Annotated in this window: 57 protein-coding genes, 1 tRNA gene and 3 pseudogenes (1 of these 61 only partly in view); 37 read left to right on the top strand and 24 right to left on the bottom strand. The window is 66.4% G+C overall.

Annotation, left to right across the window (positions count from 1 at the left end):
• Positions 1-497 carry the 5' portion of a LysR substrate-binding domain-containing protein gene (locus tag O0K41_RS05680; RefSeq protein WP_088430203.1) on the bottom strand. Its footprint begins 406 nt before the window's first position, so the window shows 497 of its 903 coding nt (coding positions 1-497); its start codon is at positions 495-497; the stop codon falls past the left edge of the window.
• Between the two features lie 120 nt (positions 498-617).
• Between O0K41_RS05680 and O0K41_RS05675 the strand changes: the two genes are divergently transcribed.
• Positions 618-2129: an MFS transporter gene (locus O0K41_RS05675; RefSeq protein WP_164222154.1), complete on the top strand. Its 1512-nt coding sequence runs from the start codon at positions 618-620 to the stop codon at positions 2127-2129.
• Here the strand turns inward: O0K41_RS05675 and O0K41_RS05670 are convergent.
• From O0K41_RS05670 to O0K41_RS05660, 3 genes are read right to left on the bottom strand one after another with little or no spacing between them, the layout of a single operon-like run.
• The gene (locus O0K41_RS05670) at positions 2123-2839 is read right to left on the bottom strand and encodes an SDR family oxidoreductase (protein ID WP_005413133.1); all 717 of its coding nucleotides are present in this window, start codon (positions 2837-2839) and stop codon (positions 2123-2125) included. The genes O0K41_RS05675 and O0K41_RS05670 overlap by 7 nt on opposite strands.
• A gap of 28 nt (positions 2840-2867) precedes the next feature.
• Entirely contained in the window at positions 2868-3596 is a 729-nt protein-coding gene (locus O0K41_RS05665) for a GNAT family N-acetyltransferase (RefSeq protein ID WP_164222152.1), read from the bottom strand.
• Positions 3597-3610: 14 nt separating this feature from the next.
• Positions 3611-4276 carry a metalloregulator ArsR/SmtB family transcription factor gene (locus tag O0K41_RS05660; protein ID WP_005409356.1) on the bottom strand — a complete coding sequence of 222 codons (666 nt, stop codon included), beginning with the start codon at positions 4274-4276 and terminating at the stop codon, positions 3611-3613.
• A gap of 55 nt (positions 4277-4331) precedes the next feature.
• Between O0K41_RS05660 and O0K41_RS05655 the strand changes: the two genes are divergently transcribed.
• Positions 4332-4835 carry a DUF2938 domain-containing protein gene (locus tag O0K41_RS05655; protein ID WP_164222150.1) on the top strand — a complete coding sequence of 168 codons (504 nt, stop codon included), beginning with the start codon at positions 4332-4334 and terminating at the stop codon, positions 4833-4835.
• Between the two features lie 40 nt (positions 4836-4875).
• Positions 4876-5679: an APH(3')-II family aminoglycoside O-phosphotransferase gene (locus O0K41_RS05650; RefSeq protein WP_164222148.1), complete on the top strand. Its 804-nt coding sequence runs from the start codon at positions 4876-4878 to the stop codon at positions 5677-5679.
• Here the strand turns inward: O0K41_RS05650 and O0K41_RS05645 are convergent.
• Positions 5652-6077: a DoxX family protein gene (locus O0K41_RS05645; protein ID WP_164222146.1), complete on the bottom strand. Its 426-nt coding sequence runs from the start codon at positions 6075-6077 to the stop codon at positions 5652-5654. The two genes, O0K41_RS05650 and O0K41_RS05645, sit on opposite strands and share 28 nt — an antisense overlap.
• Positions 6078-6220: 143 nt before the next feature.
• Here O0K41_RS05645 and O0K41_RS05640 point away from each other — a divergent pair, with 143 nt between their 5' ends.
• From O0K41_RS05640 to O0K41_RS05630, 3 genes are all read left to right on the top strand, one after another.
• The gene (locus O0K41_RS05640) at positions 6221-6811 is read left to right on the top strand and encodes a TetR/AcrR family transcriptional regulator (protein WP_060380029.1); all 591 of its coding nucleotides are present in this window, start codon (positions 6221-6223) and stop codon (positions 6809-6811) included.
• Complete coding sequence (locus tag O0K41_RS05635) at positions 6808-7842, top strand: heparan-alpha-glucosaminide N-acetyltransferase domain-containing protein (protein WP_164222144.1); 1035 nt, start codon at positions 6808-6810, stop codon at positions 7840-7842. The genes O0K41_RS05640 and O0K41_RS05635 overlap by 4 nt, the downstream gene beginning before the upstream one ends.
• 99 nt (positions 7843-7941) lie before the next feature.
• Positions 7942-8982 carry an aminoglycoside phosphotransferase family protein gene (locus O0K41_RS05630; protein WP_164222142.1) on the top strand — a complete coding sequence of 347 codons (1041 nt, stop codon included), beginning with the start codon at positions 7942-7944 and terminating at the stop codon, positions 8980-8982.
• A 153-nt stretch (positions 8983-9135) separates the two neighbouring features.
• Here O0K41_RS05630 and O0K41_RS05625 read toward each other — a convergent pair whose 3' ends face one another.
• The 7 genes from O0K41_RS05625 to O0K41_RS05595 form a co-directional block, all read right to left on the bottom strand.
• Complete coding sequence (locus O0K41_RS05625; protein ID WP_164222172.1) at positions 9136-10023, bottom strand: DMT family transporter; 888 nt, start codon at positions 10021-10023, stop codon at positions 9136-9138.
• A gap of 32 nt (positions 10024-10055) precedes the next feature.
• Positions 10056-11117: a UDP-N-acetylmuramate dehydrogenase gene (murB, locus tag O0K41_RS05620; RefSeq protein WP_164222140.1), complete on the bottom strand. Its 1062-nt coding sequence runs from the start codon at positions 11115-11117 to the stop codon at positions 10056-10058.
• An 8-nt stretch (positions 11118-11125) separates the two neighbouring features.
• Positions 11126-12181 carry a quinone-dependent dihydroorotate dehydrogenase gene (locus O0K41_RS05615; protein ID WP_164222138.1) on the bottom strand — a complete coding sequence of 352 codons (1056 nt, stop codon included), beginning with the start codon at positions 12179-12181 and terminating at the stop codon, positions 11126-11128.
• A gap of 8 nt (positions 12182-12189) precedes the next feature.
• Positions 12190-12960 (bottom strand): class I SAM-dependent methyltransferase, encoded by a 771-nt coding sequence (locus tag O0K41_RS05610; protein WP_164255506.1) that lies wholly within the window; start codon positions 12958-12960, stop codon positions 12190-12192.
• Positions 12961-12964: 4 nt separating this feature from the next.
• A complete protein-coding gene (locus tag O0K41_RS05605; protein ID WP_005413144.1) occupies positions 12965-13249 on the bottom strand; it encodes a DUF4190 domain-containing protein in 285 nt (94 codons plus the stop codon).
• Between the two features lie 219 nt (positions 13250-13468).
• The gene (locus O0K41_RS05600) at positions 13469-14308 is read right to left on the bottom strand and encodes an SDR family oxidoreductase (RefSeq protein ID WP_164222134.1); all 840 of its coding nucleotides are present in this window, start codon (positions 14306-14308) and stop codon (positions 13469-13471) included.
• A complete protein-coding gene (locus O0K41_RS05595) occupies positions 14308-15840 on the bottom strand; it encodes an aldehyde dehydrogenase family protein (protein ID WP_005413146.1) in 1533 nt (510 codons plus the stop codon). Before O0K41_RS05595 ends, O0K41_RS05600 begins: the two co-directional genes overlap by 1 nt.
• 183 nt (positions 15841-16023) lie before the next feature.
• Here O0K41_RS05595 and O0K41_RS05590 point away from each other — a divergent pair.
• Positions 16024-16100 (top strand) — tRNA-Arg (locus O0K41_RS05590).
• A 93-nt stretch (positions 16101-16193) separates the two neighbouring features.
• Here the strand turns inward: O0K41_RS05590 and O0K41_RS05585 are convergent.
• Positions 16194-16507 (bottom strand): annotated as a pseudogene (locus O0K41_RS05585) (hypothetical protein).
• A 53-nt stretch (positions 16508-16560) separates the two neighbouring features.
• Between O0K41_RS05585 and O0K41_RS05580 the strand changes: the two are divergent.
• Positions 16561-17136, top strand: a complete 576-nt coding sequence (locus O0K41_RS05580; protein WP_237827220.1) for a hypothetical protein — start codon at positions 16561-16563, stop codon at positions 17134-17136.
• A gap of 142 nt (positions 17137-17278) precedes the next feature.
• Here the strand turns inward: O0K41_RS05580 and O0K41_RS05575 are convergent, their stop codons facing one another.
• From O0K41_RS05575 to O0K41_RS05565, 3 genes are all read right to left on the bottom strand, one after another.
• Positions 17279-18499, bottom strand: a complete 1221-nt coding sequence (locus tag O0K41_RS05575) for an amidase family protein (RefSeq protein WP_197592046.1) — start codon at positions 18497-18499, stop codon at positions 17279-17281.
• A 66-nt stretch (positions 18500-18565) separates the two neighbouring features.
• Complete coding sequence (locus O0K41_RS05570) at positions 18566-19180, bottom strand: DJ-1/PfpI family protein (protein WP_088436191.1); 615 nt, start codon at positions 19178-19180, stop codon at positions 18566-18568.
• 54 nt (positions 19181-19234) lie between these two features.
• Positions 19235-19696: a GNAT family N-acetyltransferase gene (locus O0K41_RS05565; protein WP_049449698.1), complete on the bottom strand. Its 462-nt coding sequence runs from the start codon at positions 19694-19696 to the stop codon at positions 19235-19237.
• Between the two features lie 388 nt (positions 19697-20084).
• Here O0K41_RS05565 and O0K41_RS05560 point away from each other — a divergent pair, with 388 nt between their 5' ends.
• From O0K41_RS05560 to O0K41_RS05545, 4 genes are all read left to right on the top strand, one after another.
• Positions 20085-20462: a hypothetical protein gene (locus O0K41_RS05560; RefSeq protein WP_308304453.1), complete on the top strand. Its 378-nt coding sequence runs from the start codon at positions 20085-20087 to the stop codon at positions 20460-20462.
• A gap of 70 nt (positions 20463-20532) precedes the next feature.
• Positions 20533-20829, top strand: a complete 297-nt coding sequence (locus O0K41_RS05555; RefSeq protein WP_239503561.1) for a Rid family hydrolase — start codon at positions 20533-20535, stop codon at positions 20827-20829.
• A 1142-nt stretch (positions 20830-21971) separates the two neighbouring features.
• Positions 21972-22454, top strand: coding sequence for a hypothetical protein (locus O0K41_RS05550; RefSeq protein ID WP_005409399.1), 483 nt, complete (start codon positions 21972-21974; stop codon positions 22452-22454).
• A gap of 173 nt (positions 22455-22627) precedes the next feature.
• Positions 22628-23092, top strand: coding sequence for a GNAT family N-acetyltransferase (locus O0K41_RS05545; RefSeq protein ID WP_088436192.1), 465 nt, complete (start codon positions 22628-22630; stop codon positions 23090-23092).
• 7 nt (positions 23093-23099) lie between these two features.
• On the opposite strand, the gene O0K41_RS05540 is transcribed toward O0K41_RS05545, so the two are convergent.
• Complete coding sequence (locus O0K41_RS05540; RefSeq protein WP_164222132.1) at positions 23100-23660, bottom strand: GNAT family N-acetyltransferase; 561 nt, start codon at positions 23658-23660, stop codon at positions 23100-23102.
• A 157-nt stretch (positions 23661-23817) separates the two neighbouring features.
• Between O0K41_RS05540 and O0K41_RS05535 the strand changes: the two genes are divergently transcribed.
• The gene (locus tag O0K41_RS05535; protein WP_005409402.1) at positions 23818-24711 is read left to right on the top strand and encodes a helix-turn-helix domain-containing protein; all 894 of its coding nucleotides are present in this window, start codon (positions 23818-23820) and stop codon (positions 24709-24711) included.
• On the opposite strand, the gene O0K41_RS05530 is transcribed toward O0K41_RS05535, so the two are convergent.
• Positions 24659-25489, bottom strand: a complete 831-nt coding sequence (locus O0K41_RS05530; RefSeq protein ID WP_049396314.1) for a universal stress protein — start codon at positions 25487-25489, stop codon at positions 24659-24661. The two genes, O0K41_RS05535 and O0K41_RS05530, sit on opposite strands and share 53 nt — an antisense overlap.
• A gap of 172 nt (positions 25490-25661) precedes the next feature.
• Here O0K41_RS05530 and O0K41_RS05525 point away from each other — a divergent pair, with 172 nt between their 5' ends.
• On the top strand, positions 25662-26228 hold the full coding sequence (locus O0K41_RS05525) for a transcriptional regulator (RefSeq protein ID WP_049449691.1): 567 nt from the start codon (positions 25662-25664) through the stop codon (positions 26226-26228).
• Positions 26229-26259: 31 nt separating this feature from the next.
• On the opposite strand, the gene O0K41_RS05520 is transcribed toward O0K41_RS05525, so the two are convergent.
• On the bottom strand, positions 26260-26619 hold the full coding sequence (locus tag O0K41_RS05520; RefSeq protein WP_012480014.1) for a response regulator: 360 nt from the start codon (positions 26617-26619) through the stop codon (positions 26260-26262).
• Positions 26609-27745: a PAS domain S-box protein gene (locus O0K41_RS05515; RefSeq protein WP_308304452.1), complete on the bottom strand. Its 1137-nt coding sequence runs from the start codon at positions 27743-27745 to the stop codon at positions 26609-26611. The genes O0K41_RS05520 and O0K41_RS05515 overlap by 11 nt, the downstream gene beginning before the upstream one ends.
• Positions 27746-27923: 178 nt before the next feature.
• On the opposite strand from O0K41_RS05515, the gene O0K41_RS05510 reads away from it, so the two are divergent.
• From O0K41_RS05510 to O0K41_RS05490, 5 genes and pseudogenes are all read left to right on the top strand, one after another.
• Entirely contained in the window at positions 27924-31025 is a 3102-nt protein-coding gene (locus O0K41_RS05510) for a response regulator (protein ID WP_049396316.1), read from the top strand.
• Positions 31022-31846: a CheR family methyltransferase gene (locus O0K41_RS05505; RefSeq protein ID WP_005409408.1), complete on the top strand. Its 825-nt coding sequence runs from the start codon at positions 31022-31024 to the stop codon at positions 31844-31846. The genes O0K41_RS05510 and O0K41_RS05505 overlap by 4 nt, the downstream gene beginning before the upstream one ends.
• Positions 31846-32421, top strand: a complete 576-nt coding sequence (locus O0K41_RS05500; RefSeq protein ID WP_005409409.1) for a chemotaxis protein CheB — start codon at positions 31846-31848, stop codon at positions 32419-32421. The genes O0K41_RS05505 and O0K41_RS05500 overlap by 1 nt, the downstream gene beginning before the upstream one ends.
• On the top strand, positions 32418-33551 hold the full coding sequence (locus O0K41_RS05495) for a hybrid sensor histidine kinase/response regulator (protein ID WP_005409410.1): 1134 nt from the start codon (positions 32418-32420) through the stop codon (positions 33549-33551). Before O0K41_RS05500 ends, O0K41_RS05495 begins: the two co-directional genes overlap by 4 nt.
• Before the next feature lie 83 nt (positions 33552-33634).
• Positions 33635-34061 (top strand): annotated as a pseudogene (locus tag O0K41_RS05490) (BLUF domain-containing protein).
• Between the two features lie 15 nt (positions 34062-34076).
• On the opposite strand, the gene O0K41_RS05485 reads toward O0K41_RS05490, so the two are convergent.
• Positions 34077-34397 carry a metalloregulator ArsR/SmtB family transcription factor gene (locus O0K41_RS05485; RefSeq protein ID WP_012480019.1) on the bottom strand — a complete coding sequence of 107 codons (321 nt, stop codon included), beginning with the start codon at positions 34395-34397 and terminating at the stop codon, positions 34077-34079.
• An 86-nt stretch (positions 34398-34483) separates the two neighbouring features.
• Here O0K41_RS05485 and O0K41_RS05480 point away from each other — a divergent pair, with 86 nt between their 5' ends.
• The 3 genes from O0K41_RS05480 (at position 34484) to O0K41_RS05470 (ending at position 36453) form a co-directional block, all read left to right on the top strand.
• On the top strand, positions 34484-34921 hold the full coding sequence (locus tag O0K41_RS05480) for a YeeE/YedE family protein (RefSeq protein ID WP_049449595.1): 438 nt from the start codon (positions 34484-34486) through the stop codon (positions 34919-34921).
• Positions 34918-35331, top strand: a complete 414-nt coding sequence (locus O0K41_RS05475) for a DUF6691 family protein (RefSeq protein WP_164222130.1) — start codon at positions 34918-34920, stop codon at positions 35329-35331. Before O0K41_RS05480 ends, O0K41_RS05475 begins: the two co-directional genes overlap by 4 nt.
• A 69-nt stretch (positions 35332-35400) precedes the next feature.
• Positions 35401-36453: a linear amide C-N hydrolase gene (locus O0K41_RS05470; protein WP_012480021.1), complete on the top strand. Its 1053-nt coding sequence runs from the start codon at positions 35401-35403 to the stop codon at positions 36451-36453.
• Here the strand turns inward: O0K41_RS05470 and O0K41_RS05465 are convergent.
• Positions 36450-37229, bottom strand: coding sequence for a DUF6491 family protein (locus O0K41_RS05465; RefSeq protein WP_164222128.1), 780 nt, complete (start codon positions 37227-37229; stop codon positions 36450-36452). The two genes, O0K41_RS05470 and O0K41_RS05465, sit on opposite strands and share 4 nt — an antisense overlap.
• Before the next feature lie 81 nt (positions 37230-37310).
• Here O0K41_RS05465 and O0K41_RS05460 point away from each other — a divergent pair, with 81 nt between their 5' ends.
• Complete coding sequence (locus O0K41_RS05460; protein WP_005409417.1) at positions 37311-38009, top strand: AraC family transcriptional regulator; 699 nt, start codon at positions 37311-37313, stop codon at positions 38007-38009.
• 118 nt (positions 38010-38127) lie between these two features.
• Positions 38128-39078, top strand: coding sequence for a DMT family transporter (locus O0K41_RS05455; RefSeq protein WP_049396331.1), 951 nt, complete (start codon positions 38128-38130; stop codon positions 39076-39078).
• A gap of 9 nt (positions 39079-39087) precedes the next feature.
• Here O0K41_RS05455 and O0K41_RS05450 read toward each other — a convergent pair whose 3' ends face one another.
• The gene (locus tag O0K41_RS05450; protein WP_164222114.1) at positions 39088-39405 is read right to left on the bottom strand and encodes a hypothetical protein; all 318 of its coding nucleotides are present in this window, start codon (positions 39403-39405) and stop codon (positions 39088-39090) included.
• 27 nt (positions 39406-39432) lie between these two features.
• Here O0K41_RS05450 and thrA point away from each other — a divergent pair, with 27 nt between their 5' ends.
• The 3 genes from thrA to thrC are packed head-to-tail and all read left to right on the top strand — an operon-like array spanning position 39433 to position 44164.
• The gene (gene thrA / locus O0K41_RS05445) at positions 39433-41937 is read left to right on the top strand and encodes a bifunctional aspartate kinase/homoserine dehydrogenase I (protein WP_164222125.1); all 2505 of its coding nucleotides are present in this window, start codon (positions 39433-39435) and stop codon (positions 41935-41937) included.
• Positions 41934-42848 carry a homoserine kinase gene (locus O0K41_RS05440; protein WP_049449584.1) on the top strand — a complete coding sequence of 305 codons (915 nt, stop codon included), beginning with the start codon at positions 41934-41936 and terminating at the stop codon, positions 42846-42848. The genes thrA and O0K41_RS05440 overlap by 4 nt, the downstream gene beginning before the upstream one ends.
• A gap of 29 nt (positions 42849-42877) precedes the next feature.
• Positions 42878-44164, top strand: a complete 1287-nt coding sequence (gene thrC, locus O0K41_RS05435) for a threonine synthase (RefSeq protein ID WP_049449581.1) — start codon at positions 42878-42880, stop codon at positions 44162-44164.
• Between the two features lie 18 nt (positions 44165-44182).
• On the opposite strand, the pseudogene O0K41_RS05430 reads toward thrC, so the two are convergent.
• A pseudogene (locus O0K41_RS05430) lies at positions 44183-44920 on the bottom strand (helix-turn-helix domain-containing protein); the annotation flags it as partial.
• Between the two features lie 126 nt (positions 44921-45046).
• Here O0K41_RS05430 and hisS point away from each other — a divergent pair.
• From hisS to hisIE, 10 genes are all read left to right on the top strand, one after another.
• The gene (hisS, locus tag O0K41_RS05425) at positions 45047-46441 is read left to right on the top strand and encodes a histidine--tRNA ligase (RefSeq protein WP_005413164.1); all 1395 of its coding nucleotides are present in this window, start codon (positions 45047-45049) and stop codon (positions 46439-46441) included.
• 312 nt (positions 46442-46753) lie between these two features.
• Positions 46754-47062, top strand: a complete 309-nt coding sequence (locus tag O0K41_RS05420) for a YerC/YecD family TrpR-related protein (protein WP_005416326.1) — start codon at positions 46754-46756, stop codon at positions 47060-47062.
• Between the two features lie 34 nt (positions 47063-47096).
• Positions 47097-48008, top strand: coding sequence for an ATP phosphoribosyltransferase (gene hisG / locus O0K41_RS05415; RefSeq protein ID WP_088436200.1), 912 nt, complete (start codon positions 47097-47099; stop codon positions 48006-48008).
• Positions 48005-49300 (top strand): histidinol dehydrogenase, encoded by a 1296-nt coding sequence (gene hisD, locus O0K41_RS05410; RefSeq protein WP_164222123.1) that lies wholly within the window; start codon positions 48005-48007, stop codon positions 49298-49300. The genes hisG and hisD overlap by 4 nt, the downstream gene beginning before the upstream one ends.
• Positions 49297-50391, top strand: coding sequence for a histidinol-phosphate transaminase (gene hisC, locus O0K41_RS05405; protein ID WP_049449718.1), 1095 nt, complete (start codon positions 49297-49299; stop codon positions 50389-50391). Before hisD ends, hisC begins: the two co-directional genes overlap by 4 nt.
• Positions 50388-51461 carry a bifunctional histidinol-phosphatase/imidazoleglycerol-phosphate dehydratase HisB gene (gene hisB / locus O0K41_RS05400; RefSeq protein WP_149500987.1) on the top strand — a complete coding sequence of 358 codons (1074 nt, stop codon included), beginning with the start codon at positions 50388-50390 and terminating at the stop codon, positions 51459-51461. The genes hisC and hisB overlap by 4 nt, the downstream gene beginning before the upstream one ends.
• Positions 51458-52060: an imidazole glycerol phosphate synthase subunit HisH gene (gene hisH, locus O0K41_RS05395; RefSeq protein WP_058982384.1), complete on the top strand. Its 603-nt coding sequence runs from the start codon at positions 51458-51460 to the stop codon at positions 52058-52060. The genes hisB and hisH overlap by 4 nt, the downstream gene beginning before the upstream one ends.
• Positions 52057-52791, top strand: a complete 735-nt coding sequence (gene hisA, locus O0K41_RS05390; protein ID WP_049395190.1) for a 1-(5-phosphoribosyl)-5-[(5-phosphoribosylamino)methylideneamino]imidazole-4-carboxamide isomerase — start codon at positions 52057-52059, stop codon at positions 52789-52791. Before hisH ends, hisA begins: the two co-directional genes overlap by 4 nt.
• Positions 52785-53561 carry an imidazole glycerol phosphate synthase subunit HisF gene (gene hisF / locus O0K41_RS05385; RefSeq protein ID WP_088436202.1) on the top strand — a complete coding sequence of 259 codons (777 nt, stop codon included), beginning with the start codon at positions 52785-52787 and terminating at the stop codon, positions 53559-53561. Before hisA ends, hisF begins: the two co-directional genes overlap by 7 nt.
• Positions 53551-54171, top strand: a complete 621-nt coding sequence (gene hisIE, locus O0K41_RS05380) for a bifunctional phosphoribosyl-AMP cyclohydrolase/phosphoribosyl-ATP diphosphatase HisIE (RefSeq protein ID WP_088436203.1) — start codon at positions 53551-53553, stop codon at positions 54169-54171. The genes hisF and hisIE overlap by 11 nt, the downstream gene beginning before the upstream one ends.
• Positions 54172-54201 lie beyond the last annotated feature (30 nt).

Here is a 54201-nt window from a genome sequence, read left to right as displayed (position 1 = left end):
GCGCCCACGCACAGCAGGCGGGTACTGCCGAGGTTGCGGCCGTGCAGCCGGGAGTCGGCGGGGCTGCCTGTGCGGACGACGGCATCGAAGCCTTCCTCGATGACATCGACCAGGCGGTCGCTGAAGTGCAGGTCGAGTTCGATGGCGGGGAAGCGCTGCGCAAACGCCGAAAGCACCGGCAGCATCAGACCGCTGGCGAGTGGAAGACTGACCTTCAGGCGACCGCTGGGCGCGGCCTGGGCATCGGTCAGTTCGCGTTCTGCCGCAGCGACCTCGATCATGATGCGGCGGCAGCGTTCAAGGAACTGCTCGCCTTCGGCAGTCAGGCTGACGCTGCGGGTATTGCGATTCAGCAGGCGGGCGCCCAGGCGCTCTTCCAGCCGGGCGATGGTCTTGCTTGCGGCCGAAGGGGTGATGCCACGCTGTCGTGCTGCGGCCGCGAAGCTGCGTGCCTCGGCGACCAGAACGAAGAGGCTGAGACCGGCAAAGCTGTCCATGACGTGACCATTGATGACGTTGTTGTCATTAAAGCATGGAGCGAATGACGGATTCTTACGCAATAGCGTCGTCGATAGCATCAATGCGGTGGCGCTTGGCCACGCTCGAGTTTCATCGACATGTCTGTTGCCTCTGCTGAGACGGCCGGATCATCACGCTTTGGCGTGGTGCTGGCAGGCTGTCTGACGGCGCTCACCATTCCCTTGAGCATTGCCAGCCCTGCCGTGGGCATTCCTGCCATCCGGGACGCGCTGGGCGGTTCCCCTGCGGCGTTGTCCTGGATCATCAACGCCTATCTGTTGACCTACGGCTGCACCACGCTGGTGGCCGGTGGACTGGCCGATCTGCATGGCAGGCGCCGGATCTGGATTCTGGGCGGCGCGTTGTTTGCACTCGTCACCGGCCTGATTCCCTTGATGCCCGATGTGGCGTGGATCAATGTCCTGAGACTGCTTCAGGGGATGGCGGCGTCGGCAGCGTTTGCCGGCGCGATGGCGTCGCTGGCGCAAGTGTTCGACGGCCAGGCGCGGGCAAGGGTGTTCAGCCTGATCGGCACCACTTTTGGTGCAGGGGCCGCAGGCGGTCCGCTGCTGGCGGGCGGGTTGATCGATGCGCTGGGCTGGGAATGGGTGTTCTTCCTGCCTGCGTTGCTGGCGGCCCTGACCGTACCGCTGGTCGCCCTGTCATCCGCCGAATCGAGAAACCCCGGTTCGCCACGCCTGGATTGGCTGGGGGCCATCACCTTCATGCTGGCGCTGGGCTCACTCACCTACGCCATGATCGTGCTGCCGGAACGTGGCCTGGTGCATCCGCAGACGCTGGTACTGCTGGCGCTCTCGGTGGTGCTGCTGGGCGTGTTCATTGCCGTTGAGCGCTCCCATCGAACACCGCTGCTGGATCTCCGGCTGTTCCGCAACCGGCGTTTTGTTGGCGTGCAGATTCTGGCCGCTGCCCCTGCGTTCTCCTACGTCGTCCTTCTGGTCGTGCTGCCGGCTGGCTTCATCGGTGTTGAAGGACTGCGACCCACCGAGGCTGGACTGGCGATGGCAGCACTGTCTGCACCCTTGCTGGTGGTTCCCCTGGTTGCCGGCTACCTGCTGCGCTGGATTCCGGCGCGGACGCTGTGCTGTGCGGGCCTGCTGATCGGTGCTCTTGGGCTGGCATGGCTGGCGCAGGTGTTCCAGTTCCCGTCGGTGCGCTGGATGCCGATGCTGGTCATCGGAATCGGCATCGGCCTTCCCTGGGGGATCATGGATGGCCTGGCGGTCAGCGTGGTCGGCAAGGAGCAGGCCGGCATGGCCGCTGGCATCTTCAATGCGATGCGACTGGCAGGCGATTCCATTGCCCTCGCGCTTGTCGGCATCATGCTCTCGGCCCGGGTTGGCGGGGACATGATGCTGGAGGCCGGCGTCGTGGCCCGTGCCGCCGTGCACAGGCTGTCCATGGGCGACCTTGGCGGAGCGGTGGAGGCATTGCCCGGCGTTTCGAGAACGGCGCTTGCCCAGGCATACGTGGAGGCCGTCCGTGGCCAGCTGTTTGCCCTGGCGATGGCGACCGTGCTGGCCGCCATCGTGCTTGGGTACCTGTTGCGCGAAGAGGTCGAGCCTGGCCTGAGCAGGGGTAGTCAGTAGCGCGGGTCGGCAATGGCCGGCAGCACCAGTTCGCGCACGAAGCCGGACGGTGACAACTGCAGCAGCGCACGCACCATCGCAACGACGTCGTGCACCGGCACCAGCTCGCCGTCGCCGCGCGCTGCGGCCTCTGCCACCGGCACCGACAGTGCATCGTCGGTGTTGAGGTAGCCCAGCTGCAGGCTGGTCACCGCCAGGCGCCGATCGCGGAAGCCCTCGCGCAGTGCATCGGCGATGCCGTTGAGTGCGAACTTGGATGCACCGAACGCCACTTCCGGGCGGCCGCTGCGCGGCAGTGCCGAGGTCGAGCCGGTCAGCACCAGCTGCGGGCGTGGCGCGCCCAGCACCCGCGGCAGCAGGCGCTGCAGCAGCACCAGGGTCGCGGTGATGTTGACGTCGACCAGCTGGGTGAGCGCGGCATCGCTCTCGTCGAGGAAGGCGTACTCGTCGCTGAAGGCGGTCTCTTCCCAGATGCCCAGGTTGTGGATCAGCACATCCAGATCGGCCGGTGCCTGCGCTGCGATGTGATTGGCAGCCAGGGTGGGTTGGGACAGATCGGCCTCGATCCACTGCAGGGTGACACCCTCGGGGCATTCAAGGTCGCGCGGACGGCTGCGCGAAACGCCGATGACGGTGTCGCCCGCACTGCACAGGCCTTCCACGAACGCCCGACCCAGGCCCCTGCTGGCGCCGATGACCATCAATTTCATGTTGCTTCCTTGTTGTACTGCGGCGGCCTCAGTCGGCAGCCAGAATGGTGTCCCAGTCGGCGAACGCGCGCAGGCCGCTGCGCTCGGCGGTAATGATCGAGGCAGTGTTGTCGAGCTGGCAACGGTACTGAGGCTGCAGCCCGGCCGCCTGCGCGGACACGGCCATGGCGTGTACCAGCTGGCGTGTGTGCCCGCGACCGCGGGTCTCGGGCAGGGTCAGCACGCCCATGTCGGCCAGGGCTGGATCCACGCTCCACGGGTACATGCTTCCCGCGGCAACCAGCCGCTCGCCATCGAAGGCGCCGAACACCTGCCAGTGGTCCAGCTCGACCCAGGCGGCATCGAGATCCTCTTCGCTGGCGTTGGCCTGGAACACCTCGAACGCGGCTGCGTCGGCCGGGTCGAGACGGCGGATATGTGGTGGTGCAGGGCGCGCGGCCAGGGCCGCAAGTTCTGCGGCAGGGAAGTAGAAGACACGATCCGCACCATGCGTGCGCTGGCCGAGCTGCTGCAGGCGCTGTTGCAGCTGTGCCAGCGTCCAGTGCGGTTGCGCATGCAGGTGCAGGCGAGCCGCCAGGGCAGGGCGCAACAGTGCGCGAGCGGGGCCCACGACCGGCTGCAGCAGCATGCCGTCCTCGCCCTCATCGAAATCATCGCTGCACGCCAACTGCAGCTGTGGATCGTCCCGCAGCGTGCGCTGCCCGGAGAACACGCCGCGCCAGGTCGCATCGATCAACGGGGCAAACACATCATCCATGACCGGTGTCTCGCTCAGTGCCGGGGCAGGTCCACCTGCAGGCCGGCGGCCTTCCATTCGGGGTAACCGGCGGCGAGCCGCTGCGCGGTCAGTCCGGCCTCGCGCAGCATCGCCACCGCATCGTTGGACAGCACGCAGTAGGGACCGCGGCAGTACGCGACAATGTGGACGGCACGCGGCAGTTCGTCCATCCGTGCGCGCAGTTCTGTAACGGGAATGTTCAGCGCTCCGGGCAGGTGGCCCAGATCGAATTCCTCGCGCGGCCGCACATCCAGCAGCACCACGCTGCTGCGTTGTTCCAGCAGCTGCTCCACGGTCAGTCCTTCCAGCGCATCGCGGCGCTGCAGGCTGTCGTGGATCACGCCGTGCATTTCGCTGCGCTGGTGGTCGGCATAGTCGCGCAGTGCGGCCAGCAGGTTGCCCAGCGGGCCATCACCGCTGCGGTAGAGGATGCGCTTGCCGTCACGGCGGGTCTGTACCAGGCCGGCACGGCGCAGCTGCTGCAGGTGCTGGGAGGTATTGGCCACCGACAGGCCGGTCAGTTCAGCCAGGCGTTCCACGGCGCGCTCGCCCTGGGCGATGTGCTCCAGCAGGGCCAGGCGATGGGCATGGCCGAGCGTGCGGGCGATCTCGGCCAAGGCCTCAAGCGGTGAGGGTGGTGGCTCTGTTGCAGCGTTCATGCGGGGCACGCTAGCATCGCTCTATCATTCAAGCAAATAATTGAAGGTGTGCGATATGTGTGGCCAGGCGACATTCGTGATGGATGCGGTGGTAGTCGGCGTGGGAGCGACCGCAGTAATGGACCTGTGGGCGGTGGTGCAGCGGCGGCTGTTCGGCATTCCCTCGTTGGATTTTGCGATGGTCGGGCGTTGGCTGGGGCACCTGCCACGCGGGCGCTTCCGCCACGATGGCATCGGCCGCGCGGCAGCGGTCGGTGGCGAGCGCGCGCTGGGGTGGACCGCGCATTACGTGATCGGTGTGGTGTTCGCCACGTTGTTGCTGGTCGTGGTCGGGAGCGATTGGGGGCAGGCACCCACCCTGTGGCCGGCGCTGGCCTTCGGCATTCTCAGTGTTGCCGCGCCGTTCTTCATCCTGCAGCCGGGCATGGGTGCCGGCATTGCCGCCTCGAAGACCCCGGCGCCGGGCAAGGCACGCCTGCGCAGCCTGGTGGCGCACAGCGTGTTCGGCGTGGGCATGTACCTTTCCGCGCTGCTGTTGGCTGCGGTTCGTGCAGCATGAGCGAGAATCGGCGGGGTCACCGGCAACAGGAACCCCCGGCATGGAAGCACCCAATCCCTTCACTGATGGCATGCCGCTACCGTGGGCATGGCAGGAAGCGTTGGCCGATGCGCGCGTCGAGCGGCAGTCGATCGGCGTGTCGCGCGCGGATGTAGCCCGTGTGCAGCGACCAGGCCAGCCCGATGCCTTCGTGAAGTCGGAAGTGATCGACGCCTTCAGTGAGCTCGGTGATGAGATCGCGCGCCTGCGCTGGCTGCAGGAACAGGGACAACCGGCACCAACGGTAATTGCCACCGCCGAAGAAGCCGGCCGGCGCTGGTTGCTGATGAGCGCGCTGCCCGGCCGCGACCTGGCTTCGTCGCCGGAACTCGCGCCGCAGCAGCTGGTGGAACTGCTGGCCGACGCGCTGCGCGGGCTGCATGCGTTGCCGCTGGCAGCCTGCCCGTTTGACCAGCGACTGCACTTGCGACTGCAAGCCGCGCAGGCACGGGTCGAGGCGGGGTTGGTGGATGCCGATGACTTCGATGACGAACGCCTGGGCCAGAGTCCGCAGCAGGTCTTCGCTGAACTGTGCAGCACCCGGCCCGATCATGAAGACCTGGTGGTCAGCCATGGCGATGCCTGCCTGCCGAACCTGATGGTGGTCGAGGGGCGTTTCAGCGGTTTCATCGACTGTGGGCGACTGGGTGTTGCCGACCGCTACCAGGACCTGGCGCTGGCCGCGCGCAGCCTGGTCCACAACTTCGGCGACACGCGTTGGGTGGCGCCGTTGTTCCAGTGCTACGGCGCGGTGGCCGACGAGCGCCGGCTTGCGTTCTACCGGCTGCTCGACGAGTTCTTCTGAGCCCGCGCGTGGCTGGCGATGGCCGCGCAGATCAGGCCGCCCACCACGCTCAGGTGCTCCAGCGCGAAGAACAGGGCCAGCTGCTGTTCCGCGCCGTGCTTGGTCCAGAAGGTATGCACGACGACGATGGTCAGCAGCATGAACACTGCCAGCACGCCGCTGCCCAGCCAGAGCAGGCGATCAAGCAGCAGGCACAGTGCGCCGCCCAGCAGCACCACGGCGCTGGCGAGGTTGAACAGCACAGGCGGTTGCAGCCCGGCGGCCTGCGTTTCGGCCACGCTGTTGTCCCACGCCAGCAGCTTGGCCAGGCCCGAGGACAGGAACACCACGGCCAGCAGCAGCCGGGCGAGGAACCACAGCACGCGGCTGTCGAGCAGGGTGGCGATCATCCGTGGCATGCAGGAACTCCGGGTTGAGCGTTGGGCGGGCCGGGCAGCATCGGGCCTCAACAGCGGTTGAGGTCAAGGCTGGCTGAACGAAGCCCGATGGTGGTCGGGTTGTCGCCTTTTAATTGGACGAACGTTCGTTCACTATTCGCGCCATGAGCCGAGCCGACCGCAACGAGCAACGCATCGCGCAGATCCTGCAGGCCGCCCTGCAGTGCTTCCTCGCGAAGGGATTCCACCAGACCAGCATGCGTGACATCGCGCAGGCGGCCGGTGTCAGCCTGGGCAATCTCTACAACCACTTCCCGGGCAAGGAAGCGATCATCCTTGCCGTGGCGGTGGCTGAGAGCGAAGAGCTGGCACCGTTGCTGCAGCGACTGGCCGCGTCCGAAGGCGAGCGCGCACAGGTGCTGGCTTTCCTTCGGGACTTCCACGCACTGTGCCGGCAGCCGGAATGGGCGACGCTCGCCGTCGAAGTGCTGGCCGAGAGCGCACGCAATCCGGCCGTAGCCGAGGCATTTGCGGCCAATCGCAGGCAGTTGCAGGCGGCCCTGGCCGAAGCGCTGCAGCAGGTGGCACAGCGCGAACGCCGGCGTCCCGTGTTGGCCCCCGCATTGCAGGCGCAGGTGCTGCTGGATGCCATTGAAAGCGATGCACTGCGTCGGGGGCTGGGCGAAGCCGGTGAAGGCGATGAGGCATCGCTGGATCTTGGCCTGCTCGCGCTGCTGCTCGGGGCGCGCGCATGAGTGCCGTTGACCGGCGATTGCACGGCCTTGATCTGGCGCGCTACCTGGCCTTGGCCGGCATGGTGCTGGTCAACTTCCGCCTGGCGATGGCCGTGCCGGCAGAGGGCGCCGGATGGTTGGCAGGCTTCTTCCACTTTCTGGAAGGCAAGGCTTCGGCGACGTTCGTTACGCTGGCTGGCTTGGGCCTGGTGTTGGCCACGCAGCGGCAAGGGGGGTGGCCCGCCAGCGTGCAGACCATGAGGCGCGCGCTGTTCCTGCTGGCGCTGGGCCTGCTCAACCTGACCCTGTTCCCGGCCGACATCCTGCACTACTACGCGGTGTATTTCGCGCTGGCCGTGGTGTGGCTGCGTGCCTCGCCGCGCGTGCTGCTGACCAGCATCGTGGCCATTGCCGCCTGTTCGTTCTGGGCGCTGCTGCACTTGAACTATAGCGAAGGCTGGAACTGGCAGACGCTGGAATATGCCGGCCTGTGGCAATGGCCGGGCGCGGCCCGCAACCTGCTGTTCAATGGCTTCCACCCGTTGATGCCCTGGCTGTGCTTCTTCCTGCTGGGGATGCTTCTGGCACGGCTTCAGTTGTCGCAGCCGCGGGTGCAGCATGCATTGCTGGTGCTGGGGCTGCTGTTGATCGGGGCTGGACATGGCGTGCAGCAGCTTGCGCAGGGAACGCCTTGGCAGGTGTGGCTGGGAACACAGCCGATGCCGCCGGGACCGGCTTATGTGCTTACGGGTGCGGGTGCGGCCTGCAGTGTCATCGCCGCCTGCCTGTGGCTGGCGCGTGTGCGACCGGGTGACTGGTTGGAGCCGTTCACCGCGGCCGGACGCATGACCCTGACCCTGTATGTGGGCCACATCCTGCTGGGCATGGGCACGCTGGAAAGCCTGGGCCTGCTCGATGGCAGCGCGTCGCTCGCATCGGTGCTGCTGTGGGCGCTGCTGTTCCTGATGCTGGCGACGGGCGCGGCCTGGCTATGGTCGTGGCAGTTCGCACGCGGCCCGCTGGAGACGGTGATGCGGCGCATCGCAGGCTAGTTCCCTGGTCGTACTGAAGCGATGTTGTGACGGACATGTCTGTGCCGCGGCGAACGCATCTGCGATAGTGGTGGCAGGTAACACTTTCTGCTTGCATCCATGTCATTCGCTTCGGCGCAGCATCTCGGCGAAGTCCTGCAACAATCCTATGGCATCACCCCCACCGCCGTGGTGCCACGCCCGGTGGGCGCCGACGCCAATGCCAGCGTGTATCGCGTCGATGCGCGGCACGGGCAGTGGTGGTTGAAATGCCGTACCTACCAGGTCGCCCCAGCGGTGTGGGACAGCCTGCATTGGATGCGCGGCACGCTGGGTATCGATGAGATCGTCGCGCCGTGGCCGGCGTTGACCGGTGGTGCGTCTGTGCAGCGCTGGGGATTGCAGTTCACCCTGTTCCCGTATGTGGAAGGTCAGTCCGGGTTCGAGGCGGCGTTGAGCCGCACGCAGTGGAAACGGCTGGGGGAGGTGCTGCGGCGCCTGCATGGCGCGCAGTTGCCAGCGGAACTGCAGCAGGCACTGCCGATCGTACGGCTGGAAACCGCGGCGCTGGAGACCGTCGGGCAATGGTTGGCCGGCGAGGGCCTGGCGGCCGCGAAGGACGGGCTGGGTCGCGCATTCGTTTCGGTATGGGACCAGCAGCATGCGCGCATCGCGGCGCTGCATGCGCAGGCACGGGAGCTGCTCGCGGCGTTGCAGGACGCGCCGGTAGACCTGCATCTGTGCCACACCGATCTGCATGCTGGCAACCTGCTGATGGGCAATGACGGGGGCCTGCACCTGATCGATTGGGATGGTCTGTCGCTGGCCCCGCGCGAGCGTGACCTGATGTTCATCGGTGCCGCTGTTGGCGGGCGCTGGGGTCGCGAGAATCCACTGGGGTTCGAGGAGGGCTACGGCAGCGACCGCGGTGATCCGCGCTGGATCGCCTGGTACCGGCACTGGCGCATTCTGCAGGACCTGATCGAGTTCCAGCAGGTGCTGCTGGGCAGTGACGGAGAGGACCGATCGCCGCAGCTGCGCCGGCAGTCACTGCACTACCTGGGGGAGCAGTTCGCACCGGGCAATGTGTTCGATGCGGCGGAGCGGGTATATCGCGCGCTGGATCAGCTTCCAGGCCGTTGCCAGGATCTCCCCGGGTAGAGTCGACTGTTAGTCGACTATCGCGCGCAGCGCGGTTTCTGCCCGCTCCGAACGAAAAGCAGTCGACTAACAGTCGACTCTACCCATGGCCTGTCCATGCACGACCCGTGGCTTGCCTGTGCAGGCCCCATGGCTTGTCCATGCAGATGGCTTTCATTCGGCGGGCTTGGCCGCTGCCGAGGCCGCCGCGCTTGCGGCGCGGCGCGACAACACGGCTTCGCGGTGGGCGATGTAGGCGTTGGCGGCGAGGATGATGCCGGCACCGATGAGCGTCCAGCGATCCACGCTTTCGTTGAACAGCAGCCAGCCGCATAGCGTTACCAGCGGCAGCTGCAGGAAGCTGATCGGGGTCAGCGCCGAGACTTCACCGAGCCGCAACGCCCGCGTCCACAGCAGCTGACCGACGGTGCCCAGCACGCCGGTGGCCAGCAGCCACAGCCACGCCATGCCGGAGGGCCAGACCCAGACGAATAGTGCCGGGACCAGCGACAGCGGCACCCAGAACACGTAGGTGTAGAGCACCACGGTGTCAGCGCTGTCGACACGGGTCAGCTGCTTGATCTGGATCGCCACCAATGAGCTGAGCACGGCGGCTGCCACCGCTACCAGGCTGCCGGCGGTGAAGCCGGCGGTACCGGGGCGCACGATCACCAGCACACCGATGAATCCAACCACCACCGCGGCCCAGCGGCGTACACGCACGGTCTCGCCCAGCCACAGCACGGCGGCGATGGTGACGAACAACGGCGTGGAGTACGAGAGGGAAACCGCCTGCGCCAGTGGCAGATGGCCCAGTGCCCAGAATGCGCACAGCATCGAACCCAGGCCAATCGCACTGCGCACGAAATAACGCGGCAGCTGCTGCGTCTTCAGTGGTGCATGGCCGGGGCGCAGCAGCATCGGCAGCAACGCGAGCAGGCCAAAGGCATTGCGAAAGAACGCCACTTCCTGGGTTGGTACGTACCGGGTGGCGTAGCGGATGGCGACGGCCATCAGGCCGAATGCCATCGTGCTGCCGAGCATCAGCAGCGCCGCCCGCATCGGGGTGGCGCTGGGGGAGAGGGCGGGGGTGTTCACCACTGTGCGCCGAGCAGGCGGGGCTCCGGTTCGATCGGCACGCCGAACTTTTCCAGCACCGAGGCCGAGATGCGTCGCGCCAGCGCCAGCAGCTCAGCACCGGTGGCGTTGCCGTGGTTGACCAGCACCAGCGCGTGGCTCGGCGCAACGCCGGCATCGCCTTCGCGGAAGCCCTTCCAGCCGCAGGACTCGATCATCCATGCCGCCGAGACCTTGCGCTTGTCGTCCTGTTCGGCCGGGAACACCGGCAGCTCGGGGAAGTGCTGCAGCAGCACGTCTACCTGTTCCAGTGGCAGCACCGGGTTCTTGAAGAAGCTGCCGGCGTTGCCCAGCACATCCGGATCGGGCAGCTTGCGGCGGCGGATCGCGATCACCGCATTGGCCACGTCCACGGCACTGGGCAGCTCCACGCCCTGTGCCTGCAGTTCCTCGCGGATGCCGGCATAGTCCATGCGCAGGTCGTGCAGCAGCGGCAACTTCAGCTCGATGGCGGTGATCAGGTAGCGATCGGGCTGCTGCTTGAACACGCTGTCGCGGTAGGCGAAGCCACACTGTTCGTTGTCCAGCCGCACCCAGGCCTGCTCCTGGCAGTCCCAGGCTTCAACGGCCTGGATGAACTCGCCGACCTGCGCGCCATAGGCACCGATGTTCTGGATCGGCGCGGCACCGGCCGTTCCGGGAATCAACGCCAGGTTCTCCAGGCCGGACAGGCCTTCCTGCAGCGACCACATCACCAGGCCATGCCAGGGCACGCCGGCCCCGGCGCGGATCACTGCGTGGTCAGCGCGGTGTTCCAGGAAACTGATGTCACGGTTGCCGAACACCAGCACGGTGCCCGGCAGGTCTTCGGCGATCAGTACGTTGCTGCCGGCACCCAGTACCAACAGGGGACCGCTGGCCACTTCGGGCAATGCCAGCACTTCCGGCAGCAGTGCGGCATCGTGCAGTTCCAGCAGCTGCGCGGCGCTGGCCTGCACGTGGAAGGTGTTCAGCGCCTGCAGCGGCGCATTGCGGGTGAGCGTCCAGCGCAGCGGGGCGTTGCCGTCGACGGTATCCATGGGCGCGCTCACAGTGGGGCCACCGCGCCGCGGCTCGGCGCTTCGCGGCGGCGACGGATCGCCTCCACGCATTCGGAGACCAACGCCGGGCCACGGAAGATCAAGCCGCTGTAGCACTGCACCAGCGCCGCGCCTGCGGCCATCTTGGCCACCGCATCGGCACCGGACAGGATGCCTCCGACACCCACCAGCGGTACCGATTCGGGCAGGCGCGAGCGCAGGCGGCGCAGCACCAGGGTGGACTGCTCCAGCACCGGCGCACCGGACAGGCCGCCGGCCTCGTTGGCCAGCGGATCGCCGGCCACCTTGCTGTGGTCGATGGTGGTGTTGGTGGCGATCACGCCGTCCACCTGCAGTTCGCCCAGCACGCGCGCGGCGGCATCGATGTCGCGGTCACTCAGGTCCGGTGCCACCTTCACCAGCATCGGGACCCGGCGGCCATGCTGCGCGGCCAGTGCTTCCTGGCGGTCGCGCAACTGGCTGACCAGCTGGCGCAGCGCGGTTTCCTCCTGCAGTTCACGCAGGCCGGCAGTGTTGGGCGAGGAGATGTTGACGGTGATGTAGTCGGCCAGCGGATACACCTTGTCCAGGCAGGCAATGTAATCGTCCACCGCCTGTTCGTTGGGGGTGTCCTTGTTTTTGCCGATGTTGATGCCGAGCAGGCCGCGACGGTTGCGCGCGCGTTCGACGTTGCGCACCAGCGCGTCCACGCCCGCATTGTTGAAGCCCATGCGGTTGATGATCGCATTGTGCGCCGGCAGCCGGAACAGGCGCGGCTGCGGGTTGCCGGCCTGCGGACGCGGGGTGATGGTGCCGATTTCGACGAAGCCGAAACCCAGCGCGAACAATGCATCGATGTGCTCGCCATTCTTGTCCAGGCCGGCGGCCAGGCCGACCGGATTGGGGAAGGTCAGCCCGAACACGGTGCTCGGCATCGGCGCGATGCGTGCGGCCAGCAGCGGCGTGGTGCCGGTGCGATAGGCCAGGTCCAGTGCGGACAGGCCGAGGCCGTGGGCGCGCTCGGCGTCGAGCGAGAACAGGAAGGGGCGGGCAAGCGAATACATGCGTCGGTTCAGTCCAGCGTGCCGAGGAAGGCTCGGGTTCGATATTCAAAAGCGACCTGGCCGTCGACCGCGTGGGCGGCGAACAGGTCCTGCAAGGCGTCGATCATCGGCGCGTGGCGAGGATGACCGGATTGGGGTGCGTAGGAGGAGGACAGCAGGCGCCCGCGCAGGGCATCGAAGTCCAGATGCTGTACGTTCGGCAGCTCTACCATGCCGCGCAGGCCGGGGCCGAACCAGGCCTGCATGGTGGCATCGTCCTGGTAGCGCTCGGCCACGGCGGTGTAGTCGGTGCCGTAGTCCAGCAGCAGCTGTTCGTAGCCGATCAGGAACGGGCTGGCATCGAGCAGACGCGAATTCCAGTAGATCAGTGCCAGGCCACCTGGACGCAGGATGCGCTGCCACTCGGCGCGCACCGCCACGGTGTCGAACCAGTGGAAGGCCTGCGCCACGCTGACCAGATCGACGCTGGCATCGTCCAGGCCGGTGGCCTCGGCGCGACCATCGACGGCGGAGAAACGCGGGTACTGGGGTGCCAGCCAGTGTTCGGCGGCGGCACGCATGGCGGCATTCGGCTCGACCGCCACCAGTGGATGATCGCTGGCCAGAAACTGACGGCTGGAGATGCCGGTTCCCGCGCCGATGTCGGCCACCAGCGCCTGGTGGCTGACGCCCATCGGGCCGTGCAGCCAGTCCAGCAGCGCGGGCGGGTAATCGGGCCGGTAGCGGACGTAGGCGGCGACGCGGCTGCTGAAGCGTTCAGTGCTGTCGGAGGTGGTCATGGCGTCAGTTCGACACCGCGGCCAGCCACGCCAGGCCACCGAAGAACAGGATGAAGACCAGGATGGCGGCAAGCACGGCGCCGACCATCACCCAGCCCAGCACAAGGCCGGTGACGGCCAGGCCATCGCCTTCCAGTTCATGCGGGCGGCGGCGGATCTCGGCGCGGGCCATGTGGCCGGTGATGATGGCCACGATGCTGGCCACGAAGGGCAGGACGGTCCAGCTGGCGATGCCCATGACCAGGCTGACCACGGCCAGGGCGCTTGTCTGTCGGGGTGCCACGCTCATCGGGGTCCTCCTTGGCAGTGTGCACATGATAGTGCCTCTGCCCAAGCAATCCCATGCCCGGCGGATGCGATGGCAGGCGTGGACCCTGGTGGGCGAACGAGGTGCTAGCCCTGGTAGGCGCCGACCTTGGTCGACAAAGGGTATTTCAGCAGGGCAGGCGTCGACCTTGGTCGACGAAAGGCATGCCAACCAAGGTTGGCAGCTACCGGAGTGCCGGTATCAGCCCATCAACACCTGGCCGCCATCCACGTTGAGCACGCTGCCGGTGACCCAGCGCGCCAGCGGCGAGCACAGGAACAGGGCGGCGTCGGCAATTTCGCGCGGATGGCCGAAGCGGCCGAACGGGATCTTCGCCAGGGTGCCGTGGTACAGCGCCGGATCTTCGGTGCGACGGCGATCCCACAGGCCGTCATCGAATTCAATCGAACCGGGGGCGATGGCGTTGACCCGGATCCGGTCCTTGGCCAGCGCCAATGCCTGCGACGTGGTGTAGTGCGACAGCGCGGCCTTTGCGGCGGCGTAGGGCGCGCCACCGGGGCGTGGCTGCTGTGCGGCAATCGAGGACAGGTTGAGGATGCAGGCATCGCTGGATGCGCGCAGCCACGGCAGTGCCAGGCGCGAGGCCCGTACCGCCGCCATCAGGTCGATCTGCAGGCTGGCGGCCCAGCCATCCTCGTCGTCGGCCATGCCGTAGCCGGTAGCGTTGTTGATCAGCACATCGATGCCGCCGAGTGCACCGGTTGCGGCCTGCAGCCAGACCTGGATCTGGCCGGCATCGGCCAGATCGGCGGAGACGGTATGCAGCGGGGTGCCCTGTGCCTGCGCATCGGCGCGCAGGGCATCCAGTCCGGCCTGGCCGCGGGCGCAGACCGAGACCTGCGCACCGGCGCCGGCGAATGCCAGCGCCATTTCACGACCGATGCCCTTGCTGCCGCCAGCGATCAGCACGCGGCGACCGGTGAAATCGAGGGTCGGAGCCCCATTGGGGATCCGGCCCTGGGCAGGGGGCAGATCCCCGGAGGGGCTCTGACCCGCAGCCATGGCAGAAACGTCTGCCATCACAGATCGAACTTGATGCCCTGGGCCAGCGGCAGCGAGTCCGAATAGTTGATGGTGTTGGTCTGGCGGCGCATGTAGACCTTCCACGCATCCGAACCGGACTCGCGGCCACCGCCGGTGTCCTTTTCGCCACCGAAGGCGCCACCGATCTCCGCACCGGACGTGCCGATGTTGATGTTGGCGATGCCGCAGTCGCTGCCAGCGGCCGACAGGAACTTCTCGGCAGTCTTCAGGTTCTGGGTGAAGATCGAGGACGACAGGCCCTGCGGCACGCCATTCTGCATGTCGATGGCTTCATCGAGGGTGTCGTACGGCATCACGTACAGGATCGGCGCGAAGGTCTCGTGCTGGACCACGGCATCGCTGTTCTTCAGGCCGGAGACAATCGCCGGCAGCACGAAGTTGCCGGCGCGGTCGATGCGGGTGCCGCCGGTTTCGATGGTGCCGCCGGCAGCCTTGGCCTGGGCGATGGCATCGAGGAACTGCTGCACGGCGCCGTCGCTGTTCAGCGGGCCCATCAGGTTGGCCGCATCGGTCGGGTCGCCGATCTTGCCTTCGACCTGCTTGTAGGCCTTGACCAGAGTGGCCAGCACGTCGGCGTAGATCGAGCGGTGCACGATCAGGCGGCGGGTGGTGGTGCAGCGCTGGCCGGCGGTGCCGACAGCGCCGAACACGATGCCCGGCACGGCCAGCTTCAGGTCGGCGGTTTCGTCCAGGATGATGGCGTTGTTGCCACCCAGTTCCAGCAGACAGCGGCCGAGGCGGCGCGCGACCTTCTCGTTGACGGTGCGGCCGACCTGGGTCGAGCCGGTGAAGCTGATCAGCGGCACGCGGCGGTCATCGACCATCTTTTCCGACAGCGCGGTGCCGGCATCGTTGATCAGGAAGAAGATGTCCGGGAAGCCGGCTTCGCGCAGGGCGTCGTTGCAGATCTTCAGCGAGGCGATGGCGGTCAGCGGCGTCTTGTTGGACGGCTTCCAGATGCACACATCGCCACAGATGGCGGCCAGGAACGAGTTCCAGCTCCACACCGCGACCGGGAAGTTGAAGGCGGAGATGATGCCGACCAGGCCCAGCGGGTGGTACTGCTCGTACATGCGGTGGCCGGGGCGCTCGGAATGCATGGTGTAGCCGTACAGCATGCGGCTCTGGCCCACGGCGAAATCGGCGATGTCGATCATCTCCTGCACTTCGCCGTCGCCTTCCGGCTTGCTCTTGCCCATTTCCAAGGCGACCAGCGAGCCAAGCGCATCCTTGTGCTTGCGCAGCGCTTCACCGCACAGGCGCACGGCTTCACCGCGGCGCGGGGCCGGCGTGGTGCGCCAGACCTTGAAGGCTTCCTGGGCGCGGGCGACGACGGTCTCGTACTCGGCCTCGGTGGTCGCGCGGACCTGCGCGATCGGCTCGCCGGTGGTCGGGTTGACCGGGGTGATCAGCTCACCGCTGGTCGCGCTCGACCACTCCCCGTTGCCCAGGTACGTGCCAGCGTTGATCGCGTCCAGGCCAAGGGACTTGAGCAGCTCGGAAGACATGCAGACTCCTGTGTTTCGTTACGTTGTTTGGTGCCATCGCGGGCAGGTGGGGGGCGCGATGAACTGAATCGCCGATGGTAGCAGAGCGGCCTGTCCGGCCATGGTGCAACGCGCCAGCGCCGCCGTGTGGAGCACGAATGCTTGGAGCGCAGGGTGTGTTGCCTGTAAACTTCCCGGCTGCATGGCCCCGTAGCTCAGCTGGATAGAGCGTCCCCCTCCTAAGGGGAAGGTCGCCCGTTCGAATCGGGCCGGGGTCACCACAATCAATAACTTAGGCGGACTCAGTGGTGAGCATTTCCCACTGTTTCCCGCATATCCACAGGATTTGGTCCCAGTAGTCCCAGCGCTCCTGCTCAGTACCTGAGCTTCGCCACCGCGCCATCGTCGCCCTCAGGCGTCAGATGGGCGTAGAACTTCTCGGTCGTGGCGTAATCGGCATGGCCGGCCAGAATCTGCACCCTTCGCAATGGCACTCCGGCCATGACCGCAGCTGGGCGCGCGCTGCGCTCGGGACGGTTGAGCCGGCGCCATGCGGCGATGGGCTTGTCTGGGTCGGCATGCTTGCTGGTCGACCTGCAGGCGCACTCGACTCGGTGGCCACCGCCGGCGGAGGCGCACGGCGCAGTTCGGCAACCCCCTCCGGGTGGCTGATATGTTCCTGGGTCATGGCTTGGTGCACTCCTCCATGTGGTCATGGAGCTTTTCCAGGAGGTAGGCCGCTTGCGCGGCGTCAATGGTGCCGCCAAGGTCGATGACGGAGGCAACTGGAAGTATGCGGAGATGGTGATCAATGCCGAGGCTCCGATGGTTGCATTCATCAGCGACCTTTACCCATTCTTCCCGCAGTTTCAGGAGATCGGCGCAAACCAGTTCAGGCTGACGCTGTGGACGAACACGCCCGCGCGTCTGCAGGGCTGGGCCTACGTGTTCGATCGCCCCGCCAACGAGGATGCGCAGTATCTGGCATTGTGGGATGCGAACGGCCGTCTGACTTATGCGCTGGGCGCAAAGCCCATGCGGATCATCGGTGTGGGCGGCGTCTTTCCCAATGGTGGTATGGGAGAGGGCAGGTTCCCTGACTTCACCGGCAAGACGGTCGCCGGGGTGATCTGCGCCCCTGCCACCAGCACTTTCCAGAACAGTTTCACCGTGATGGGAATCGGGGACGGGCAGGGCGTCAGTGGGAAACACGGCCTGTTCGGTAACGCCATCACCATTCCGAAGATCGGAACAGGCGGCTCGCCAAATCAGGCCGTGGTCGGGATCGTGATGGCCGTGGATGTGAAGAACTACTGACCGGTTGCAACGTGCCGAGATGCCGCTGGGGTTCGATTGAAGCGCGCCTATGCGACCTGCTGCAGCAGTCGCCGTTGTTCCGCGGCGTGTTCACCGCGCGGCTGACCCGGTAGGCCTGCAGTCGGTGGCCCGCTGTCCTTTGCTAGGAGGCTGTCAGCTGATTCAACGCGCTGAGTAGGAATGCGTCTTGTCCGTTTCCTGCAGCGAACGAGAGTCCCACCGGAAGATGATCTACGGACAGAAGAGGCGCTGAGACCTCAGGTAGCCTGGCGACACCCGAGAATGCTGTAATAGCCATGGTTCTATCGTAAAAATCCAGTACTGAGTCCAGAGTTGTCAGGCTGTTCTTCAGTGGTGCGGCAAAGGGTGTTGTCGGGAAGCAGATGAGCGTACCCGGCCTGAAGAAGGTGTTTATCTTGCGGTGCAGTAACTCCCTGAGCTCCCAGCTTTGGGCAAGAGACGTCCGATCAAAGCTCACTACATTCGCATAGGCCTGTGAAAAGCCGTATCCCATCTGCGGCTTGTGGTGGTCAATCCAAGTGCCGAGCGTGCTTTGAACTTCGGCTGTTTGGATATTACGTAGCGCGCGAAGGTTGCATGCTTCGAGTGGAAGGTCTTCATTGGTGATGTCACTGAAGCGAAGAACCTCAAGGCTGACGCCAGACGCGCGAGACAGTGTCTCCAGAGTGGCATATCCAGTAGCTCGCACATCTTCGTCAGCAATGTCCATTGCGTCTTCAAGCACGACAAGTCGTTGAACTGCTTGTTGGGGTTCAACGTGGGCAGGGGATATCGCCTGCATTGCCTTGATCAGCACATCAAGCCCGCTGGCGATGACCCCGACTGTACTGACGCTCGGCATGAAGGGGAGAACTCCTGCTTCGGACACTCGGTGAAGGGATGGCCGTATTCCCCATACACCACAGAAGCTTGCAGGAACCCGTATCGAGCCGCCTGAATCGGTGCCTAGCGAGAAATCGCAGGAGCCAGTCGCAACGGACGCGGCTGATCCGCTTGAAGAGCCGCCCGGAATTCGGTCCGGAGCTTTAGGGTTTAGCGGGGTTCCAAAGAACTGGTTCTGCCCCTCCAGGCTGTAGGTGAACTCATCTGCGACAACTTTGCCCACATATCGAGCACCGGCGGCGAGAGCTAGGTCCACACAGACTGCGTTGTGCAACGCAGCGGGGTGTTCACTTAGCCAATCTGGTGAGCCGTATGAGGAAACCAGGCCGGCTACGTCGATGTTGTCCTTCACAGAGAACGTCACGCCGCTAAGCATGCCCGCTAGAGTGGTTCTGATATCACCTTTGGAAAGAAAGGCGTTTGTATGTTCGCCAGATTCCATTTCTTGCTTCAACTTCATATGCAAATCGTGTAAGTGCGATGTCGGCCGTTGCCGCTTTGATTCGCTGGCCAGCTCCTGCTTTTTTTAGCCTAGACTGCCTCGCATGCCTTCTTGCACGGTTGCATCGATTAGACCTTGGAACATCTCCTGTTGACCGGTCGGAAGTACAGTCTGCAGCGTGGCGCGGCGCTTGTCGGCGTTGAACAGGGATTCGACTGCCCAGCCAACCAGGTACAGTGCTGCGAGGCAGCCTCCGGCCGTAGCAACCCGTCCATGGCAAACCAGGGGGCTGTCAATCGGCTCGACCCCCAGGGCTTCCAGGCTTCCGCGAGCGTCTGGGTGCGTCGTCGCACGTCGGGTTGGCAGCAGTCCAAGGCTCTCGAGAACGAAAGCTCCCGCGCAGATTGAACCGATGTACTGCTTGGACGGATCCAGCTTAAGGGAAGGCAAGAAGTTGGGGTCGCTAAGGGCGTCTGGAATGCCCTGCTTTCCGCTTGCAATCAATACCACGTCCGCTCGATTTGCTTCGCAAAGGGGGCCGTGAACCGTGATGAACAGACCATTGGAGGACCGAACTCTAGGGCTTGCGGCTAAGATTCGCACATTCCAGTCGTCTGTGTTCCTGCCCAAAATGTCCCACATTAAAAAAAGGTCGATATCGGTGAAGTTATCGAAAGTGATCAGCGCTATGGTCTTCAAAATTGCTTCCTGAAATTACTAATTGTCTTTTCGCCTTCGCCTTCGCCTTCGCCTTCAGCTTGAGCGAGGGGTCAGCTGCAGCCGCATAACGACTTCTTCGAATTCATCTTGCTCGACGACTTCGAACCCGAATCGTTTGAAGAATCTTTGCATTACGTCATGGCCGGGGACATGGCATACCGAGATGCTGGTGTACTCGTCAAGCTGAGCAATCTCTTCGATAGCAAGGGCAATTGCTATGGTGCCCATCCCTTCGCCTTGCCGCCCGATATCGATCATGAGCTGATCGATGAAAATTTCATTTGGATGGCCGTTCTCATGGTTCGGATAGTACTGAAGGAATCCGACCGGGCATTCATCCAAATAGATTGCTCGATTGACGTAGTGCTCAAAGAACTTTGAAGCGGCCAGTGCTTCTGAATTGAGCGCCACATACTGTTCTTGGTCTTTGGAGATCTCCAAATTGATGATATCGACCCAGTTGCTCTTTGTTACCTGCCTCAAACTAATGTTCATACTCACTAAGCACATTCCGCAGACTTCGGTCGTCCAACTTTGACTCCGGCTCGTCAAGTCGTATTGAACGAAATTGCTCGCGGCTGGAGGTAGCGGCGCGCACGGCCGACGCACGTGTCTGCGGTGCCTGCGGCCAGCAGGACCCTCACTACGCTGCCACAAGGGGTCATCGCGCTGGGCTCTTTCCGAACTGCTCAGCCACGCGACCAGCGCGTTCGCAGGATCTGCGACGCCCGGCCGTATGCTTCCGGCCATGCTTCCCTCGCACCGCTACCAAGGTTTCCGCACCGCCCCGATTCCCTTTGGCTGGGTCCAGACGGGTGAGCGCTGGGCGCTCTGATACAACGGCCGCGGGACGGCCGGCGTCGAACCCGATGGCGGCCTTGGGGTGCGCCTCTGGTTGGAGAGCTGCAAGTTCTGGGAAGTGAAGGAAATCCGCGCCGCCAATGTCAGGCAGGCGAAGCGCTACGCCGCGCGTTGGTGCGCCGCCAGACTGTATCCCGAGCTGCCTCTGCGTGAGGCCGTTGCCCGGCTGACCGACAGCACGCCGATCCAGGTGCCCCCGCCACTGCCCAGCCTGCCGCCGACCCGCGAGCAACGGCAACAGGCCTGGCGCCTGGCGGAGGCCGGGACAGTGGAGGTGGCGCGAATCAAGGAAGCGCTGGAGCCACGCCGACCGCAGAAGGAGACCAAGCCAAGGGCGAGAGATCCCATGAAGGCGTGGGTCGGGGCAGGTAGAGAGCAGCTGTTCCGAGATCGAATCTGATGCCCCGTTCAGGGGAGGCGGTCGACGTTGCTTGCCCGTCAGACTTGCCCTTTCACCAGAGAGAGCAACGATGAGCGCCAGCAATGGCAAGACCGCCAGCTTCGACACCATGGAAGCCCAGATGAGGCGCACCTACGAGAACGCGCAAGTGCTGCTGGCAGAGTTGGGTGGGTCGCTGGCTGACGTGGTCGAGGAAACGTTGTTCGTTATCGACGTTCCGACCGCGTTCGCGGCCAGCGGCAAGGTCCGGCCGGCCGTGTATGGTCAGCCGGTGCCGCAGGTTGCCAGTAACCTGATTGGGGTCCCGGCGCTGGCCTTCCCAGAGCAGCTGATCGAGATTGCCTTCCGGGCAGAAGTCCAGAGCTGAAGACAGGAGCGGATGGGGGCGTACGCGCCTCATCCGCCACGTCCGCGCCGGAGGCCGCGAGGGTGACCTGTCGATTCAGGCGAGAGAGCACTGGCGCTGTAGGGCGCAGCCCTCATGACGAAATGTGAGCCCCACCGCCATCACGACGGCAGGGCTCAGTCCTCAGAAGGGTGCTACTGAAAGAACAAGCCCCACTGCGCAGGCAATCCAAGACAGAGTAAGCAGGAACAGCGTCCGTGGCTTATTGGTGAACCATTCGGCATTCCGCACCCTCGCTCTATAGGAAACGATGAGCGCGATGAAGACGAGGGATGGAATGATGTACGGCCAGACAAGAGCGCCCTTGGCACCCCTTCCGATCGACAGTCCGGCCAGCATCCATACTGCAGAGCTCATCGTCAGGATCAAAAATGCCCGGATAAGAATGCCGTTTCCGTGGATCGGTCGCTCTGATCCACGTTCTATGGGGTTAGGGAGTTCACTTGGCATTGTGCACCTGAGGGAGTGTAGGAACAGCCGATTCGGAAACCAACATATACCGGTGGAGAGTTTGCGCCGATCCAACGGACACCCAGGTTGTCGAGGTGTCTTATCATCTCACCACCCGGGCCTGCCGCAAGTGGGCCCGTCGGATAAATGTACGTTTGGGAAGCTTGATCGGGGCTCGCAATATCCTTCTGCCCGTCAGGAATCACATTGCCTGCTGCGTCTCGCCCGGATCCGCGGATGTATCTGTACCCGTGATCTTGATAGGTGTATTGCACGAGAATGTAGCGTTCAACGCATTTCAGTTCCTTCCTGGAGTTGTAGATTGCGTGCAAGATAAGCGCAGCATGAACGTGCTGGTGTTTCACCTTATGCTCGCGAGCCTAGCGCGAGCTTTTGCCGATTTTGGCGGAAGAGCTCTTTGATCACGTAGCACGGGTGCTTGGGAAAGGTGAACATTCGCCAGTCCTGCCTCTCGGGCTCCCTGATGGGCAGTGATCACCAGCGTCTTATCCCACGGCAGTGGTCACAATGGCCAGTCAAGTGCGCAGAAGGGCCCAGACTGTCGAGCCTGTCATATTTGCCCGTATACCTGCGGGGTAGACTCGGTTGGCACGCATGAGGCGTGCACTACGCCAATACCGAGGACGATAGTCATGTTGAAGGGATTGAAACCTCTCACCGCTGCCGCCGTGTGCCTGCTCGGCCTGTCCGCCTTTGCCCAGAGCGCTGCTGCGGCACAATGGGTAGACAGCGGCCGCACCGCGTACGTAAAGACCAGTTTCTTCGGCAGTTTCGCCTACCACACCTGCGACTCCAGCGGTGCGCAGATCCAGGGGTACCCGGGTAGCTGCGGCAGCGATGCCGGCAGTGGCTGGACGTCCAACTACACGGCCTCCAGTGACCTTGCCAACAGTCAGCTCATGGCCTGCAACCACAATCCGTTCCAGCTCGGCTCGGCCTGCTACGGCCTGGCGTATGCGATCAATGGCCAAGCGTACGCTGGCGGGCTGCCTGCCGCCTGCAATCTCGGCGCGCGCGCGGTGGTCACCGCGTCCAGCATGGAAACCGTCGAGATCCAATACGAAGAGCTCGACGTGGACACCATCGAGTCGGCACGCGAGTACGTCTGCCGGTAAAGCGCCGACAGGTCGCCGCCGTCGAGTGCGGCGGCTTCCTGCATGGGACATCCGTCTCACGCACTGTTACCGCAGCCCAGTTCGCGCAAGCACGTCCGCTGCAAGCGCCTGATCATCAGCCTCCAACCCAGGCAGCGGCCGCGGCAGGTTGACGGGACCACACAGGCTTCCATATGCCCGCACAGTTGCAACCGGTTCAACCTCGGCATTATCCGCGTATCGCTGGCTGGCTCGATTCGGTTGCAGCGACGCAACGCTGGGCTGGCCCGGGCGTTGCGTTTCCTCTGCTGCCTGAGGCATTCGCACAGGCTCTTGAACTGGCCGAGCGCCCGGGTTGGGTGCTGTTGGACGGGGAGGGTGCGTGCATGGGGTTCGGCCAGTACTGGTTGACCGCGCCCGGCACTGCCCACCTGGGCCGCATCATTGTCTCGCCGCAGGCGCGTGGGCGCGGCCTGGGCCGGGTGCTGATGCAGTTGTTGTGTGCCGAGGCCCTGCGGTCGCCGGATGTGCAGCGCCTGAGCCTGCGTGTCTATCGTGACAACGTCGCGGCGGTCGCGCTCTACCGCGATTTCGGCTTCCAGCCGGTGGAAGATGCCTCGACGCCGGAATTGTTGTTCATGCAGCGCAGCGAGGGCTGAGCCGTGATCACGTGGGCAGCGGTACGGTCTGCTGCGCCTGCCATTCCCTGGCGGTGATGCGGCTGATGTGTTCGGTGCGGTAGTCGGCGAGGAAGCGGTTGAACTGGTTGACCTCGGCGTGGTGATGGCGGAAACCGCATTTGGACTGCGCGCTCATCGATTGCAGGTTGTCGGCGAAGTAGCCGCACGACAACGCATCCAGCTGCAGATCCAGGAAGGCATGCCGCATCACCTCACGTACGGCTTCGGGTACCAGGCCACGCCCCCAGTACGGTACGCCGATCCAGTAGGCGATCTCTCCCTCGCGCTCGCCCAAGCTGAAGTTGCTGTCTGCACCGATCAGGATGCCGACGCAACCGATGGCACGCCCGTTCTCGCGGCTCTGCAGGGCGTAGACCTCCGGTCGGTTGAACACGGTGCGGATGATGTCGGCACTCTCCTCTACGCTGGCATGCGGTGGCCAACCGGCGATGGGCCCCACGCGCGGGTCGCGGGCGTACTCGTACAGATCGGCGGCGTCACTGTCGCGCCAGGGGCGCAGGATCAAGCGTTGGGTGGCCAGTTGCATGGCGGGTCCGTCGGTGGAAAGAGAGCGCACAGGCTAGGTTTCGACGGGCGGGGAGCACAGGGTGGGACCTTGATGGTTTCGGTACTTTTCACAACTTCTTCGTTCGGGCGGATATGCTCTGCCGCGATATCCCAGTGGAATCCCAGTGGATCGGCCCATGGATCGCATTCCCCAGCTTCTGGAACAGGACGAATCCATGCGCTTGGAAGTCAGTACGCTGGCTGAAGGCTTGGGTGTTCCGCTGTCGTTCGGGCACGCCTATCTGACGGTGCTGGTGTGCGTGTCCGGGCGTGCGCGGTTCGCACTGAACTTCCGCGAAGTGGCGGTGCAGCGGCACGACGTACTGGTGCTGGCGGAAGATACGCTGGCGCTGCTGCGGCAGCGTTCGCGCGGCTTCCTTGCGGTGGCCTGCCTGGTGCCGAAAGCGCTGGCCTCGGAGGTGGCCTATGTGCTGCCCAATGCACTGTTCAAGTTCCTGCACGAGCACCCTCATTGTGTACCGTCACCGCTGGAGGTGCCGCTGCTGCAGGGTTGGCTGCAGCAGTTGATGGATGCCCAGCACAACGGTGGCCGCCATCGGCACGTGATGCTGCGCAACCTGCTGCAGACGTTTTTCCTGAAGTTCGCCACACTGCTCCCGGCATACTACGAGGCGGCGCCGCAGGTCGGCCGACGCGAGCGCCTGGCCTGGAGCTTCTGGGAACTGGTCGGCCAGCGCAGCACGCGCCAACGCGACGTGCAGTCCTACGCCGAGGCGCTGTGCATTACCCCGTTCTATCTCTCGCAGGTGACCCGGGAATGCTTCGGCGAAACGCCGAAGGCGTTGATCGACCGCCAGGTGGTGCTGGAGATCAAGGCGCTGCTGAGCTACAGCGAACTGCCGATCGGTCGCATCGCCGAACGCCTGTGTTTCGAGGACGCGTCCTACCTGTGCCGCTATTTCCGGCGGCACACCGGCCAATCGCTGACCGGCTACCGCCGGGCGGGGCAGGGCGGTATCAGTGCGATACGAACAAGGGCGCCGGTACTTCGGCGAGCAGATCCTCGGTGACCCCGCCGAGCACGCGTTCGACCACGCGACTGCGGCTGTAGGGCCCCAGCACCAGCAGATCGGCTTCGGCATCAAGTACATGCTGGCGAATGGTGGCGGCTACGCCCCCTTGGCTGGAGCTGATCGCCTGGATCTCCACTTCAACGCCGTGCCGCGCCAGATGCTGGGCCATTTCAGCGCCGGGTGCCGCTTCAGCCTTGGGCGTGTCGACCATCAGCAGGTGCACGGCCTGCGCGCGGGCCAGCAGAGGCAGGGCATCTGCCACCGCACGACGGGCCTGCTTGCTGGCATTCCAGGCCACCACGATACGCCGGCCAACCTGCTCGCCCTTCCAGCGCGGCGGCACCAGCAGCATCGGTACCCCGGTCTGGCGCAGCGTGCCCAGTGGATGCCAGCCGGAGGGCGCGCCTGGTGTGTGCGGATAGCCGGCGATGATCAGGTCGCAGTACAGCGACTGCAGCGCCAGGTCAGCGCCACCCAGGTAGTCCGAGACGATGCGCAGTTCGGTGCTGATCTGCAGCGGCTCGGAAACGGCACGCAGGTTCTGCATCAGCTGTGCGGTGCAGGCGGCATCCGCGCGGGCCTCGTGGTCCAGCGCGGCGGCGATGCCGGCACCGCGCGCGAAGCCGTTGGCGATGTCGGTGGGATGCAGGGCCGTGGAGACTGCGACCAGATGCGCCTGCTGGGCCTGCGCCAGGTCGGCGGCGATGTTGAGAACGCGGTGCCCGGTGTCGCTGGCGTCGAACAGCACGGCGATATCGCGTAGTGGGTGCAGCATGGCGTTGTCTCCCTCGATGCCTGTGACGCGTTCCCTGCCGTGCACCGACCCGGGTGCACCGGACGCACCGCTGTTGTAGCGCATTCGTGATTCGTGTGAATCATATTTGATTCAGTTTATTAATTGATGATTCATGCTAGCGTGAGGGCCAGCCCACACCCCCTCGCTTTTCATGCGACCTGCCGCAGCACGTACACGACGCGACCTGCCCCATGCGCTGGCGGCCACCCTGGTCAGCCATCCACGCTGCACCCTCAGCGAACTCGCGCGCGGGGCGGGCATCAGCCGCGCGACCCTGTACCGGTTTGCGCCTACCCGCGAGGCGATCGACGAGGCCCTGTTCGCGGCCGGTTTCGAGCGCGTGGAAGCGGCGGCGGCCTGGTTCGACCAGGGCGGTGATGCACGCCTCGTGCTGGAGCAGGTCACCGCCACGCTGCTGGCGGACTGGGAGCTGGTGACGCTGCTGTTCGCGCGGATGATGGAAGAGCAACAGCGCGTGGGAGACTTGCATCTGCTGCCGGAGCGCTGGGCGCCGATCGGCGAGCGCTTCGAGGCCTTTTTCCTGCGGGGTCAGGCGGCCGGAGAGTTCAACGTCGGTTTCACCGCGGTATGGCTCGCGGACTTCTACTGGAGCTGCTTCTACGGCATCACCTGGTCACTGGCACGCGGTCGGCTGGCGCCGGCAGCGGCAGCCTCTACGCTGCTGGCGTCGTTCCAGCGGGGGGCGATGATGGGTTGACCGCAGGGGTTTCCTGCGGGGGCGCCGTGGCTTACGCCTGCCTGAGCAACTGCACCAGTTGGCGCAGGCGATAGGGCTTGGGCAGGAACTCCACCTGCTCGGGCAGCGGCGGCAGCTGCGAACGGGCATAGCCGGACGAGAGGATCATCCGTGCCTGCGGCTGTTCGCGTGCCACATGCTCGCTCAGCTCGATGCCGGACATGCCGTTGGGCATGCTGACGTCGCTGAACACCACGTCGAAACGTGCTTCGCCCTTGAGCAGTTCCGCCGCCTCGTGGCCATCGGCGGTCGTGGCCACATCGATGCCGAGTTCGCGCAGGGCCAGGCCGATCATTTCACGCAGATCGGTCTGGTCTTCCACCATCAGTACGCGGATCGGGTCATCGGTCATCGGCAGGGTCCTCCATTGCGGGTAGCAGCAGGCTGACCGTGGTGCCGACACCGGGCGTGGTGGACACGTCGACGAAGCCGCCGCTCTGGGTAGTGAATCCGAACACCTGGCTCAGGCCCAGGCCGCTGCCTTTGCCGATGTCCTTGGTGGTGAAGAAGGGCTCGGTGGCCCGTTCGGCGATGTCGGCCGCCATCCCGTGGCCTTCATCGCAGACGCTGAGGGTGACATAGCCACGTTGCAGCGTGGAGTCCGCGTCCGGGTCGAGGCGATGCTCCAGCGCGGTGCCGATCAGGATGCGGCCGCCTTCAAGGGTAGCATCGGCGGCATTGGCGACCAGATTGGCCAGCGCCGTCTGCAGCTGCAGCGCATCGGTGTTGACCGCAGGCAGGCCGGGTGCCAGCTGGGCATCCAGCATCACCGTGGACGGGCAGGCGCGTTGCAGGTCCGGCAGCCACTGCTGTATCAGCACATTGATATCCAGTGGTTCGCGGATCAGGGTCTGGCCAGTGCTGAACGCCAGCAGCTGGCGGGTCAGCAGCGCACCACGATCGGTCGCGCTCTGCGCGGCATCGAGCAGCTCGGCGGCGCGCGCATCGTCACCGCCAACGCGCAGGGACAGCAGGTCCAGTGCGTTGCCGATGGTGGTCAGCAGGTTGTTGAACTCGTGCGACAGGCCGCGGCTGAGTCGGCCGACGGTCTCGAACTGTTGGGTATTGCGCAGCGCTCGTTGGGCATCACGCAGCAGGCGCTGTGCCTGCCACTGCTCGGTGATGTCGCGGGTGATCTTGACGAAGCCCAGCAGCTCACCCGCTTCAACCACCGGCTCGATGACAACACTGGCACGGAATGACGAGCCATCGCGGCGTACCCGCCAGCCCTCATTGGCAACGTGGCCATGCTGCGCTGCATGACGGAGCAGGCGTTGCGGTTTTCCTGCCTCGCGGTCGGCGGCCAGGTAGAAGCGACCAAAGTGGGTGCCCACCACTTCATCGGCTGAATAGCCCTTGATGCGCTCCGCACCCGGGTTCCAGCTGCAGACGATGCCATCCGGATCAAGCAGGTACAGCGCATGGTCGCGCACGCTGTCGATCAGCAGTCGCAGTTGGCGGGAAGGGTCCGTCAGCACGGACGTCGTAGAGGCGGCAGCGTCCACGTAAAAATAAGTGTTACCCCTGTGAGGGACGTGAAGCTAGGCATTCAAGTGTGAAGGAGGCGTGGAGGCGGGACACGTGCCATTTGTCCTGTGCGGCTGAATACGACACGGAGTACCATCACCCACCCTTTTTGTTCTGGAACCGACCTGCATGCGTCCTGGTGCGACTACGCGTGACCGCTGGATCTGGATGACGTCCGCCGTGCTACTGGCTGCGACCATCGCATTGGAGCTGGTGGTACCGCTCGGTTATGCAGTATGGCTGGCGTATTTCCTGGCCGTGGGCGTCACGGTGTTCCAGCGCAGTGCGCGCGCGCCGTTCATCGTGGCTGTGCTCGCCTGCGTCCTGCTGGTCATCGGTTTCAACATCGCCCCGGCCAGCTCGAACTCGGCGTTCTCGCTGGTCAACCGAAGCATCGGTGGTTGTGCGTTCCTGATGATCGCGCTGATCGTCTCCCGCGCGATCCAGGCACGCCGGGACGCAATGCGGGCGTTGTGGCTGCAGGAGGCCGAGAACGCGGTAGCGATGAGCCTGCGCGGCGACCTCGGCCCGGAGCAGATTGCCGAGGCGGCAGCCACCAGCCTGGGCGCGCAACTGGAGGCCGACGTCGGCGCCGTGTACCGGCTGGAAGGCGGACGACTGCAGCTGACCGGCGGCCTGGCGTTGCCGTCCGGCATGCCGGCGTCGCTGGCATTGCAGGAGGGCGTGGCCGGGCAGGTGGCGCGGGATGAGTGCATCCGTCACCTGGAGGGCAGCGACGACGCCGTACTTGAACTGCAGACCAGCCTGGGGCGGTTGCCGGTGCGCGAGCGCATCCTGGCGCCGATCAGCAGTGACGGCACCGTGGTAGGCATCGTCGAGCTGGGACGCGCCCGGGCGGGTGCGCAGCGCGACCTGGATCGCGAGCTGCTGGAGCGCTGCGCCGAGACCATCGGCATGGCGCTGCGTGCATCGCTGCTGCGCGCACAACTGGTGGTGCTGCTGGAGGAATCGCAGCGCCAGGGCGAGGAGCTGCAGGCCCAGCAGGAAGAGCTGCGCGTGGCCAATGAGGAGCTGGAAGAGCAGAGCCGCAGCCTGCTGCAGTCGCAGAGCCATCTGGAAGAACAGCAGGCCGAGCTGGAACAGAGCAACGTCCAGCTGGAAGAGCGGACCCACGAGCTGGAGGCGCAGAAGCAGGCACTGCTGGTCGCGCAGAGCCAGCTGGTGCGCAACAGCAACGAACTGGCCGCGACATCGCGCTACAAGTCCGAGTTCCTGGCCAACATGTCGCACGAACTGCGCACGCCGCTGAACAGCTCGCTGATCCTGGCCAAGCTGCTGGCCGACAACAAGGACGGCACGCTCACCGAAGAACAGGTGAAGTATGCGCGTGCGATCCTGTCGTCCAACAACGATCTGCTGGCGCTGATCAACGACATCCTGGACCTGTCGCGCATCGAGGCCGGCCACGTCGAGCTGGCCGATGAAGTGGTGGTGACCGACAGCGTGCTGCAGCGCCTGCGCGAGACTTTCGAGCCGATGGCGCGGCAGAAGGGCCTGGCCCTGCAGATCGAGGCCGATGCGCTGGCGCCGAGCCAGCTGGTGGTCGACAGCCAGCGCCTGCAGCAGATCCTGAAGAACCTGCTGGCCAATGCGGTGAAGTTCACCGAGCATGGAAAGGTCAGCCTGCACGTGCGCGCGGCCGGCCAGGGGCGCATCCGTTTCGAGGTCTGCGACAGCGGTATCGGCATTGCCCGCGAGCAGCTGCAGGTCATCTTCGAAGCCTTCCGCCAGGCCGATGGCAGCACCCGTCGCCGCTACGGTGGCACCGGCCTGGGGCTGTCGATCTCGCGCGATCTGGCCGAGCGCATGGGCGGCAGCATCCAGGTCGACAGCGAACCGGGCCGAGGCAGCTGCTTCATTCTGGAACTGCCGTTGCAGGGTGCACCCGCCTCGAACGCCGCGGACATCGCCGCAGCCCCCGTGGCTTCGCCGGTCGCAGCCGCTGTGCCGGCGATGCAGGTGCCAGCAAGGGCTCCGGTGGCGCCGACGACGACGGTGCCCAGCGTGGCCGACGACCGCGGTCGTCGCCAGCACCCGGGCCGCCTGATCCTGGCCGTCGAGGACGACGCCACGTTCGCCGAAGCGCTGGTGGCACTGGCCCATGAACTGGATTTCGACTGCGTGGTGGCCGGGACGGCCGAAGAGGCGCTGGCCCTGGCCGGCGAACTGCGACCGAACGGCATCCTGCTCGATATCGGCCTGCCGGACGTGTCCGGCCTGAGCGTGCTGGAGCGCCTGAAGCGCAACCCCGATACCCGCCATATTCCTGTGCACGTGGTCTCGGCAACGGACCGCAGCCAGGTGGCGCGCGAGCTTGGCGCGATCGGGTTTGCGATCAAGCCGACCACGCGCGAGCGCCTGGTAAGCGCCATCGAGCAGCTGGAACAGACCAGCCAGCGCGACGTGCGGCGCCTGCTGATCGTCGAGGACGACAGCGAGCTGCGCCGCAACCTGGAACTGCTGCTGGGCCGTGATCAGCTGCAGATCGTCGCCGTGGGAACGCTTGCTGGCGCGCTGGAGCAGCTCAGCACGGTCACCTTTGATTGCATGGTGATGGACCTGTCACTGCCTGACGGCAGCGGCTACGACCTGCTCGAACACATGGCCGGCAACGATGACGTCGGCTTCCCGCCGGTGATCGTCTATACCGGTCGCGCGCTCGGTCGCGAGGAAGAACAGCGCCTGCGCCGCTATTCCAAGAGCATCATCATCAAGGGCGCACGTTCGCCCGAACGCCTGCTGGATGAAGTCACCCTGTTCCTGCACAGCGTGGAAGCCAGCCTGCCCACCGACCAGCAGCGCCTGCTGCGCGAGGCGCGCCGTCGCGACACCGTGCTCGATGGACGCACCGTACTGCTGGCCGAGGACGACGTGCGCAACATCTTTGCGCTGTCCAGCGTGCTCGAGCCGCTGGGCGTGACGCTGGAGATCGCGCGCAATGGGCAGGAGGCAGTGGACCGCCTGGCCGAGCGCGAAGTCGACCTGGTGCTGATGGACATCATGATGCCGGAGAAGGATGGCCTGGCCGCGATGCGCGAGATCCGCGCGCAGCGTCACCTGCAGGACCTGCCGATCATCGCGCTGACTGCCAAGGCCATGCCGGACGACCGTGAGCGTTGCCTGCAGGCGGGCGCCAACGATTACATCGCCAAGCCCATCGACGTCGACAAGCTGGTCTCGCTGTGCCGGGTCTGGTGCTCGCGGCAATGAACGAACAGGCGCTGTTCGACCTCGAACTGAAGGTCCTGCTGGAGGCGCTGTACCAGCGCTACCACTACGATTTCCGCAGCTATGCGGTGTCGTCGCTGCGCCGACGCATGCGCCAGGCGATGCAGCGCTATGAGTGCGAGCGGCTGGTCGACCTGCAGTACCGGCTGCTGCACGAGCCGGACCTGTTCGCCCAGGCCATGCAGTTCTTCACTGTGCAGGTCTCGGAGATGTTCCGTGACCCTGCGTATTTCCGTGAGCTGCGCGAGCAGGTGGTGCCAGTGCTGCGTACCTATCCCTCGGTGAAGCTGTGGGTGGCCGGCTGCAGCACGGGCGAGGAAGTGTGGTCGCTGGCGATCCTGCTGCATGAAGAAGGCCTGCTCGAGCGCAGCATCGTCTATGCCACCGACATCAATCCGGCCGCGCTGGCCACCGCCGAGGCGGGCGCCTATGGCATCGACCGGATGGCCCAGTTCAGCCGCAACTACCTGGCCGCCGGTGGCACCGCGTCGCTGTCGGACTACTACGCCACCGCCTACGATGGTGCCGTGTTCGACCGCCAACTGCGCCGCAACGTGGTGTTCGCCGACCACAGCCTGGCCACCGATACCGTGTTCTCCGAAGTGCACCTGGTGTCGTGCCGCAACGTACTGATCTATTTCAACCGCGACCTGCAGGACCGTGCCGTCGGCCTGTTCCGCGAAGCGCTGGTGCACCGGGGCTTCCTTGGCCTGGGCAGCAAGGAGTCGCTGCAGTTCGGGTGCCACCACGATGCCTTCGAGGTCTGTTCGCGAGAGCACCGCCTTTATCGGAAGGTGGCCTGATGACGCTGCCAGTGCGTCCGGCCGTGCTGGTGATCGGCGCGTCCGCCGGTGGCGTGGCGGCCCTGCAGGCGGTGCTCGGTGCACTGCCGGCGAAGCTGCCGGTACCGGTACTGGCCGTGCTGCACCTGCCGCGTGACCGTACCAGCCGCATCGCCGAGGTGCTGGCGCCGTACTGCGCGTTGCCGGTGCGCGAAGCCGAAGACAAGCAGCCGTTGCAGCCGGGCACGGTGACGTTCGCGCCGCCGGATTACCACCTGCTGGTGGAGGACGAGGGGGCGGTGGCGTTGTCGGTGGATGCACCGGTGCTGTTTTCCCGTCCGGCCATCGATCCGCTGTTCGATTCCGCTGCTGCGGTGTTCGGCGCGCAGGTATTGGCCCTGCTGCTGACCGGTGCCAGCAGTGATGGCAGCGAGGGCGTTGCCGCCGTGCGCCGTGCCGGTGGCCATGCTTGGCTGCAATGTCCCGAGGAAGCCGAGGCGTCGATGATGCCCGCTTCCGCCCTGCAGTACGCCGGCGCCGATGCCGTGCTGCCCCTTGAACTGATGTGTCGCCGCCTGAAGGAGTTGTTTGCATGAACCTGTTGCCACCGGAACCTGCGCAGTCGCAGACCCCGGTCAACCTGCTGATCGTCGATGACGTGCCGCAGAACTTGGTAGCCATGCAGGCCCTGCTGCAGCGCGAAGGGGTCAACCTGCTGCTGGCCGGCTCGGGCGCGCAGGCGTTGGAGCTGCTGCTCGAGCACGAGGTGGCATTGGCCCTGCTTGACGTGCACATGCCGGAGATCGATGGCTTCACCCTGGCCGAACTGATGCGCGGTTCGCATCGCAGCCGCGACGTGCCGATCATCTTCCTGACCGCCTCTCCGGATGATCCCCTGCGCGTGTTCAAGGGCTACGAAAGCGGTGCGGTCGATTTCCTGCACAAGCCGGTGGCGCCGCAGGTGATCCTGAGCAAGGTCAACGTTTTCATCGAGCTGTACCAGCAGCGGCAGCTGCTGAAGGCGCGCAACGAGGCACTGGAGCGCGCGCTGAAGCTCAACGAGACGATGGCTGCCGTTTTGACCCACGACCTGCGCACGCCGTTGTCGGCGATCCTGCTGTGTGCCGACAAGCTGGCGCTGGAGCTTCCGGAAGACAACGCAGGCGCGCAGCAGACCCTGCAGTACCTGGAAGCCAGCACCCTGCGGATGGCGCGGATGGTCGAGCAGCTGCTGGATTTCTCGCGGATCCGCAGCGGTGGCCTGAGGCTGGAGGCAAGTGCCTGCGATCTGGCCGACGTAACGCGCGCGGTAGTCGCCGAGGCGGGCAGCGCGCATGGGGCGGACCGGATCCACCTGGACCTGCAGGGAGACACGCGGCTGCAGGGCGATCTGGATCGCCTTGGCCAGGTCGCCGCCAACCTGGTCGGCAATGCGCTGACCCATGGCAGCGAGGCGAGGGTGGAGGTGGATGGGCGCGACCCGCGCGGCGTACTGCTGCGGGTCAGCAACGCCGGCCGGATCGATGACGCGCTGTTGCCGCGACTGTTCGAACCGTTCAAGGCCAGCTTCCACCAGAGCAAGGGCCTGGGCCTGGGCCTGTACATCGTCGATCAGTTCGTCCGCGCGCACGGCGGGCGCATTGCGGCCCGCAACGAAGCGGGCCAGGTGGTGTTCGAGGCAATGCTGCCACGGCGCTGCGACGGCACGGTCTTGGCGGCAACCTAAGCGCTTCAGCCAGCATCCCGGCGGACTGAGACGGACTGGTCCGCGACTGCCAGCGTGGGTGCCTATTCTGTCAGGGAAGCGCCATGCCATTGCGCGCCATCGCCTACGCCAGCCGGGCGCTGCCGGACCTGTCCGCCGTGCCTGCATCGGCTGGTGGAGGACGCGGCACGATTCAACAAGCTGGCAGGGGTGACCGGCGTGCTGCTGCGTGACGGCGAGCGTTTCCTGCAGTACATCGAGGGGCCACCGGATGGCATCGATTCGGTCTACGAGCGCTTCCTGCAGGCAGCAAGCCACATCGACACCACCGGACTGGGACGCGACCGCCTGGGCCAGCGCCAGTTTCCCTATTGGCCGATGCGTTCGCTGCCGGTCGACGCGGCGATGCTGCGCCAGCTTTCCTGCAGTGACTGGTCCGGATTCTCCCGGCGCCTGCAGGGCGATCGTTCGGCACCGACGCCAGTGGACCTGCTCGATCAGGTGGTGCAGCCGGCTCTGCACGCAGGCTGATGGTCTGCGCCGGATTCAGCGCGAAGCAGCACCGCAGTACGCCGCATGCAGCGCCTGCAGCACGCCCAGTGCGGGCCCTTCAAGAACCCGGTAGTGTATCGCCTGCGCTTCGCGCCGGGTCGCCACGATATCCAGTCCGCGCAGCACCGCCAGATGCTGTGACAACGCCGATGCGCTCAGGCCGGTCAGTGCCTGCAGTTCCGGTACCGGCGCTTCACCTTCCACCAGGCGGCACAGCACCCGCAGCCGGGCCGGGTGGGCCAGGCTTTTGAGCAGCGTGGCTGCCTGCGACGCGTGTTCGGCCATCGCGGCGCTGTCGAGCTGGGTCCGGGCCATGGTTGACCATTTTATTTAGAATGATCTAATTTAGAATAATCTAAACAAATGGGCAATCTCATGTACGGCAGCGAAGAGGGCAGGGCATGAACCTGCCATGGAGTGCGGCGGCAGGTGGTGCGTTGATCGGCGCCGCCGCGGTGCTGTTGCTCGCCACCATCGGACGCGTGGCGGGCATCAGCGGCATCACCGCAGGCAGCCTGCGCGCAGGCAAGGGCGAGCGTGCCTGGCGCTGGGCCTTCCTGGCCGGCCTGACCGCATCGGCGGGGCTGGTGCTGTGGTGGCAATCGGTGCCCGGGGCATCGCCGCGTGCGCTGCTGCGTGATGCGCTGCCGGCATGGCAGTTGATGGGAGCCGGCCTGCTGGTCGGCTTCGGTACGCGGCTGGGCAATGGCTGCACCAGCGGTCACGGTGTGTGCGGCATGGCCCGCGCTTCGAAGCGATCGCTGGCGGCCGTGCTGGTGTTCATGGCCTGCGCGATGCTGACCACCTTCCTGGTCCGTCATGGCGGAGGCCCAACATGAGCCGCGCAGTCTGGGCCGCCGGCGCGGCGGGCGCGTTGTTTGGCATGGGGTTGGCACTTTCGGGAATGACCGACGCGCGTCGTGTCCTCGGCTTCCTCGACCTCACCGGTGACTTCGATCCCACGCTGCTGTGGGTGCTGGGCTCGGCGCTGCTGGTCAGCGCGATCGGGCAGCGGTGGGTGTTGCGGCGACAGCAGCCGCTGTACGCAGACCGCTTCCGGCTGCCTGTTACCCGGCGTGTGGATGCTCGCCTGCTGCTGGGTGCCGCGCTGTTCGGGATCGGCTGGGGTTGGGCGGGCTATTGCCCAGGACCGGCCATCGCCGGGGTGGCCGTGGCGTCGCGCGAAGCCCTGTGGTTCGTGCCTTCGATGCTTGCAGGATTCTGGCTGCACGACCGCTTCGTCCGTTGAGGCTTTCACCCCTGTCTCACCCTGCCTGGGGTCCTATCCTCGGATCACGGGGAAAAGGAGTGCAACGACATGGCACGGATGAAGTGGATGGGAAGGGGAATGCTGGCGGTCGCGCTGGCCGCAGCCGTGGCACCGGCACTGGCCTGCACGCGCGCGGTGTACCTGGGTGACAACGGCGATGTGATCACCGCGCGCTCGATGGACTGGAAGGTCGATGTGGCGACCAACCTCTACATACTGCCGCGCGGCATTGCGCGCACCGGCCAGGCCGGCCCGAAGTCGCTGGCGTGGACCGCGCGCTACGGCTCGGTGGTGGCCACCGGCTACGACGTGTCGACCACCGATGGCATGAACGAAAAGGGCCTGGTGGCCAACCTGCTGTGGCTGGTCGAATCGGAGTATCCGCAGCAGCGTGGCAACAAGCCGGGTCTGGCGATTTCGCTGTGGGCGCAGTATGTGCTGGACAACTTCGCTACCGTGGAAGAGGCGGTCGCTGCGTTGAAACGCGAGCCGTACTCGATCGTCACCGACAAGGTGCCCGGTGAAGATCGGCAGGCGACGCTGCACCTGTCGCTGTCCGATGCCAGCGGCGACAGTGCCATCGTCGAGTACATCGGCGGCCGCCAGGTGATCCACCATGACCGGCGCTACCAGGTGATGACCAATTCGCCGATCTTCGAGCAGCAGTTGGCGCTCAACAGCTACTGGCAGCAGATCGGCGGCACGGTGATGCTGCCGGGCACCAACCGCTCTGCTGACCGTTTCGCGCGCGCCTCGTTCTACATCAACGCCATTCCCAAGGCCGAGGATCCGGTGGAGGCCCTGGCCAGTGTGTTCAGCGTGATCCGCAACGCGTCGGTGCCGTATGGCATCACCACGCCGGGTGAGCCGAACATCTCATCCACGCGCTGGCGCACCGTGGCCGACCACAAGCGGCGGCTGTACTTCTTCGAATCGGCATTGACCCCGAACACCTTCTGGGTCGATCTGAACAAGGTCGATTTCGCCGGCAAGGTGCTCAAGCTCGACCTCGGCAAGGACCAGCGCAATACCTTCGCCGGTGATGCACTGGGCCAGTTCGTGCCCAGCGCACCGTTCGCCTTCCTCGGCGTCGACGGTTAGTTCGACGCCTGGCTGGAGGCCGGGTAGACCGCCTGGATCGTGCAGCTGCCGCGCGTGTACTGCGGCAGCGGGGCGATGCTTTCGCCGCGCAGATCGTCTGTCTCGAATTCGGCAGTCATGATCCGATCGCCGGGATTGCCACAGATCAGGCCGTTCTGCAGGCCCGAGTGGAAGCTCAGCTGCGGCGCGCGGTCGAGCTGGCGGCAGTGGCTGCCGAGTTCGACCCGGTAGTAGCGATGGCCGCCATTGCGGCGCGGGTTGGTCTCCACCAGCATGCCCTGCGGGTCGGATGACCAGGCACGCACGTTGCGCGTGGCAAAGCAGTAGGACGGTGAGCCGCCGAAGCTGCGACGCACCTCCTTGCGTTCGCGGATGGTCACGGCAGGCAGGGTAGCGGTGCGCAGGCGGTCGCTGTCGCGGGCGACGCTGGCATAATCGCGATTCTGCAGCGGGGTGACCGCGCTGATGGTGCATCGGCGGCCGTCGACCACGACGCGTTCGCTGGGGCGGCCGCAGGCCCAGCCGGCGGGGGCTTCCAGTTTCAGCGAAGTGGCACCGCGGACGCCGGGACAATCTTCGTTGAAGTCGATCCGATAGGCCTGGCCGGAGGCGGCGCGCAGTGCGATCGAGCGCGGTGATGCCTGCTCCACTTCCTGTACGCCGACAGCGTCCATGCAGTGCGGAGCCGGGGGCGTACGCTCCTGAGCGGAGACCGAAGCGGCGAGCGCCAGGCCGAGGCCGGTGGCGAGCGCCAGGGACACCTGCTGATGGGTCATGTCCTGCACTCCCTGCGTTGGATGACGGTTCGACTATAGCAACGGTTTGCACGGCCGTTGTTACACGCGCACACTGCCCGGATGGGCGCCATCTTCCATCTGCGGCACTACGGCCAGGCTACCGGCCTGGACCGCCATGACTACGCGCAGTGGGTGCTGCCAGTGCAGGGTGAACTGCAGTTCGAAATGGAAGGTCGCGGAGGTCGGCTGGACGTGCTGCAGGGGGCATTCGTGGCCGCCGGTGAGGCGCATGACCAGATGGCTGATGGTCCCAATGGTTTCGTGATCGTTGACTGTCCTCCGGGCGTACTTGATGACGGCACGCAGGAGCATCTGTGCCGGCAGCGCTGGCTGCATCTGCCGCTGGCATTGCGCCGACGCCTGGCTGAGGTGCAGGCAGGGCAGTCAATGCCGGCGCTGCTGCCGCAGTTGCTGCAGGTATTTGCACCTGCTGGCAGTGGCGCGCGCATGCAGGGTCTGTGTGCGGCGGTCCAGGCCGACCCCGGGCAGGCGTGGCCGGTGGCGCGCATGGCGGGGTTCGTCGGGGTCAGCGAGAGCCGTTTGCATGCGCTGTTCCGGCAGGAGTTCGGGCTCAGCCCGCAGGCCTGGCTCAGCGCAAGCCGGTTGCGTTGGGCCAAGCACCAGCTGCGCACCAGCGTGGCGCCGATCAGCGATATCGCGCTGGCCGCGGGCTATTCCGAGCAGAGCGCACTGACCCGTGCGCTGCGCCGCGAGTGCGGCCAGACTCCCGCAGCGTGGCGCCGGGGCGCCGGACTGTAGGGTCGAGCCACGCTCGGCTTTGCGCGCGCGGCCGGTCAGGGCAGTAGCCTCGGTCAAGAGTGCCCGCTGGCCAGCGCTTACACTGCGCGGCCTGTTCTCTCCCCCCCGAAGAACCCGAATGCGCAACAACCCGATGGCCCTGGGCATCGCCAATGGCGTTGCCGCTGGCGCGCTGTGGGGCGTGGTCTTCCTCGCGCCCGCCGTGCTGCAGTCGTTCAACGCCCTGCAATTGTCGGCCGGCCGCTATCTGGTCTACGGCCTGATCGCCGTAGTACTGCTGCTCCCGCGCTGGAAGCGGCTGGCACCCCAGCTGGGTCGCACCGAATGGATCGGGCTGCTGTGGCTGAGCCTGGCCGGGAACCTGGTGTACTTCCTGCTGCTGGCCACGGCGGTGCAGTGGGCTGGCGGTGCGGCGGCGTCGCTGATTGTCGGCCTGATTCCGGTGGTGGTCACCCTGGTCGGCGTGCGCGAACAGGGTGCAGTGCCTTTGAAACAGCTGCTGCCGGCACTGGGCCTGTGCGTACTGGGCGTGGCCCTGGTTGGTTGGGAAGCACTGATGTCCGAGCACCTGGCAACCCCGTGGCGGCAGCGCCTGATCGGCCTGCTGTGCGCGTTCGGCGCGCTGTTCTCGTGGGCGTTGTACTCGATCGGCAACAGCCGCTGGCTGGCGCGTCGACCGGACTTGTCCAGCCACGACTGGTCGCTGCTGACCGGCGTCACCACCGGCGGCCTGGCCCTGCTGCTGGTGCCGATGGCCTTCATCGGCCACACCAGCGGGCACACGGCGGCGCAGTGGAGTGGCTTCTGGGCAATCAGCGCCGGTGTGGCGGTGGTGGCCTCGATCCTCGGCAATGCGTTCTGGAACCGCGCCAGCCGCCTGCTGCCGCTGACCCTGACCGGCCAGATGATCGTGTTCGAGACGCTGTTCGCGCTGGCGTATGCCTTCGCCTGGCAGCAGCGCTGGCCTTCGCTGCTGGAAGCGTTGGCGATCGTGTTCCTGGTGGCCGGCGTGATGCTGTGCGCGCATGCCCATCGTACTCCACGGGCGATCGCCGAACATGCCGGCTGAATGCGTGCGTCAAGCGTGCTGATGCTGTCTTGGTCTCAGATGCAACCAAATGCCGGCACGTTGAGCGATGATCGCGGCGCTGGGTTTTTGCATCGCAGCACTTGACAGCAGGCCGGCGCTCAGTGTTTTCTGTGCGTCATGGTTCTTGATGCCGCCCACGCCAGCCTGATCGCCCCCGCCACTGCGGGCCGTTCGACTGCGCCGGTCGCCACCACCACCATTACCACCACCGTCACCACTGCCCTGGTGCGGCCCGTCGTCTTCGTGTAACTCCCGAAAACCACGGCCCCGCACCATACAGGTGGCGGGGAAACTCGACACCTGCATGGGACGGGGCCTCCTGCCGAGGTCTGCATGTCTTCCCACGCCCCCGCTCATCCCGTTGCCCCGGCCGATCTGGCTGCACCGTCCATCGTCGTGCACAAGTTCGGCGGCACCTCGGTGGCCGATGCCGAACGCTACCGCCATGTCGCGGGCCTGCTGCTGGCCCGTCCCGAATCGCTGCAGGTCACTGTCGTTTCGGCAATGAAGGGCGTCACTGACGCGCTGATCGAACTGGCCCAGCTGGCGGCCAAGGGCGACGAAGGCTGGCGCGAGGCCTGGCATGCGCTGCGCGCGCGTCACCGTGGCGCCGCCGTGGCCCTGCTGGGCGAGCAGGTGGGCGAGACCGTCGAATGGATCGACGCCCGCTTCGATCAACTGGCCGAAGTGCTGGCGGCGCTGGCGGTGATCGGCGAGCTGCCGCGCGAAGTACTCGACCGCGTGCAGGGCCTGGGCGAAGTATTCTCCGCGCAACTGCTTGGCACCCACCTGCGTGCCTTGGGCGAAGACTGTGCGGTACTCGATGCACGCGACGTGCTGGTGGTCGGGCATGGCGAACTGGGTGTGGATGTCGACTGGGAGTCCAGCGCGGACCGCCTGGCCAAGTGGCGCCTGCGGCATCCGCAGATGCGCCTGGTCGCCACCGGTTTCGTTGCCCGTGACCGCCATGACCGCATCACCACGCTCGGCCGCAATGGCAGCGACTATTCCGGCGCGATCTTCGCCGCGTTGTTCAATGCCGATGAACTGCACATCTGGACCGACGTCGACGGCGTGCTGTCGGCCGACCCGCGACTGGTGCCCGAAGCGGTGCAGCTGGAATCACTGAGCTACGACGAGGCCTGCGAGCTGGCTTATTTCGGCGCCAAGGTGGTGCATCCGCAGACGATGTCGCCGGCGATCCGCCTCGGCCTGCCGATCTTCATCCGCAATACCTTCCAGCCGGCGCATCCGGGGACGCGCATCAGCGCCGAGCGCTCGCCGCGCGGGCCGGTGAAGGGCCTGACCCTGAGCCCCGGGCTGTCCCTGTTGAACCTGGAAGGCACCGGCCTGATCGGCGTGCCCGGTACCGCCGAGCGCGTGTTCGCGGCGCTGCGCCAGGCGCAGGTGTCGGTGGTGATGATCTCGCAGGGTTCGTCAGAGCATTCGATCTGCTGCGTGGTGCGCGCTGCCGAAGCGGCGCGTGGCCGTGAGGCACTGCTGCACGCGTTCGCGCATGAACTGTCGGTAGGGCAGGTGCAGCGCGTGCAGGTCAGTGAGGGCGTCAGCGTGCTGGCGGCAGTGGGTGACGGCATGGCCGGCCAGCCCGGTGTTGCGGCGCGCCTGTTCGAGGCGCTGGGACGCGCGCAGGTGAACATCCTGGCGATCGCGCAGGGCTCGTCGGAGCGCAATATTTCTGTGGCGGTGGACAGTGCCGATGCCACCCGCGCATTGCGGGCCGCACATGCGGGCTTCTGGCTGTCGCCGCAGACGTTCGCGGTCGGTGTGATCGGGCCGGGCAACGTCGGCGCGGCACTGCTGGACCAGCTGCTGGCGGCCCGCCCGCAGCTGCTGGCCAAGGCCAATGTGGATCTTCGCCTGCGCGCGCTGGCCTCGCGTTCGCGCATGCGGCTGGAAGTGGATGGCCTGCACGCCGATTGGCGGGAGGCATTGCAGGACGCGGGCGAGCCCAGCGACCTGGATCGCTTCACCGAACACCTGCTGGCCGCGCACCTGCCGCATGCGGTGGTGATCGACTGCAGTGGCAGCGCCGACGTGGCCGAGCGCTATGAGGGCTGGCTGGCAGCCGGCATCCACGTGGTGACCCCGAACAAGCAGGCCGGTGCTGGCCCGCTGCCGCGCTACCAGCGCATCAGCGCTGCTGCGGCGGCCAGTGGTGCGCGCTTCCGCTACGAAGCCACGGTGGGCGCGGGCCTGCCGGTGATCACCACGCTGCGTGATCTGGTCGATACGGGCGACGAGGTGCTGGCGATCGAAGGCATCTTCTCCGGCACGCTGGCGTGGCTGTTCAACCGCTTCGACGGCAGTCAGCCGTTCTCGCAGCTGGTCGCGCAGGCGCGGTCGATGGGCTACACCGAGCCGGACCCGCGCGATGATCTTTCGGGCGTGGACGTGGCGCGCAAGCTGGTGATCCTCGCCCGCGAGGCCGGCCACGCGCTCAGCCTGGAACAGGTACAGGTGGAAAGCCTGGTGCCGGCGCTGCTGCGCGATGGCAGCGTGGATGACTTCATGGCGCGTCTGGGCGAGTCCGATGCCAGCCTGTTGCAGCGGTTGCAGGACGCGCGGGCGCGTGGCGCGGTGCTGCGCTACGTGGCACAGCTGGGCGCTGACGGTGCCTCGGTGGGCCTGCAGGAACTGCCCGCCGACCACGCCTTCGCCAACCTTCGGTTGACCGACAACGTGGTGCAGTTCCGTACCCGTCGCTACTGCGACAACCCGTTGGTGGTGCAGGGTCCGGGGGCCGGCCCGGAAGTCACCGCCGCCGGTGTGTTTGCCGACCTGCTGCGGGTCGCGGCCGGTGAAGGAGCGCGCCTGTGATCGCACGTGCGTTCGCGCCGGCCTCGGTGGCCAACGTGGCGGTGGGCTTCGACATTCTTGGCCATGCCATCGCCGGTGTTGGCGATACCGTGAGCGTGCGCCGCATCGATGAACCGCTGGTGCGCATCGAGGCGATCCGTGGCAGTGCGGTCGAGCTGCCGCTGGAGGCAGCCGGGAACACCGCCGGCGCTGCGCTGATGTCACTGCGCGAAGGCCTGGGCTTGGACTTCGGTTTCGCGGTGGAGATCGACAAGGGCATTCCGTTCGGTTCCGGCATGGGCGGTTCGGCAGCGTCATGCGTTGCTGCGCTGGTTGCCGCCAACGCGCTGCTGGATGTACCGCTGTCGCGCGAGGCGCTGTATCCGTTTGCGCTGGATGGCGAGGCGGTGGCCAGCGGTGGCCGCCACGGCGACAACGTGGGGCCGTTGCTGCTGGGTGGTTTTGCGCTGTGTACGGCCGACCGCCTGCTGCCAATTCCTGTGCCGGCGGCCTGGCACAGCCTGCTGGTGCATCCGCACGCGGTGCTGGAAACACGCCGTGCGCGCCAGGTGCTGCAGGGCAGCTACGCGCTGGGTGAATTCGTGGCACAGAGTGCGAACCTCGCGCTGGTACTCAGCGGTTGCCATCGTAGTGATGCGGCGCTGGTGCGGGCTGGATTGCGCGATGTGCTGGTCGAACCACGGCGGGCCGGCCTGATTGCAGGTTTCGAAGCAGCCCGCGATGCGGCGCTGTCGGCCCATGCAATGGGTGCGGGCATCTCCGGTGCCGGACCCAGCGTGTTCGCTTGGTTCGAGGACGCCGACCAGGCCCGCGCCGCTGCCGCACCGGTGCAGGCGGCATTTGCCGCCGCCGGTTTCGACAGCGATGCCTGGGTGTCGCCGCTGGATGCACCGGGAGCCCGCTTGTGCTGAATCCTTCCCCATTACTGGATACCGAACCCATGCAATTTGTTTCGACCCGGGGTCAGTCCCCGGCCGTTGGCCTCAGTGCGGCGATCGCTGCAGGATTGGCGCCCGATGGAGGGCTGTATGTTCCGCAGGTGCTGCCGGCGCCACGTGAGCTGCGGGCCGGCGCAACGCTGGCCGATACCGCCGCCGATCTGCTGGCACCGTTCTTTTCCGGCGACGCGCTGGAGTCTGCGTTGCCGTCGATCTGCCGGGAAGCGTTCGACTTTCAGGTTCCGCTGCGTGCACTGGGCGGCGGTGACCATGTGCTGGAGCTGTTCCATGGGCCGACGGCGGCGTTCAAGGATATCGGTGCGCGCTTCCTGGCCGGAACACTGTCGCGGCTGCAGGCCGGCAAGGACCGCGATCTGACGATTGTTGTCGCCACGTCTGGCGATACCGGCGCCGCCGTTGCTGCGGCCTTCCATCGCCAGCCCGGCGTGCGCGTGGTAGTGCTGTATCCGGATGGCCGCGTGTCACCGCGCCAGGCGCATCAGCTCGGTTGTTTCGGCGACAACATCCAGGCGCTGCGCGTGGCCGGTGCCTTCGACGATTGCCAGGCGATGGTCAAGCAGGCACTGGCTGACCGCGAACTGCAGGCGCAGGTGCCGCTGAGTTCGGCCAACAGCATCAGCCTCGGCCGCCTGCTGCCGCAGATGAGTTATTACGCGCATGCGGCGTTGTCCCATTACGCGACACATCGTCGTCGGCTCAACCTGGTGGTGCCGACCGGCAACCTTGGCAATGCGATGGCGGCCGTGCTGGCGCGCGCGCTGGGCGTGCCGATCGGGCAGATCGTGCTGGCCACCAATGCCAATGCGGTACTGCCGGCGTACTTCAATGGTGGCGACTACCAGCCGCAGGCCAGCGTGGCCACCGTGGCCAATGCAATGGACGTAGGGGCGCCCAGCAACTTTGAACGCCTGCGCTGGCTTTACCTCGGAGATGACGCCGAGCTGCGCGCTGCGTTCCGCGCGTTCGCGGTGGATGACGTGACCATCCGCGCGACGATTGCGGCGGCGCACGCCAGCAACGGCGAACTGTTCTGCCCGCATACGGCCACAGCGGTGAAGGTGCTGCAGGACCTGCGCGCGCGCGGCGCCAAGGGCGACTGGGCGGTGGTGGCTACCGCACATCCGGCCAAGTTCGAGGCAGTGGTGGAGCCGTTGATTGGCGAATCAGTGGCCGTGCCGCCGGCGCTGGATGCGTTGCTGCAGCGGCCCGCGCACGCGGAACCGTTGGCCGCGGAGTATGCGGCGCTGCGCGAGGTGTTGCTGCGTTGATCGAAGGCATCTGGGGTTGCCGGCCAGCGTGCGCAACCCGTCCTCGTCGAGGATCTCCACCACGTTCAGGTGGGGCAGGGCGATCAACCCCTGCTGGCGCAGCTTGGTGAAGGTACGGCTGACCGTTTCCATGGTCAGGCCCAGATGGTCGGCGATGTCGCCACGCCCCATTGGCAGCGAGACGCGCAGGCCATCGCCACCCAGCTTGGCCTCGCGCGCGGCCAGGCGCAGCAGGAAGTCGGCCACTTTCTCGGCCGGCTGCAGCCGCGCCAGTGCCAGCGCGGCATCCTGCGCGGCGTCCAGCTCCTGGCAGGCACGCTGCAGCAGCTTGCGTTCCAGGTGCGGGAAACGGCTGCGAAGCGCCTTCATCTGCGGCAGCGCGACACGGCATACGCGGCTGTCTGCGATGGCCTCGATATCGTAGCGGTGGTGGTCACTGCCGCTCAGGCCCAGGTAGTCGCCGGGAAGCACGAAGCCATTGATCTGGCGGCGGCCATCGGCCAGGGTGCGCACCAGGCGCAGGGCGCCGCCGGTCAATGTATAGACATGGTCGCGCTCTTCGCCGGTGCGGGCCAGGGTACTGCCCATGCTGACCTGCTGGGAAACGGTGACCTGTTCCAGTGCCTGCACTTCATCGGGCGACAGCGCCGAGCACACCGCAAGGTGGCGAACCGAGCAGTGCAGGCAGTCCAGCGTGTTGCAGGACGGCGAGGCGGGATCGTTGGTGGCGGGCGGAGCGCCGGAAGGCCGTGACATGTTGCGGGGGCGTATCGCGGGCGGGGAGGGCCTTATGATACTTCAAGCGGCCGTTCGACCCTGCCCGAGGCGGGGGCGCTAGAATGTCGCCCCCTCCCACGTCCCGTTCCAGCAGGAGTTCCGCCCGTGATCAAGCCCCGTACCCCGCCCGGCACCCTTGAACTGCTGCCGCGCGAGCAGATTGCGTTCCAGCGCATGCTGGACGTCATCCGCCGCAACTACGAGCGCTTCGGGTTCCTGCCGGTGGAGACGCCGGTGTTCGAGCTGTCCGACGTGCTGCTGACCAAGTCCGGTGGCGAGACCGAGCGCCAGGTGTATTTCGTGCAGTCCACCGGTGCGCTGGCCAACGCCGCCGAATCGGGTGACCGTTCGCTGCCGGAAATGGCGCTGCGCTTCGACCTGACCGTGCCGCTGGCGCGCTACGTGGCCGAGCACGAGCATGAACTGACCTTCCCGTTCCGTCGCTACCAGATGCAGCGGGTGTACCGCGGCGAGCGCGCCCAACGCGGCCGCTTCCGTGAGTTCTACCAGTGCGACATCGACGTGATCGGCAAGGACAGCCTGAGCGTGCGATACGACGCCGAAGTGCTGGCGGTCATCCACGCGGTGTTCTCGGAACTGCGCATCGGTGACTTCAGCATCCAGCTGAACAACCGCAAGCTGATGCGTGGCTTCTTCGAGAGCCTGGGCGTGGCCGAGGGCGAGCGCCAGCTGGCAGTGCTGCGCGAAGTGGACAAGCTGGACAAGCGCGGCGCCGATTACGTGCGCGAGACGCTGGTGGGCGAGGGCTTCGAGATTCCGGCCGAGCAGGTCGAGAAGATCCTGGCGTTCGTGGCCGTGCGTTCGCAGGGCCATGCCGATGCACTGGCGCAGCTGGCCACGCTTGAAGCCGACGCCGGTTCTTCGGAGATCCTGCGTACCGGCGTCGCCGAACTGCGCGAAGTGCTGCAGCTGGTGCAGGCGCTGGGCGTGCCGGAAACCGCGTACTGCCTGAATTTCTCCATTGCGCGCGGCCTGGACTACTACACCGGCACCGTCTACGAGACCACGCTGACCGACCACCCGCAGATCGGTTCGATCTGCTCGGGCGGCCGCTACGAAGACCTGGCCAGCCACTACAGCAAGTCGAAGCTGCCGGGCGTGGGCATCTCCATCGGCCTGTCGCGCCTGTTCTGGCAGCTGCGCGAAGCCGGCCTGATCGATGGCATCGAGGGCAGCAGCGTGCAGGCGCTGGTGGCGCTGATGGACGAGCAGGGCATGCCGCAGTCGCTGGACATCGCGCGCCGCCTGCGCGCCGGTGGCATCAACACCGAAGTGCAGATGGAGCCGAAGAAGATCGGCAAGCAGTTCCAGTACGCCGCCAAGGCCGGTATCCGCTTCGTGGTGCTGGCCGGTGAGGACGAGCTGGCGCGCGGCGTGGTGGCAGTGAAGGACCTGCTGCGCGAGCAGCAGTTCGAAGTCTCCCGTGACGAGTTGGCCAGCACCCTGCAGGTCGAGCTGGAGCAGTCGAAGGTGATGTAACGGCCCCTGGCAGCATGCAGCGCTTCAACGAAACGCCCACCAACCGGTGGGCGTTTTCGTTTCCGGGCCTCGTTCCGGGGTCAGGGCCGTTTTCCTCTGGAAAACAGATCCGACCCCGGCAGTCCCGACAGCTCGTGACCACCTGTCGAGGGCGGGGTCGGTCCGGAACCCAGCTGTGCCGATGCTCCGGCCTCTGCGGGTGCGGGTGCAGGGCAGCAGCCCTGCCGCACCCTCAACCCTCGATTTGACGCACTGCGCAAGAATGCGCTAATGTACTAACGCGCTATTACATTGATGCATGGAAACGACCCCGTGAAAGCCCGCCCCGAAATTGCCGCCAAAGACCCGAAGGCCGACCTTGAAGCCCTGGCCCGGGCCTTTGCCGCCCTGCGCGAGCCGGAACAGGTCGAGGCCTTCCTGCGCGATCTATGCACACCTGCCGAGCTGGAAGCCATGGCTGACCGCTGGAAGGTGGTGCCGCTGCTGCAGCAGGGCGTGCCGTATCGCGAGATCCACGAGCGCACCGGGGTCAGCGTGACCACCACCGGACGGGTGGCACGCACCCTTGAGCATGGCCATCGAGGCTATGCCGCCGCCATCGACCGCCTTGCCTCGCGCTGATCCGCGCCCCGTTCCGAACTTCGAGACCTCCCCCATGAGTGCAACCCAGGCAGCGCCGGCACGAGACCGGCTGCGTATCGCCATCCAGAAGAGTGGCCGGCTGGCCGAACCCGCGCGCAACCTACTCAGCGCCTGCGGCCTGAGCTGGCGCGAGAGCCGCGACAAGCTGTTCTGCTACGGCGAATCGCTGCCGGTGGACCTGCTGCTGGTGCGCGACGACGACATCCCCGGCCTGATCGCCGACGGCGTCTGCGACCTCGGCATCGTCGGTCGCAACGAGCTGGACGAGCAGGCCGCGGCACGTCGCCAGGTCGGCCTGCCGGATGCCTACCAGGCGCTGCGCGGGCTGGGCTTCGGCCAGTGCCGGCTGATGCTGGCGGTGCCGGAGGAGTGGCAATGGCAGGGTCCGGCGCAGCTGGCCGGCACCCGCATCGCCACCAGCTACCCGGCCATCCTCAAGCAGTGGCTGGCCGAGCAGGGTGTGGATGCACAGGTGGTCGAGCTGTCCGGATCGGTGGAAATCGCCCCGCGACTGGGTACCGCCGACCTGATCTGCGACCTCGTCTCCAGCGGCGCCACGCTGCGCGCCAACCAGCTGACCCCGGTGCACAACCTGCTCGACAGCGAGGCGGTGCTGGCGGGTGCGGTGCGCGTGCCGGATGATGCGCGTGCATCGCTGCGCGCGATGCTGCTGCGCCGCCTCGATGGCGTGGTACAGCGGCAGGACCGCAAGCTGCTGATGTTCCGCGCCAGCGAGGATCGCGTCGACGCGCTGTCGCAGCTGCTGGCCGATGCCGAGCCGCTGGTGCGGCTGCCGGCCGATGGCGGCGCGCTGCGCCTGCAGACCATGTGCCCCGGCCCGCTGAGCTGGCAGCGCATGGAAGAACTCGAGCGCGCTGGCGCGCAGGGCCTGATGGTGTTGAGCGTGGAGCGGTCGCTGGCATGAACCGTCTGATCTGGTCCCGACTTGATGAGACCGCGCGCAGCGCGGCGCTGACCCGCCCGGTGCAGACCGTGGCGCAGCAGACCCGCGACGCGGTGGCGACGCTGATTGCACAGGTGCGCACACAGGGCGACGACGCGCTGCGCGCGATCACCGCACGTTTCGACGGTGTCGAGCTGCGATCGTTCGAAGTGAGCGAAGCCGAGTTCGCAGCGGCCGATGCCGCCGTCCCCGCCGAACTGCGCCAGGCGATGGTCGAAGCTGCCGAACGCATCGCCCGCTTCCACGCCGCCGGCGTGGTTACGGGGTATGCGGTGGAAACCGCGCCGGGCGTGGTCTGCGAACGCATGCTGCGGCCGATCGGCCGCGTCGGCCTGTACGTGCCGGCCGGCAGCGCACCGCTGCCGTCCACCGCGTTGATGCTGGGCGTGCCCGCGCAGCTGGCCGGCTGCCCGCAGGTGGTGCTGTGCACGCCGCCACGCGCCGACGGCACGGCCGATCCTGCGGTGCTGGTGGCCGCACGCCTGACCGGCGTGCAGCGCGTGTTCAAGCTGGGCGGCGCCCAGGCCATCGCTGCGATGGCTTACGGCACCGCCAGCATTCCGGCCTGTGACAAGCTGTTCGGGCCGGGCAACAGCTTCGTGACCGAAGCCAAGCAGCAGGTCGCACAGGACGGCGCCGCCGCCATCGACATGCCGGCCGGTCCCTCCGAAGTGCTGGTGATTGCCGATGCAGGTGCAAACCCGGCGTTCGTCGCAGCCGACCTGCTATCGCAGGCCGAGCACGGCCCGGATTCGCAGGTGCTGCTGCTGACCGACGATGCCGCGATGCTGGCGGCGGTCGAGGCCGAAGTCGAGCGCCAGGTGGCCTTGCTGCCGCGCCAGCAGATCGCACGCCAGGCGCTGTCGGCCTCGCGGCTGATCCAGGTCGATTCGTTGGACGAAGCCTTCGCGATCAGCAACCGCTATGCGCCGGAGCACCTGATCCTGGCGCTGCGTGATGCGCGCGCGTGGCTGGACAAGGTGCAGGCGGCCGGCTCGGTGTTCCTGGGGGATTACACGCCCGAAGCACTGGGCGACTACTGCAGCGGCACCAACCACGTGCTGCCGACCGCCGGTGCCGCGCGTGCCTACAGTGGCGTCAGCGTCGCCAGCTTCCAGAACCTGATCAGCGTGCAGAGCGCCAGCGCCGCGGGATTGGCGGCAATCGGCGGCTGCGCGCGCATCATCGCCAGTGCCGAAGGCCTGGATGCGCATGAGCGTGCGGTTGCCCTGCGCATGGAGGTGGCAGCATGAGCACGGCGATCGAAGATGTGCTGGCGCTGGTGCGCCCGGACCTGCAGGCGTTCGCCGGTTACAGTTCGGCGCGCAGTGCGGCGGTGCAGGGCGAGGTCTGGTTGAACGCCAATGAATCGGCCTGGGCCAATCCCGCTGATGCCGCGGGCAGCAGCCGGCGCTATCCCGAACCGCAGCCGTTGGCATTGCGTGAGGGACTGGCGGCGATGTACGGCGTGACGCCACAGCAGCTGCTGATCGGTCGCGGCAGCGACGAAGCCATTGATCTGCTGGTGCGCGCGCTGTGCGTGCCGGGTCGCGATGGCGTGCTGGTCACGCCGCCGGTGTTTGGCATGTACGCCGTCTGCGCACGCCTGCAGGGTGCCGCCTTGATTGAAGTGCCGCTGGTGGACAGCGAGGATGGACTGCGCACCGATCTGGATGCGGTGATCGACGCGGCCAAGGCGCAGGGTGCCAAGCTGGTGTTCCTGTGTGCGCCGTCGAACCCGGCCGGCAGTGACATCGCCCTGGATGAGGTCGAGCGCGTGGCGGTTGCGCTGCGCGGGCAGGCGCTGGTCGTGGTGGACGAGGCCTATGTCGAGTATGCACAACGGCCGTCGGCGACCACGTTGCTGGCCGCGCACGCCAATCTGGCGGTGCTGCGCACGCTGTCGAAGGCGCACGCGCTCGCGGCCGCCCGCGTTGGCACGCTGATCGCTGCCTCGGAGCTGATTGCCCTGCTTCGTCGCTGCCAGGCGCCGTACCCGGTGCCGACGCCGTGCGCGGAACTGGCCGTGCAGGCACTGCAGCCGGCCGCGCTGGCGCGCACCGCCGAGCGCGTGGCCACGGTCATCGCTGAACGCGAGCGCCTGCGAACGGCACTGGCCAGCCTGCCCGGTGTACGCCGGGTGTATGCCTCGTCCGGCAACTACCTGCTGGTCCGCTTCGCCGATGCGCAGGCGGCGTTCGACACGTTGCTGAATGCCGGTGTGGTGGTGCGCGACCAGCGCGCCGCGCCGCAGCTGGGTGATGCATTGCGCATCAGCATCGGCAGTCCCGAAGAGAATGACCGCGTGCTTGCGGCCCTGTCGGCGCGGAGGGCCGCAGCATGACCCCGATCCTGTTCATCGACCGCGACGGCACCCTCATCGAGGAGCCGTCCGATTTCCAGATCGATGCCTACGAGAAGCTGCGCTTCGTGCCGCAGGTGATCCCGGCGCTGCTGAAGCTGCGGGATGCCGGCTACCAGTTCGTGATCGTCACCAACCAGGATGGCCTCGGCAGCGACAGCTACCCGCGCGCCAGCTTCGATGGCCCCAACGAGCTGATGCTGCAGATCTTCGAGAGCCAGGGCATCACCTTCCGTGACGTACTGATCGATTGCAGTTGGCCCCAGGACAATGCGCCGACCCGCAAGCCGGGCATCGGCCTGATGACCGCCTACCTGCAGGACCGCAGCATCGACTGGGCGCGTTCGGGCATGGTGGGTGACCGCATCACCGACCTGCAGTTCGCTGACAACCTCAACATCCGCGGTTTCCAGCTGCGCACCGAGCAGTTCGGGGGCGAGTGGGACTGGCCGGGCATCGCCCATGCGCTGGCCGACGCGCCGCGCACCGCCGTTGTCCAGCGCAACACCAAAGAAACGAAGATCCGCGTTGAGCTGGACCTGGACCGCGCGGGCGATGCACGCATTGCCACCGGCCTGCCGTTCTTCGACCACATGCTGGAGCAGATCGGCAAGCACGGCGGCTTCGCGCTGGACATCCAGGCCGAGGGTGACCTGCACATCGACGAGCACCACACCATCGAGGACACCGGGCTGGCCCTGGGCCAGGCCCTGCGCGAGGCGTTGGGCGACAAGCGCGGCATTGGCCGCTACGGCTTCACCCTGCCGATGGACGAGACGCTGGCCAGCGCCGCACTGGATTTCAGCGGCCGCCCCTACTTCGTGTTCGAGGGCGAGTTCAAGCGCGAGCGCGTGGGCGATATGCCGACCGAGCTGGTGCCGCATTTCTTCCGCTCGCTGTGCGATGCCAGCGGCCTGAACCTCAACCTGCAGGTACGCGGCGACAACGATCACCACAAGGTGGAGGCCTGCTTCAAGGCGCTGGCGCGCGCGCTGCGTCCGGCGCTGGCCCGGCAGGGCACGGCACTGCCGAGTACCAAGGGGGCGTTGTGAGCGATGTTGCGCTGATCGATGCCGGTGGCGCCAACCTGGGCTCGGTGCGCTACGCACTGGAGCGCCTGGGCGCGACGGTGCGGCTGGTGCGCGATGCGGACGGCCTGGTTGGTGCGCGGCGGGTGATCCTGCCCGGCGTCGGCGCCGCCGGTCCCGGCATGCAGCGCCTGCACGCTCAGGGCCTGGTGGAACCGCTGCAGCGACTGGAGGTGCCGTTGATGGGCATCTGCCTGGGCATGCAGCTGCTGTTCGAACGCTCCGAGGAAGCGGGCGTAGAGACACTGGGACTGATTCCGGGCGTGGTACGCAAGCTGGTGCCGGCCTGTGGCATCCGCGTGCCGCACATGGGCTGGAACCGCCTGCTGCCGCTGCGCGAATCGCTGCTGCTGCGCGGCGTGCCGGAGCGTGCCAGCGCCTACTTCGTGCACAGCTACGCCGCGCCCCTCAATACCCACACCGTCGCTGCCTGCGACCACGGCGGCCTGTTCACTGCCGTGGTGGAGCAGGGGCGTTACTACGGCGCACAGTTCCACCCCGAGCGCTCCGGCGAGACCGGCTCGCTGATGCTGCGCAATTTTCTCGAGGGCACTGCTGCATGAGTTTCATCGTCTACCCCGCGCTGGATATCCGCGACGGCCGCGTGGTGCGGCTGCGCCAGGGCGACTACGCGCAGGAAACCTCGTATGGCGACGATCCGTTGCCACGCGCGCAGGCCTTCGCCGCGCAGGGTGCGCAGTGGATGCATCTGGTCGATCTGGACGCTGCGCGCGCCGGTGGCTATACGCTGGCGCCGCTACTGTCGTCGATCCGCGCGCAGACATCGCTGCAGGTGCAGACCGGCGGTGGCGTGCGCGGCCGCGACGATGTGGCGCGCATCCTCGATGCCGGCGCCGGTCGCGTGGTGGTCGGCTCGCTGGCGGTGCGTCGCCCCGATGAAGTGGTCGGCTGGCTGGAGGAATTCGGCGCCGAGCGCATCACGATTGCGCTGGACGCGCGCCAGGACGCACAGGGGCAGTGGCAGCTGCCGGTGCACGGCTGGACCGAGAACGCCGGGGTGACCCTGGATGAGCTGGCTCAGCGCTACGCGCGCGCCGGCATGCGCCACCTGCTGTGTACCGACATCGCCCGGGACGGCATGCTGGCCGGGCCCAACATCTGCCTCTACCGGCACTTGTCGGGGTTGCTGCCGGGGGTGGCGGTGCAGGCCTCCGGAGGCATCCGCGACGTGGCCGATGTGGCCGAGGCGCGTGCCGCCGGCTGTGGCGGTGCGATCCTCGGCAAGGCACTGCTGGAGCAGCGCATGGACCTGGCGGAGGCGCTGGCATGTTGAGCCGCCGCATCATTCCCTGCCTGGACGTGCGCGATGGCCGCGTGGTCAAGGGCGTGCGCTTCCGCGACCACGTCGACATGGGCGACATCGCCGAGTTGGCGCAGCGCTATCGCGACCAGGGGGCGGACGAGCTGGTGTTCTATGACATCGGCGCCAGCCCCGAGGCGCGTTCGGTCGACGTGGCGTGGATCGAGCGCATCGCGCGGCTGATCGACATTCCGTTCTGCGTGGCCGGTGGCATCGACAGCGTGGAGACCGCGCGCCGCGTGCTGTTTGCCGGTGCCGACAAGGTGTCGATCAACTCGCCGGCGCTGGGGCGCCCGGAGCTGATCACCGAGCTGGCGGACGAGTTCGGCGTGCAGTGCGTGGTGGTCGGTGTCGACTCGGTACGCGAAGCGGATGGCCAGTGGCGGGTGCGGCGTTTCAGCGGCGACCCGGACAAGACCCAGGCGGTGCCGCTGCGCACCCTGGACTGGATTGTCGAGGCGCAACGGCGGGGCGCCGGTGAGATCGTGCTGAACTGCATGGACAGCGATGGCGTACGCCGTGGCTACGATGTCGTGCAGCTGCAGCAGGCGAGGGCCCTGTGCCAGGTGCCGCTGATCGCCTCCGGCGGTGCGGGTGCGATGGCGCACTTCGCCGAAGCCTTCGACCAGGCCGACGTCGACGGCGCGCTGGCCGCCAGCGTGTTCCACAGCGGCGCCATCGCCATTCCAGAATTGAAGCGCTACCTGCGCGGACAGCAGATCGAGGTGCGGGATGTCTATTGAAGTCAGGCCGTCGTTGGACGCATTGCAGGCGCTGGATTGGGCCAAGGGTGACGGCCTGCTGCCGGCGGTGGTTCAGGATGCCGATACCCTGCAGGTACTGATGCTGGGCTATGTGAGTGCCGAATCGCTGGCGGCCACGCTGGCCATCGGCCACATGACCTTCTTCAGCCGCAGCAAGCAGCGGTTGTGGACCAAGGGCGAGCAGTCCGGCAACGTGCTGGTGGTGCAGTCGATCAGCGTCGACTGCGATGCCGATACTTTGCTGATGATGGCACGGCCGGCGGGGCCAACCTGCCACACCGGTGCAGAGAGCTGCTTCGACCAGGCGCCGAAGGATTTCCTGGGCGGGCTGGGCCAGCTGGTGGCGATGCGTGAGGCGCAGCGTCCGCCGGGCAGCTATACGACCAGCCTGTTCGAGGGCGGCATCCGCCGTATCGCGCAGAAGGTGGGCGAGGAGGGCGTGGAGACCGCCCTGGCGGCGGTGGCGCAGGATGACGAAGCGCTGCTCGGCGAGGCTTCGGACCTGCTGTATCACCTGCTGGTGCTGCTGCGCGCGCGTGGCTTGTCGCTGGATGATGCGCGCGCGGTACTGGAAAAACGCCATCGTTGAAGTGGGGTAGTGCCGGCCGCTGGCCGGCAA

This window comes from Stenotrophomonas sp. Sm2128 (assembly GCF_030985535.1).
GTDB lineage: Bacteria > Pseudomonadota > Gammaproteobacteria > Xanthomonadales > Xanthomonadaceae > Stenotrophomonas > Stenotrophomonas maltophilia.
The sequence above is the reverse complement of the archived record's forward strand: the minus strand, read 5'-3'. Positions and strand labels throughout refer to the sequence as shown.

Bases quoted from the DNA above. Each gene is read 5' to 3' on its own strand.
- O0K41_RS05540 (WP_164222132.1), bottom strand. From the start codon at position 23,660: ATGCAACTGGCCACCCAACGCTTGATCCTGCGCCCCTGGCGCGACAGT.
- hisIE (WP_088436203.1), top strand. From the start codon at position 53,551: ATGTCTATTGAAGTCAGGCCGTCGTTGGACGCATTGCAGGCGCTGGAT.
- O0K41_RS05610 (WP_164255506.1), bottom strand. From the start codon at position 12,960: ATGACCACCTCCGACAGCACTGAACGCTTCAGCAGCCGCGTCGCCGCC.
- hisG (WP_088436200.1), top strand. From the start codon at position 47,097: ATGAGTGCAACCCAGGCAGCGCCGGCACGAGACCGGCTGCGTATCGCC.
- O0K41_RS05565 (WP_049449698.1), bottom strand. From the start codon at position 19,696: ATGAACATTAGTTTGAGGCAGGTAACAAAGAGCAACTGGGTCGATATC.
- O0K41_RS05450 (WP_164222114.1), bottom strand. From the start codon at position 39,405: ATGCAGGTGTCGAGTTTCCCCGCCACCTGTATGGTGCGGGGCCGTGGT.
- O0K41_RS05600 (WP_164222134.1), bottom strand. From the start codon at position 14,308: ATGGCAGACGTTTCTGCCATGGCTGCGGGTCAGAGCCCCTCCGGGGAT.
- hisD (WP_164222123.1), top strand. From the start codon at position 48,005: ATGAACCGTCTGATCTGGTCCCGACTTGATGAGACCGCGCGCAGCGCG.
- O0K41_RS05575 (WP_197592046.1), bottom strand. From the start codon at position 18,499: ATGAAGTTGAAGCAAGAAATGGAATCTGGCGAACATACAAACGCCTTT.
- O0K41_RS05645 (WP_164222146.1), bottom strand. From the start codon at position 6,077: ATGCCACGGATGATCGCCACCCTGCTCGACAGCCGCGTGCTGTGGTTC.
- O0K41_RS05530 (WP_049396314.1), bottom strand. From the start codon at position 25,489: ATGCTGCACCCACTACGCGATATCGCCGTGCTGTTCGACGCCAGCGAC.
- O0K41_RS05455 (WP_049396331.1), top strand. From the start codon at position 38,128: ATGCGCAACAACCCGATGGCCCTGGGCATCGCCAATGGCGTTGCCGCT.
- O0K41_RS05495 (WP_005409410.1), top strand. From the start codon at position 32,418: ATGAACCTGTTGCCACCGGAACCTGCGCAGTCGCAGACCCCGGTCAAC.
- O0K41_RS05465 (WP_164222128.1), bottom strand. From the start codon at position 37,229: ATGACCCATCAGCAGGTGTCCCTGGCGCTCGCCACCGGCCTCGGCCTG.
- O0K41_RS05505 (WP_005409408.1), top strand. From the start codon at position 31,022: ATGAACGAACAGGCGCTGTTCGACCTCGAACTGAAGGTCCTGCTGGAG.
- O0K41_RS05510 (WP_049396316.1), top strand. From the start codon at position 27,924: ATGCGTCCTGGTGCGACTACGCGTGACCGCTGGATCTGGATGACGTCC.
- O0K41_RS05675 (WP_164222154.1), top strand. From the start codon at position 618: ATGTCTGTTGCCTCTGCTGAGACGGCCGGATCATCACGCTTTGGCGTG.
- O0K41_RS05630 (WP_164222142.1), top strand. From the start codon at position 7,942: ATGTCATTCGCTTCGGCGCAGCATCTCGGCGAAGTCCTGCAACAATCC.
- O0K41_RS05525 (WP_049449691.1), top strand. From the start codon at position 25,662: ATGCGACCTGCCGCAGCACGTACACGACGCGACCTGCCCCATGCGCTG.
- O0K41_RS05655 (WP_164222150.1), top strand. From the start codon at position 4,332: ATGTGTGGCCAGGCGACATTCGTGATGGATGCGGTGGTAGTCGGCGTG.
- hisA (WP_049395190.1), top strand. From the start codon at position 52,057: ATGAGTTTCATCGTCTACCCCGCGCTGGATATCCGCGACGGCCGCGTG.
- O0K41_RS05475 (WP_164222130.1), top strand. From the start codon at position 34,918: ATGAGCCGCGCAGTCTGGGCCGCCGGCGCGGCGGGCGCGTTGTTTGGC.
- O0K41_RS05640 (WP_060380029.1), top strand. From the start codon at position 6,221: ATGAGCCGAGCCGACCGCAACGAGCAACGCATCGCGCAGATCCTGCAG.
- O0K41_RS05625 (WP_164222172.1), bottom strand. From the start codon at position 10,023: ATGCGGGCGGCGCTGCTGATGCTCGGCAGCACGATGGCATTCGGCCTG.
- O0K41_RS05555 (WP_239503561.1), top strand. From the start codon at position 20,533: ATGAGCGCCAGCAATGGCAAGACCGCCAGCTTCGACACCATGGAAGCC.
- O0K41_RS05550 (WP_005409399.1), top strand. From the start codon at position 21,972: ATGTTGAAGGGATTGAAACCTCTCACCGCTGCCGCCGTGTGCCTGCTC.
- O0K41_RS05635 (WP_164222144.1), top strand. From the start codon at position 6,808: ATGAGTGCCGTTGACCGGCGATTGCACGGCCTTGATCTGGCGCGCTAC.
- murB (WP_164222140.1), bottom strand. From the start codon at position 11,117: ATGGATACCGTCGACGGCAACGCCCCGCTGCGCTGGACGCTCACCCGC.
- O0K41_RS05500 (WP_005409409.1), top strand. From the start codon at position 31,846: ATGACGCTGCCAGTGCGTCCGGCCGTGCTGGTGATCGGCGCGTCCGCC.
- O0K41_RS05650 (WP_164222148.1), top strand. From the start codon at position 4,876: ATGGAAGCACCCAATCCCTTCACTGATGGCATGCCGCTACCGTGGGCA.
- thrC (WP_049449581.1), top strand. From the start codon at position 42,878: ATGCAATTTGTTTCGACCCGGGGTCAGTCCCCGGCCGTTGGCCTCAGT.
- O0K41_RS05660 (WP_005409356.1), bottom strand. From the start codon at position 4,276: ATGAACGCTGCAACAGAGCCACCACCCTCACCGCTTGAGGCCTTGGCC.
- O0K41_RS05460 (WP_005409417.1), top strand. From the start codon at position 37,311: ATGGGCGCCATCTTCCATCTGCGGCACTACGGCCAGGCTACCGGCCTG.
- O0K41_RS05485 (WP_012480019.1), bottom strand. From the start codon at position 34,397: ATGGCCCGGACCCAGCTCGACAGCGCCGCGATGGCCGAACACGCGTCG.
- O0K41_RS05670 (WP_005413133.1), bottom strand. From the start codon at position 2,839: ATGAAATTGATGGTCATCGGCGCCAGCAGGGGCCTGGGTCGGGCGTTC.
- O0K41_RS05665 (WP_164222152.1), bottom strand. From the start codon at position 3,596: ATGGATGATGTGTTTGCCCCGTTGATCGATGCGACCTGGCGCGGCGTG.
- thrA (WP_164222125.1), top strand. From the start codon at position 39,433: ATGTCTTCCCACGCCCCCGCTCATCCCGTTGCCCCGGCCGATCTGGCT.
- O0K41_RS05520 (WP_012480014.1), bottom strand. From the start codon at position 26,619: ATGACCGATGACCCGATCCGCGTACTGATGGTGGAAGACCAGACCGAT.
- O0K41_RS05545 (WP_088436192.1), top strand. From the start codon at position 22,628: ATGCCCGCACAGTTGCAACCGGTTCAACCTCGGCATTATCCGCGTATC.
- O0K41_RS05535 (WP_005409402.1), top strand. From the start codon at position 23,818: ATGGATCGCATTCCCCAGCTTCTGGAACAGGACGAATCCATGCGCTTG.
- O0K41_RS05605 (WP_005413144.1), bottom strand. From the start codon at position 13,249: ATGAGCGTGGCACCCCGACAGACAAGCGCCCTGGCCGTGGTCAGCCTG.
- O0K41_RS05480 (WP_049449595.1), top strand. From the start codon at position 34,484: ATGAACCTGCCATGGAGTGCGGCGGCAGGTGGTGCGTTGATCGGCGCC.
- O0K41_RS05615 (WP_164222138.1), bottom strand. From the start codon at position 12,181: ATGTATTCGCTTGCCCGCCCCTTCCTGTTCTCGCTCGACGCCGAGCGC.
- hisB (WP_149500987.1), top strand. From the start codon at position 50,388: ATGACCCCGATCCTGTTCATCGACCGCGACGGCACCCTCATCGAGGAG.
- hisF (WP_088436202.1), top strand. From the start codon at position 52,785: ATGTTGAGCCGCCGCATCATTCCCTGCCTGGACGTGCGCGATGGCCGC.
- hisC (WP_049449718.1), top strand. From the start codon at position 49,297: ATGAGCACGGCGATCGAAGATGTGCTGGCGCTGGTGCGCCCGGACCTG.
- O0K41_RS05595 (WP_005413146.1), bottom strand. From the start codon at position 15,840: ATGTCTTCCGAGCTGCTCAAGTCCCTTGGCCTGGACGCGATCAACGCT.
- O0K41_RS05470 (WP_012480021.1), top strand. From the start codon at position 35,401: ATGGCACGGATGAAGTGGATGGGAAGGGGAATGCTGGCGGTCGCGCTG.